The sequence below is a fragment of the Sphingomonas sp. CBMAI 2297 genome (assembly GCF_029870595.1).
Taxonomy (GTDB): domain Bacteria; phylum Pseudomonadota; class Alphaproteobacteria; order Sphingomonadales; family Sphingomonadaceae; genus Sphingomonas.
In genome coordinates this window covers 115,344-171,418 of the sequence record NZ_JAPDIR010000004.1, presented here as the reverse complement: position 1 = coordinate 171,418, position 56,075 = coordinate 115,344, and the positions used below count along the sequence as shown (strand labels likewise).

Below are 56,075 nucleotides of genomic sequence, written 5' to 3'. Positions count from 1 at the left end.
GGTTCACGCAGAGACGCGGAGGCGCGGAGATTGGGCTTGAGGGACATTGAGCAGATCAGCGGCGACGTCGTGGATGTCGCGTTGCGGTTGCATCGTGAACTCGGCCCCGGCCTGCTCGAAAGCGTCTACGAGGCTATTCTTGCCAGCAAGCTGGCTTCAATGGGATATGCCGTTGCACGTCAGCGGCCGATCGACATCGAGTTTGACGGCCTTCGGTTCGAGGGAGCGTTCCGCATAGATTTGCTGGTGGGAGAGCGCTTGCTGGTCGAGATCAAGTCGGTCGAGCGTTTGACCGCCGTGCACGGAAAGCAGCTTCTCACCTATTTGCGTCTGACCAAACAGCCCGTAGGGCTGCTGATCAACTTCGGCGGCGCAACGCTGAAGGAGGGGCTCAGGCGAATCGTGAACGATTATTCCCCCTCCGCGTCTCCGCGCCTCCGCGTGAACCAATAACTTCTTTCCTCTGGAGACCCCCAATGTTCGACCTCACAGGCATGACCGCACTCGTTACCGGCGCTTCCGGCGGCATCGGCTCCGCGATCGCCAGGGCGCTGGCCGCGCAAGGCGCCCGGCTCGCCGTGTCGGGCAGCAATGCCGAGAAGCTCGAGGCCTTTCGCGCCAGCCTGGGCGGCGATCATGTCGCGCTCCCCTGCAATCTTTCCGACAAGGCCCAGGTCGATGCCCTGGTGCCCCAGGCGGTCGAGGCGCTCGGCCAGCTCGACATCCTCGTCAACAATGCCGGCGTCACGCGCGACAATCTTGCGATGCGAATGAAGGACGAGGAGTGGGAGCAGGTCATCACCGTGAACCTTGAGGCCGCCTTCCGCCTGATCCGCGCCGCCGCCAAGCCGATGATGAAGGCGCGATTCGGCCGCGTCGTCTCGATCACCTCCGTCGTGGGCGCGACCGGGAACCCCGGCCAGGCCAATTATGCCGCGTCCAAGGCCGGCCTTGTCGGCATGTCCAAGGCGCTTGCCCAGGAACTGGCCAGCCGCAACATCACGGTGAACTGCGTTGCCCCGGGCTTCATCCGCTCGGCGATGACCGATGTGCTGCCTGAGGCGCAGAAGGAAGCGCTGCTCGGCCGCATCCCCGCGGGCAAGCTGGGCGAGGGCGAGGACATCGGCGCCGCCGTCGTCTATCTCGCCAGCAGGGAGGCAAGCTACGTCACCGGCCAGACCTTGCATGTGAATGGCGGTATGGCGATGCTGTGAGCCTGGCGGGGCTGGCAGGGGGCATAAGATGAAAGCGTTGACTACGGCGATCCTGTTGGCGACCACATTGCCTAATGTGTCGTTTGCGCGGGATGCGAGCGAGTTGCAATGTCTCGATGCCTTGGAAACCTCCGCCGTGGGAAGCGTGGCGTTTCAAGTGGCGCATGGCGGCGGTCCATCGCTGGAGGCGTTCGGCCGTATGATCCAGGCCAAGGCCAAACCGTGCCTCGATCGCTATCGGTGGAACGGAGCGGTTGGCGACGCGGCGGGCCGATATTTCGAGACAATCGTGATGCGGGATTACCTGGCCACCGAGCTCGGCAAGCACGATGGAGTGCTTGATCGCATCAACGTGTCCGTCGCGAACATGCCCGCCGACCGACGCGATCGCCTCATCTCCAAGGCGCTCACTTCCGCAGACAAGCAATGGATGCGCGATGAAATCCGTGCGGCTGGTTTGACGACGGACGCCACCGATCTCGAAATGGGAACGATGTACATGCTCTTCAGCGTGCGAGCCCCCCGGATGATCGAAATCTGGAAGACCTTGTGAGCGCTCTTGGAGATGGGCAAGTATCACGGGCCCAACATCGCTGCGCTAGCGGCTGGAGTGTGATGTCTATGCGTCTTTTCGGAATCGCGGCTCTCATGGCCGCAGCCTTCGCAATCCCGGCCAGGGCCGCGGATCTCGCGACGATCGATTGCGTGATCGGCAAGCTCAAGCCTGCCCTGACCGAGCAGATCGGCAAGGACGTCACGCGCAACATGGGGGAGGGCGCCGCAGTGCGCCCCACCTATGATCCGGCGGTCGGCAGCGGCATCTCGATCGCCGCCAAGGAATGCGCCGATGCGCACAAATGGTCCGAGGCGGCACTGGAGGCCGCGCGGGTCTACACGCTCGCCAGGCTCGGCCAGCCGATCGCCGAAAAGGCCGTTGTCGACCAGGGATTCGACCCCAACGAGCTCGAGACCCGGTTCGACGCGCTGCCCGAGGATGCGCGCAACCGTCCGCTCACCACCGAGGAAATGCAGCAGCTGGTGATCGCCTCGGTCACCGACGAAGCGAAGCAGACGCGCGCCAATGCGGCGCTGCTCAATAAATATTTCCTCTTCCTCAGCACCGTCCGCTACGCGGCCTGGCAGTTTTCGCAGGCCTGACCGCAACGGCACCCACGCGCACCCTCTTGCAACGACATCATGTGCGATCTAGGTGCGTTCCAACGATATTGAGCCCCTAGCTACAAAGGAAAACAGGGACCATGGCCACTCAGGAAGAGATCACCACCCGCGTGACTGCGCTCGTCGTCGATCACCTCGGTGTCGACGCAGGCGACGTTTCGCCGACGGCGAGCTTCATTGATGACCTGGGCGCCGACAGCCTCGACATCGTCGAGCTGGTGATGGCGTTCGAAGAGGAATTCGGCGTCGAGATTCCCGACGACGCGGCTGAGAAGATCAGCACCGTCGGCGACGCGGTCTCCTACATCTCCGAGCACCAGGCAGGCTGATCGCCCCCGGGCGATCGCGCCCTTATGGGCCGAGCTTGAGAATCCAGCGGCTCCCCGTCCCGGGCTCGAAGAGAGTTGGGCGGGGAGCCGTTTTGTTTTTGCCATGAAATCAGGTATTTCGCCTGCTTTCATGTGCGAATTTCGAGAAGTTTGACGGAGAAAGCGGATGCGCCGTGTAGTTGTCACCGGCCTTGGCCTCGTCACCCCGCTGGGCGCGGATGTCGAGACTGCCTGGAAGAACATCATCGCCGCCAAGTCCGGCGCGGGCACGATCACCCGCTTCGACGCGACCGATTTCCAGAGCAACTATGCCTGCGAAGTGAAGGGTCCGGACCATGAATATGGCTTCGATCCGGGCAAGCGCGTCGATCACAAGGTCCAGCGCCAGGTCGATCCGTTCATCGTCTACGGCATCGATGCCGCCGGCCAGGCGATCGAGGATGCCGGCCTCACCGACATGCCGGAGGAGATGCGCTTCCGCGCCGGCTGCTCGATCGGCTCGGGCATCGGCGGCCTGCCGGGCATCGAGAGCGAATCGCTCGTCCTGGCCGAGAAGGGCCCGAAGCGCGTCAGCCCGCATTTCGTCCATGGCCGCCTGATCAACCTGATCTCGGGCCAGGTCTCGATCAAATATGGCCTGATGGGCCCGAACCATGCGGTGGTGACCGCCTGCTCGACCGGCGCCCACTCGATCGGCGACGCCGCGCGCATGATCGCGATGGACGATGCCGACATCATGCTCGCCGGCGGCGCCGAGAGCACGGTCTGCCCGATCGGCATCGCCGGCTTCGGCCAGGCGCGCGCGCTGTCGACCGGTTTCCGCGACGACCCCACCAAGGCCAGCCGCCCTTGGGACCAGGATCGCGACGGCTTCGTCATGGGTGAGGGCGCGGGCATCGTCGTGCTCGAGGAATATGAGCATGCCAAGCGCCGCGGCGCGAAGATCTATGCCGAAGTCGTCGGCTATGGCCTGTCGGGCGACGCCTATCACGTCACGGCGCCGCATCCCGAGGGCTCGGGCGCCTTCCGCTCGATGCAGATGGCGATGAAGAAGTCGGGCCTCGACCTTGGCGACATCGACTATATCAACGCGCACGGCACCTCGACGCCGCTGGGCGACGAGCTGGAGCTCGGCGCGGTGCGCCGCCTGTTCGGCGACGCGATCGGCGGCCTCTCGATGAGCTCGACCAAGTCGGCGATCGGCCACCTGCTGGGCGGCGCGGGCGCAGTGGAGAGCATCTTCTGCATCCTGGCGCTGCGCGACCAGATCGTGCCGCCGACGCTGAACCTCGACAATCCGAGCGAGAATTGCGCGGGCGTCGATCTCGTTCCGCACATCGCCAAGCAGCGCAAGGTCCGCGCGGTGCTGAACAACTCGTTCGGCTTCGGTGGCACCAATGCCAGCCTGGTGATGAAGTCTGTCTGAGGAAGCGCCAGCGCCGGCGGAACAGCCTGCCAAGCCCCGCAAGCGGCTTGGCGGCTGTGCCGTTCTGGTCGCGATCCTGGTGCTGGTCGCGCTCGGCATGGGCGTGCTCCAGCTCTGGGGCGGGGCCGGTCCGGCGAAGCAGAATCTGACGGTGATGATCCCGGAAGGGGCGAGCCTGTCGCGCGCCGCCACCGAGCTGGAAAAGGCCGGTGCGATCGGCTCGGCTCGCCAGTTCCTCGTGCTCGCCAAGCTGCTGGGCAGCAAGGATGCGATCAAGGCGGGCGAATATCGCGTGCCGGCGCATCTCAGCCAGTCCGACATTCTCAAGATGATGCAGGGCGGCCGCACGCTCCAGCGCTTCGTCACGATTCCCGAAGGCACGCCTTCGATCCTCGTCTACGAGACGCTGATGAAGGCGCCGCAGCTCACCGGCGAGATCCAGGTGCCGGTGGAAGGCACGGTGCTGCCGGACAGCTATGCCTATAATCGCGGCGATACCCGCCAGTCGGTGCTCGATCGCATGCAGAAGGCGATGGCGACTTACCTCGCCAAGGCCTGGGAGGCGCGCAAGCCCGGCATCGCGGTGAACGATCCGCGCGACGCGCTCACGCTCGCCTCGATCGTCGAGAAGGAAACCGGCAAGCCCGAGGAGCGCCGCACCGTCGCCGCGGTCTATTCGAACCGCCTGCGCCAGAACATGATGCTCCAGGCCGACCCGACCTTCATCTACCCGATCACCAAGGGCAAGCCGCTCGGCCGCCGTCCGCTCCTCTCCGAGGTGCATGCGAAGAACGACTACAACACCTATGAGAAGGTGGGCCTGCCGATCGGCCCGATCACCAATCCGGGCCGGGCGAGCATCGACGCGGTGCTCGATCCCGCGACTTCGTCGGCGCTGTATTTCGTGGCGGACGGCACCAGCGGGCACGTGTTCGCGGACACGCTCGAGCAGCACAACGCCAATGTGCAGAAATGGTACGCGATCCGCCGGGCGCGGGGAGAGATGTGATCCGGGCCGTGCAAGAGTTGCGCGGCGAACTGCGGGTCATCGGCGACAATGCGACGCTTGTGCTTGAGGATGGCGAAGCGATCGCGATCGCCGTACCCGGTTTCCTTGAGAGGCTGTTGGATGGGGTGCCCTGCTATGTCGGTGGTTCCTATCTCTATCGGGACCGGGTGCTGATTTTCGGCACAGTGGATAGTCGAACCCGGCTATTGGTGGAGTTCCAATCGGGAACGCTGTTCCGCGAAGACGAAGGCGACTATCCCTTCTGATGCCTTTGCCGCCAGGCGGGCCTCGTCGCGTGGAAGAGGGAGGGCAGTGGGTGGATCTGCATTCCGCCGTGCCGCTTCCCCGGCGAGGGATATCCGCAGGACATCCCCGTCCGCTTGTCTCCCAAATCGCGGCGTGTAACATTGTTTCGTCATCGCTACGAAACCGGGGAATCGCCGCATGCATCGCCTTGTCCTGCCCAGCCTTCTGCTTGCCACCGCCGCGCCGGCCTGGGCACAGGACAAGGCCGAGCCGCCGGCCGCCAAGGGGCAGGGCTATCGCGAGCAGCTGAAGGCGGAGGCCGAGGCGGCATGGGCGCGTCCGCCCGTCGCGGAAGCCAGCGCGGTCAGCCATGGCGCCGTGACGGTGGCGGGGCAGAACATCGCCTATACCGCCACCGCCGGCACGCTCACCGTCCGCGATGACGAGGGCAAGCCCACCGCATCCTATTTCTACACCGCCTATACCCGGGATGGGGTGGGGAAGGGGCCGCGCCCGGTTACCTTCTTCTACAATGGCGGCCCTGGCTCACCGACGATCTGGCTGCACATGGGCAGCTTCGCGCCGGTGCGCGTGACCACCGCCAATCCCGAATATATCCGCCCAGCACCCTATGGCTTCGGCCCCAATTCCCATTCGCTGATCGACAAGACCGACATGGTGTTCGTCGACGCGATCGGCGCCGGCTGGTCGCGGCCGCTGGGCGACAAGACCGGCAAGGATTTCTGGGGCGTCGACCAGGACGCCGATGGCTTCGCCCGCGCGATCCTGCGCTACACCAGCAAGTTCAACCGCTGGGCCTCCCCGAAATTCCTGTTCGGCGAAAGCTATGGCACGCTGCGCAACCCGGTGGTTGCCGCCAAGCTCGAATCCGCGGGCCTCAGCCTCAACGGCATCGTCCAGTTCTCGACGATCATGAACTATGGCGTGCGCCAGCCGGGCTATGACCAGAATTATCTTACCCTGTTCCCGACGATGGCGGCGACGGCCTGGTATCACAACCGCCTGCAGAACCGCCCGGCGGACCTGGGCGCCTTTCTCGACGAAGTGCGAGCCTTCACCAGCGGCCCCTATGCCGCGGCGCTGGCCAAGGGATCGACGATCTCGCCGGAGGAAAAGGCCGCGGTCGCGGCAAAGATGGCCGAATATACCGGCATCGGCCAAGCCTATATCCTGCGCGCCGACCTGCGCCTCACTCTGCCGCGCTTCCAGACCGAGCTGCTGCGGGATCGCCGCCTGGCCGTGGGCCGGCTCGACTCCCGCTACCTGCTGAACGTTACCGATGCCAATGCCGACAGCCCCGAGGACGATCCCGCCTCGACCGCGGTCTCGGGTGCCTTTGTCGCGACGTTCCAAGACTATGCGACGCGCGTGCTCGGCTACAAGACGGACATGCCCTATCGCATGAGCGCGCGGGGCCCGGGCTTCGAATGGGACTGGAAGCATCGCGCGCCGGGCGACGGTACCCATCTGGCGCCGGACAGCGCCGTCGACCTCGCCTATACCATGCGCACCAATCCCTATCTCAAGGTGTTGTTCATCAACGGCTATTTCGACTTCGCCACGCCCTTTTACGGCGCGGAGTTCGATGTCAGCCACATGTTGCTGGATTCGCAGCTCCAGAAGAACATCCGCTTCACTTACTATCATGCCGGGCACATGGTGTATCTGAATCCGGACACGCTGCCCGAGATGCACCGCGATCTCGCGACCTGGTATGACGATGCGCTGCGCGCCGCGGCCTCGAGCAGCCCGCCGGCGCGTCCGGAGGCCAAGGCCGGCAAGAACTGACGAGAGGGTTCGGGTACGGCTTCAGGCGAAGCCTTCGCCCGGCCCCAATCCAAGCTTGCCGTGGTGGTGGACGGCGATGCCGTTCAGGAAGCTGTTCGCGATCTCCGGGCGCGCTCATGGACATGCTCGGCGGCGTCCCCGCCACCGATCTCGGCCAGGGTCGCGGCGAACAGGTCGAGCCAGCGCGCGAACATCGGCTTATCGAGCCCCGGCATGGCGAGGTGCAGCGGCATCGGCCGCCCCAGATACTCGCCGCTGCTGAACAGGACCGAGCGCCAGAAGCGCTTCATCTGGGCGAGATGCGGCTCCCAATCGGTGATCCGCGCGCCGAAGACCGGGCCCAGCACCGGATCGGCTTGCACGCGACCATAGAAGCGCTCGACCAGCTCGGAGACATAGGCATCGTCGATCCCCATCTCCGCCGCCGTCCGCCGCTTCTCGTCGCGCATCGCGATGGCATGGGCGGAGGGTGTGCCGGTCTTTTCCATGGCGGGTATGTGGTGTGGATAGCCCGCGATGGAAATGGGGCATTCCGTCCCAGATGTGCGGCCATGGCTACTATACCGTCATCCCGGCGAAAGCCGGGATCTCGGGCGATGAAGGGGCAGGGCGGCCGGCTGGACCACAAGTCGCACGGCGTGCCGTGCATCGGGGTCGCAGCCTCGCCCGCCCAACGCGTCCAGCAGCACCGCGAAGGCAAGGGCTCGAAATTCCGCGCTCGGTACAGCTTCCAGCCCGAGCCCCATGACATGATCGACGACGCGATCCGTCGCGAGAAGCTCGCTCAAGGAGTGGAGGCGAGAATGGAAGCTCGAGTGGATCGAGCGCTCCAATCCCGAATGGCGCGATTGTTCGACGACATTCGGGAATGGAGCCGCCCGAGATCCCGGGCTTTCGCCGGGATACGATATTTGTTTGAGGGCCGTCGCCCGGCGAAAGCCGGGGTCTCAGGCGATCAGCCCTTCAGCGTCGCCGCTTCGCGCGCCAGTGCCTCGACCTGCTCGTAGCTCGCGCCCTTGGGGGTGACCCAGGAGCCGCCGACGCACAGGATCGGATCGAACGCCAGCCATTCCGGCGCGGTCGCGGCCGAGATGCCGCCGGTCGGGCAGAATTTGCACTGGTAGAAGGGCGCGGCGAGCGCCTTCAGAGCCTTCAGCCCGCCCGAAGTCTCGGCCGGGAAGAACTTGAAATGCGCCAGGCCCAGGTCGAGCCCGCGCATGATGTCGCCGGCATTGGCCACGCCCGGCAGATAAGGCACGCCGCTGCGCACGATCGCGTCGCCCAGCCGGTCGGTCAGGCCCGGCGAGACGATGAACTCGGCATCGGCCTTCATCACCTGCTCGAACTGCTCGGTGTTCACCACCGTGCCCGCGCCGACGATCGCGCCCTCGACCTTCTTCATCTCGGCGATCGCCTCCAGTGCGGCCCCGGTGCGCAGCGTCACCTCGAGCACGCGCAGGCCGCCCTTCACCAGCGCCTCCGCCAGCGGCCGGGCCGTGGCGGCGTCTTCGATCACGAGCACCGGGATCACCGGCGCGGTCTTCATGATGGCTTCGATATTCAAAGGGCATGCTCCTGCGCGAACGCCGCGGCGGCGCCGTACAGGCCCGGCTGCGGGTGCGTGATGAGCTTCACCGGAATGGAAGACATCAGCCCCTGGAACCGGCCCTTGGCGACGAACCGCTGGCCGAAGCCCGACTGCAACAGATGGTCCTTGAGTCGCAACCCCAGACCGCCGGCAATCACCACGCCGCTTGGGCCGTGGCACAGCGCCAGGTCGCCGGCAACTGCGCCCAGGCTCAGGCAGAAGCGGTCGAGCGCGGCCACCGCCAGTTCGTCCTTGCCCTCCAGCGCGAGACCCCAGATCGCCTTGTCGTCGAGCCGGTGGACCGGCTTGCCCTCGAGCTCCGCCAGCGTCTCATAGAGCGAGACGATCGCCGGGCCGGCCACCACGCGCTCCTTGGAGACGCGGGTATAGGTCTTGCGCAGGCGCTTCACGAGCGCATCCTCGATCGGGTCGAGCGGCGCGAAATCGCTGTGCCCGCCTTCGGTGGCGATCACGTCATATCCGGCGCGGTGGCGGAAGACCTGGGCCACGCCCAGGCCGGTGCCGGGGCCGCACACGGTGATCGACCCCTTTTCCGGCAGCGCCTGGTCCGGCCCGCACAGATGGAGGAAATGCTCCTCGCCCATCTGCGCGACGGCATGGCCGATCGCCTCGAAATCATTGACCACCGTCCAGCTGTCGGCGCCCAGCCGCTCGGGGATCAGGGCAGGACGGATGATCCAGGGATTGTTGGTGAGCTTGATGATGTCGCCGCCCACCGGCGAGGCCACGGCCAGCGCCGCCGCCTTGGGCAAGTCCCGACCCAGCGTCTCGCCATAGGCCTGCCAGGCGAGCTGCAGGCTGGCATGTTCCGCCACCTTCTGTGTGATCGGCTCGCTGATCGAGACCACGCGGCCCTTTGCCACTTCGGCAATGGCGAAGCGGGCGTGCGTGCCCCCGATATCGACCGCGACGACTTCCATTCGGGCTCCTGATCCTCTCATCCGCCTGGGCCTGTCAACGTTGCCATGCCCGGCTGCGCCCTTCTTCCCCCGTGCGACGCAGAAGTAAAGGACAACCGTCCCGTGATATTTCCGTCGTCCCGGCGAAAGGCGGGATCTGAGGCAAAGGCGCGGGGCGAGAGCCGCACGAGATCCCGGCTTTCGCCGGGATGACGGCTTTGGCTTAAAGCCCTGCTTCGGCCAGCATCGCGGAAGCGCCCTGCTCGGCTTCGTCGCAATGGTGGCGCAGCATCGCGAACAGCTCGCGGCCGGTGCCGATCGCCGGCGGGGGCGGCGCCACATGCGCGCGCGCGTCCCATTCCGCTGCGTCGACCAGCGCGCTCAGCTCGCCCGTCTCGGCGCAGAGCCGCACCACATCGCCGTCGCGCAGCTTGCCGATCGGCCCGCCTCCCAGCGCCTCGGGGCTGAGATGGATCGCGCAAGGCACCTTGCCGCTCGCGCCCGACATCCGCCCGTCGGTCACCAGCGCGACCTTGTATCCGCGATTCTGGAGGACGCCCAGCGGCGGGGTGAGCTTGTGCAGCTCGGGCATGCCATTGGCCTTGGGGCCCTGGAAGCGCACGACCACCACCACATCGCGATCGAGCTCGCCCGCCTTGAAGGCCTGCTGCACCTCGGCCTGGTCCTGGAAGACGCGGCACGGCGCCTCGATCGTCCAGCGCTCGCGCTCCACCGCGCTCACCTTGATGCAGGCGCGGCCCAGATTGCCCTTGAGGATGCGGAAGCCGCCCTCGGGCGAAAAAGGTGCCTCGGCAGTGCGCAGGATGGTGTCGTCGCCGCTCTCGGCGCCGTGATCGACCCATATCAGTTCGTCGCCGGCCATCTCCGGCTTGCGGCCATAGTCCGCCATGCCGCCCTTGCCGACAGTCAGCGTGTCGGCATGCATCAGCCCGGCGCGGAGCAGTTCGCGGATCACGAAGGTCGGGCCGCCGACATCCTCGAAGCCGTTCACATCGGCCGAGCCGTTGGGATAGACGCGCGCCAGCAGCGGCACCACGCGCGAGAGCCGGTCGAAATCGTCCCAGTCGATCGTGATCCCGGCCGCGCGCGCGAACGCCGGCACATGGATCAGATGGTTGGTCGAGCCGCCCGTCGCCAGCAGCACGATGGCGGCGTTCACGATCGCCTTCTCATCGACGACATGGCCGATCGGGCGATAGTCGTCGCCGTTCCAGCCGATCTCGGCGAGCCGGTGGACGGCGGCGCGGGTCAGCTCCTGGCGTAGCTTGGTGCCGGGATTGGCGAAGGCCGCGCCCGGCATGTGCAGGCCCATCGCCTCCATCATCATCTGGTTGGAGTTCGCGGTGCCGTAGAAGGTGCAGGTGCCCTTGGAGTGATAGGCGGCGATCTCGGCGTCGAGCAGTTCGTCGCGGCCCACCTTGCCCTCGGCATAGAGCTCGCGGATCCGCGCCTTCTCCTTGTTGGCCAGGCCCGAGCGCATCGGGCCGCCCGGCACCAGCACCATCGGCAGATGGCCGAAGCGCAGCGCGCCCATTACCAGCCCGGGCACGATCTTGTCGCAGATGCCGAGCAGCGCCGCGCCTTCGAAGGTGCGGTGGGAGAGGGCGACCGCGGTGCTCAGCGCGATCGTGTCGCGGCTGAACAGCGAGAGCTCCATGCCCTGATAGCCCTGGGTCACGCCGTCGCACATCGCCGGCACGCCGCCCGCCACCTGCGCGGTGGCCCCGGCCTCGTGCGCCCAGACCTTCATCTGCTCGGGATAGCGGTAATAGACCGCATGCGCCGACAGCATGTCGTTATAGGCGGTGACGATGCCGATATTCATCGAGTGCCCGGCCTTCAGCTGGTCGCGCTGCTCATCGGTGCCGGCATAGGCATGGGCGAGATTGGCGCAGCCGAGCTTGGGCCGGTCGTTGCCCGACTCGCGCTCGGCCTCGACCAGCGCGAGATAGGCGCGGCGGCGCGCCTTGGAGCGTTCGATCACCCGATCGGTGACGGCGGCGATTTCGGTGTGGAGCTGGGTCATGTGCCTATTCCGCTTGTACTGGCTGCTCCCCGGCTGCGGCCGGGGCCCGATATCGGGCTGATTGTCGAGGCGCCCGAACCTCTCGAACGACATCGCGACCGGGCCCCGGCCGCCGCGAGCGCCCGCGGGGCGGACGCTCGGGGCTGGCTTTGCCGGGAACCGGGCAAGGCGTCATGCCGCCCAGTGGATATCCACCGGCAGCTCGACATCGGCGAGGACGCGGCCGACCGGATAGCTCGACGAAGCGCCCTGCTCGATCGCCGCTTCCAGCACTTCCTTCTTCGCCTCGCCGGTGATCGCGATCATCAGCGCGCGGGCGGAGACGATGGCGGCGCGCGACAAAGTCACGCGGGCGACCGGCGCTTCCGGCGGCAGGGGATCGGGCATCACGCCCAGCGCGCGCCGCTCCTTCGGTCCGTTCAGCGCCTCGTCGAAATCGGGGCCCGGGAAGATCGAGGCGCAATGCCCGTCGGTGCCGATGCCGAGCAGGCAGAGATCCAGCGGCCAGTGCACGTCCTGGAGCAGCGCGTCGGCCGAGCGGCCCGCTGCCTTGTAGTCCGGCGCCTTGTCGCTCACCAGCGGGATCACCCGCGCGCCCTTGGGAATGAAGATCTTGCCGATCGCGGTGACGTTGGAGAGCGGATCGCCCAGCGGCACGATGCGATCGTCGCCGGGAAGGATCGTCACGCGCTTCCAGTCGATCTTGGCGCCGGCCAGCTTCTCGTAGATCGGCAGCGGGGTCTTGCCCCCGCCCAGCGCGATCACCGCAGCGCCGCGCGCGTCGATCGCGCTCTCGATGATGAAGCCGATGTCGCCGGCGACGGCCTCTGCCATCTCGTCGGCGCTGTCATAGTCCCACCATTCGATTTCGGTCGTCATGTTCGTTCCTTGCGTTTCAGATGGGTATTCCCGGCTCGAAAATCATCGTCCTGCCGAACTGCCCGACGATCGTCTCGCGCCAAATATCCCATGTTCGTCATCCCCGCGAAGGCGGGGGGACGGTTAAGTTCGCGGCACTGCCTTACGGCAACTCACTCGTTCCACGTCACGCCGTCGCGCTCGGTCAGCGCGATGGCGGCGCTCGGACCCCAGCTGCCCGAGGCATAGGGCTTGGGCTTCACATTCCCGGCTTTCCAGCCTTCGCGGATCGCGTCGATCCACGCCCATTGCGCCTCCACCTCGTCGCGGCGCACGAACAGCGTGGGATCGCCTTCGATAAGGTCGAGGAACAGCCGCTCATAGGCGATGCGGCGGCGAGTGCCGGCGAACTCATGCTCCAGGCTCAGGTTCAGCGGCACTTCCTTCAGGCGGATGCCGTCGCGGTCGAGCCCGGGCTCCTTCGCCATCACCAGCAGCTGGATATATTCCTCGGGCTGGAGGCGGATCACCAGCACGTTCGGCTTCAGCGCGCCGCCGCGATCCTCGAAGATGGAGTGCGGCACCGGCTTGAACTGGATCACGATCTCGCTGCGCCGTTCCGCCAGCCGCTTGCCGGTGCGCAGATAGAAGGGCACGCCGTGCCAGCGCCAATTATCGACATGCGCCTTGATCGCGACGAAGGTCTCGGTGTCCGAGGGCTTTTCCAGATCGGTGTCGTAGGAGCGCACGATCTCGCCCTTCACCGCGCCGCCGCCATATTGGCCGGTCACGGTCAGGTTGGGCACATCGGCCCCGGCGACCGGGCGCAGCGAGCGCAGCACCTTCACCTTCTCGTCGCGGATCGAGGTGCCGTCGAAGCGGGCCGGCGGCTCCATCGCGATCAGCGCGAGCAGCTGGAGCATGTGGTTCTGCACCATGTCGCGCAGCGCGCCGACATCGTCATAATAGCCCGCGCGACCTTCGAGGCCGACCGTCTCGGAGACGGTGATCTGGACATGATCGATCCCCTGCGCGTTCCACACCGGCTCGAACAGCGAATTGCCGAAGCGCAGCGCCAGGATGTTCTGCACCGTCTCCTTGCCCAGATAATGGTCGATCCGGAAGGTGCGATCCTCCGGAAACGCCTCGGCGACGATGTCGTTGACGATGCGGCTCGACTGGAGGTCGACGCCCAGCGGTTTCTCCAGCCCGATGCGGACATTGGCGCCGGTCAGCCCGGCGGATTCGAGCCCCTTGATCGTGGGCCCGAACAGCGAAGGTGCGGTCGACAGGAAGATGGCGAGCCCGCTGGAGATGTCGCCGAGCTTCTCGGCCAGCGCGGCGAAGCCTTCCGTCTTCGAGGCATCGAGCCGCTGATAGAAGATCCGCTCGAGAAAGCTGCCGACAGCGCTGTCATCCTTCCTGTCGGCCGGCACGAAATGATCGAGCGCTTCGCGGGCGAATGCGCGGAAGCCGGCATCGTCATAGTCCGAGCGGGCGGTGCCCGTGATGGTCAGCCCTTCGGGCAGCAGGCCGTCGGCATGAAGACCATAAAGCGAGGGGAGCAGCATCCGCTGGGAAAGGTCGCCGGTGGCACCGAACAAAAGCAATTTGCCCGCGGGCTGTCGCATGGATCGCCTCTCTGTCGTCGTTTCGGGCCCGCGAGACACCAATGAGGCGCAAAGATCAAGGCCGGGTGGCCGGTCCTAGCTAAGGTAACCGGTGGCAACGGCAAGCCGGGGAGGGGGTTTGTTCGCGCAACGACGCTATGACGCGACGAAGAAGCGGAAGGCGGTTCGCGCAGAGACAAGGCGGTTGGCGCAGAGCGCGCGGAGGCGTTGTGTGCCTGGCCGGCGCTGCCCCATTCGTCATCCCGGCGAAGACCGGGATCTCAAGCCGCATCGCATTGCCGCACGAGATCCCGGCTTTGGCCGGCGTGAAAGCATCTCGGCGCGAACTAAGGAAAAGGCCGGGCATCACGCCCGGCCCAGCTAAACCCGCAGGCAAACAAGTCCTACAGCACCAGTCCCGCGGTCTGGTCGAACCCCGCCATGATGTTGAGGTTCTGCACCGCCGCGCCGGCCGCGCCCTTGCCGAGATTGTCGAGGGTCGCCACCAGCCGTGCCTGGCCGGTCTCGGGATTGCCGAAGACCCGCAGCGAAAGCCGATCGGTTCCCGCGTCCTCCTCGATGCACACTGTCGCCGCGTCGCCGGGCAGCACCCGCACGATCGGCGAATCCCTGTATGCCTCGCGCAGCGCATTCTCGATGGCGTCCAGCGACGGCCGGCGCGTGAATGCCTGAAGGGGCAGGGGGACTTCGACCAGCATGCCGCGATAGGTCCGCGCCACCGCCGGCTGGAAGATCGGCGGATGGACGATGCGCGCGTGCTTGGTCATCTCCGGCACATGCTTGTGCGCGAGGTTGAGGCCATAGTTGCGGAACGCGGTGCCGGTGTGATTCGGCGCGCCCGCATCCTCGAACTCGGCGATCATCGACTTGCCGCCGCCCGAATAGCCGGAGACCGCGTTGACGGTCAGCGGATGGTCGTGCGGCACCAGGCCCGCGCGAATCAGCGGGCGGACCAGCGCGAGGAAGCCGGTGGGATAGCAGCCCGGATTGGAGACTCGCGCCGCCTCGGCGATCTGGGCGGCCTGGCCGGGTTCCAGCTCGGGAAAGCCATAGGACCAGCCATCGGCCACGCGGTGCGCGCTCGAAGCGTCGATCACGCGAACCTTGGCGGCCTTGATCATCTCCACCGCCTCGCGCGCGGCGTCGTCGGGCAGGCAGAGGATCACGAAGTCCGCCGAATTGAGCGCATCCTCGCGCTTCGCGGCATCCTTGCGGTCCTTGTCGCTCAGGATGATCTGCTCGATCCCCTCGCGGCCGTCGAGCCGCTCGCGGATTTCCAGGCCCGTGGTGCCCACGGCGCCGTCGATGAAGACGCGAATCGTCATGCCGCCGGGCGCTCCAGCATCGCGGCGGGCACATAGCCGACCAGATTGTGCCCGGGCGCGACGCCCCAGGCGTGGTCGCCGGCGAATTCGAGCACTTCGAACGAATCCCCCGCCGAAAGCTGGGCGAGAGTCTCCGAATCGGGCTTGGGGCCGGCATGGAGCGCTATGGGCGAGGCGATGATGCGAGGCATAGGCGCCGCATAATGGGGTGCGAACACCCGATCCGCCAGACGTACGTCTGCCAGGTCACGACGAACGGCATCGACCCTGGGATCGATGGGAACCGAACGGCCCTTCAGCGAGAAACGCTTACGCGCTGGCCCTGCGGGCGACTGGCTCGATGTGCTGGCCAGTGAGGAAATGCCCGAATTCTGCAAGAAACTCTGCCCCTTCCGCGGTCTTTGCGACGAAGATGTTCCGCTTGTCGGTATCGTCGCGTTGACGGCGCAGATAGCCGAGCGTGCCCAGACGATTCAAGGCACGCGTGACGACGGGCTTCGAGACGTTCAAAGCCCGGGCCAATCCGCGCACGGTATGGGGGCCGGGATCCAGATAGACGAGCATCAGCAGCGCCATTTGCCGATTGGTCAGGTCCGGTTCGCCCGATCGCACATAGTCGACGAGCGTGTTCTTCCAGGAAGAAAGCGAGCTGTCGGTCATTGCGTTCACGGCATCTACTCTGTTGTTTTGCCCCCGATACGCCGGGGCTGAAGCTCATAACGCGCGTGAACCGATCCGGTTTCAGTCCGGATGCGAAATGTTACGGCTTTGTTGAACCGGCGGGGCCAGCTGGGCCTTCCAACGGTTGATCGGAGCGGGCGGCTCCCCTATGTGCCGCCTTTCTTCAAGAGGTCCGCGCATTTCATGTTCACCTTCCTGCTCATCGTCCAGGCCTTCATCGCCGCGGGTCTCGTCGGCGTGATTCTCCTGCAGAAGTCGGAGGGCGGCGGCCTCACCTCGAGCGGCAGCCCCTCGGGCCTGATGTCGGCGCGCAGCGCGGCGGACTTCCTGACGCGCACCACCGCGATCCTCGCCACGGCGTTCATCGCCATGTCGATCCTGCTGGCCTTCCTGGCCGCGAATCGCCACGGCGCGACGATCGACGCCTCGCTCCAGCGCGCCGCGCCGGCCGCGGCGCCGCAGGCGCTGCCGACCACGGCGCCTCCGGGTGGCGCGGTGCCGTTCGCCCCGGGCAACAGCACGGCTCCGGCCGCGCCGTCGCCGGCGCAGGGCAACAGCACGGTTCCGCTGGCCCAATAAGCTTCGCCGGCCCCGGCGCGTCCGGGGCCTGTCCACAAAAAATCTGCGCACCGGCGTGAGTCGCACGCTTGCCGGTGCGCGCCCATTCACGTTAGGCGTTTTCTCCCATGGCGCGGTATATCTTCATCACCGGCGGCGTGGTCTCCTCGCTAGGCAAGGGTCTCATGGCGGCGAGCCTCGCGGCTTTGCTCCAGGCGCGTGGCTATCGGGTCCGCATCCGCAAGTTCGATCCCTATCTCAACGTCGATCCCGGCACGATGTCGCCGCACCAGCATGGTGAGGTGTACGTGACCGACGACGGCGCCGAGACCGATCTCGACCTGGGGCATTATGAGCGCTTCACCGGCGTCGCATCGCGCCAGTCGGACAACATCACCTCGGGCCGGATCTACAAGACGATCATCGAGCGCGAGCGCCGCGGCGACTATCTGGGCGCCACCGTCCAGGTGATCCCGCACGTGACGGATGCGATCAAGGCGTTCGCCCAGGAAGATACCGAGGATCTCGATTTCGTGCTGTGCGAGATCGGCGGCACCGTCGGCGACATCGAGTCGCTGCCCTTTGTCGAGGCGATCCGCCAGCTCCGTAACGACCTGGGCCGCAACCAGTCGGTCAGCGTCCATCTGACGCTGGTGCCGTACATCGCCGCTGCCGGCGAGCTGAAGACCAAGCCGACTCAGCACAGCGTGCGCGAGCTCGCTTCGCTCGGCGTCCATGCCGATGTGATCGTCTGCCGTAGCGAGAAGCCGCTGCCGGCGAGCGACCGCGCCAAGATCGCGCTGTTCTGCAACGTGCCCGCCTCGTCGGTCATTCCGGCGCTCGACGCGCCGAGCATCTACGGCGTGCCGCTCCAATATCATGCCGAGGGCCTCGACGTCGAAGTGCTCAAGGCCTTCGGCATCGACGTCCAGGGCTCGCCCGACCTCAGCCGCTGGGAAGAGATCGTCGACCGCGTCCTCAATCCCGAGGGCGAAGTCACGATCGGCGTGGTCGGCAAATATATGGGCGTGCCCGACGCCTATAAGTCGCTCACCGAGGCGCTCACGCATGGCGGCATCGCCAACCGGGTGAAGGTCAATATCCGCTGGCTCGACGCCGAGCTGTTCGAGCACGACAAGGAGGAAGAGATCACCGCGGCGCTCGAGCCGCTGCATGGCATCCTCGTCCCCGGCGGCTTCGGCGAGCGCGGCAGCGAGGGCAAGATCGCCGGCGTGAAGTTCGCCCGCGAGCGCAGCGTGCCGTTCTTCGGCATCTGCCTCGGCATGCAGATGGCCTGTATCGAGGGCGCCCGGGCCGGTGGCGTAGCCGACGCCTCCACCACCGAGTTCGGCCCGACCGAGCAGCCGGTGGTCGGCATGATCACCGAGTGGATGACCTCGGAAGGCCTGCAGACGCGCGAGGCGGGCGGCGACCTGGGCGGCACGATGCGCCTCGGCGCCTATCCCGCGAAGCTCGGGGGCAATTCGGTGGTCGCGTCGATCTACGGAGCGGAGGAAATCAGCGAGCGCCATCGCCATCGCTACGAGGTCAACACCGCCTACAAGCCGGTGCTCGAGCAAGGCGGGCTGGTCTTCTCGGGCATGTCGCCGGACGGTTCGCTGCCCGAGATCGTCGAGCGGCCGGACCATCCCTGGTTCGTCGGCGTGCAGTTCCATCCTGAGCTCAAGTCGAAGCCCTTCGATCCCCATCCCCTGTTCGCCAGTTTCATCCAGGCGGCGGTGCGGCAGAGCCGGCTGGTCTGACCCCGGCTGCATCGAGACGCGAAAGGCCGGGCCGGGTGCCCGGCCTTTTTGCGTTCGCGCAGGCGCGCGCTCGACCAAAGTCTTGCGATAGTGCGATGCGGCCTGAGATCCCGGCTTTCGCCGGAATGACGAAAGGGGCGGCGTTCGGGCACCCGCTTGCAATGTAGGATTTGGAATGTTCTTCGTTTGTTCTCAACAAGCGAGGAGACCTCAAATGGCATATGTGGATTCCGCGGATCTGGCCGGCACCGGTGCCGGGCAGGGCGCTTCCATGGTCGGCTTTGTGCAAGCCAAGGCGGGGGCAGTCCCGGCGACGGTGGAAGGCAAATTGCGCGAAACGGTCAGCGTTCGGGACTTTGGCGCCGTCGGCGACGGCGTTGTGAACGATACGGCGGCGATCAACGCGATGCTCGCGGCGATGGGTGGCTCTGGCAGCACGGGCTTCTATCGAACCCGTTTCCCCTATGGCGGCTATTGTATCGACCAGTTGCGGTTCGACATGGCCGGGGCCAGGCACGAGTTCGACCAGGCCATCCTGATCGGAACCGCGATTTCCCCGAAGAAAAGTGCCGTCGATCTGCGTGCGGGGCAGTCCTGGCACTATGGCCTCAAGGTTAAGGGGCCCTTCTCCGCGACCGCCTACGAGTGCGGCGTGCATCACTATACGAACGATCTGGCGCTGTATAATCCCGGCTATCTCGACGTGCACGACGCCTATGTGGAGGGCTTCGAGCTTGGCTGGGCGATCGGCGCGCTGCCGAGTCAGGGCGGGGTGATCCCGAAGCAGATTCCCGATCAGAACGTCCACGCGCCGGATGACGTGGCGATCGACGCCCCCTTGTCCGAACTCACCTATACCAATCCGAAGATAGAGTTCTGCCCGAAGGGGCTTCGCATGGAACAGCCCAATGGAAAGGTCACGATCGTCGGCGGCCGCATCCATAGCGAAAGCAAGCATTGGGCGGGATATGACACCACTCAGACCTATGCCGTGGAGATCGCCAACGCCGGATCCGAGCTTTCGCTGGTCGGCGGGACTGTCGAACATGTGCAGGGGGGCGAGGACGGCGCGTGCCTGAAGGTCCTCGACGGGACGCTCCACGCGAACAATGTGACCATCGAGACCACCGTGTCGCATTATGTGGCGGGTTCCGGCGTGCTTCGCCTCACCCATATCCAGAATAACGGGCTGAACGCAGTCACGCGCGGTTATCTCGAGGTGCATTCCGGCGCCACCGGGACCTTCGAGATCTCGAACAGCCCCATCCTCTGGCCCTATGGCCGCGTGGGTACGGATGGTCCCGGATTTCGGGCGGTATCCGGCCTCGCGGGGGAAACGGCCATCAACCTCAACTTCGTCTGCAAGTTCGACAAGGTTTCGCTGGACGGCGCGCCTGTCAGCTTCAGCGGCGGGTATCGGCCGATCGTGAAGGGGCTGCGCTCGATCTTTCGCGATTGCGAGCTTCTGTCCCGCTCCTTTCCCGAAGCGAACATCCTGTACCGATACCGGCTGCACGATGGCGAGGATCGACTGATGGGCGCGGTCGATCGAAACGGTGCGTCGATGGGGGCATTCGCGATGTCGCGCACCTCGGCGACAGTCGGCGGCTGGAACCTCACGGTCGCGGGGCCGTGCGGCTATGGCTTCGTCACCGCCGGGCTGCCCAGCATCGCCGGGATTCCGGTTGCCAGCGCACTTCGGCTGGAGAGCGTGGCCGGCGGCGGCACGATATCGGCACAGACGCCGATCCTCCACTCCAAGCATGACGGGCTGGAGCTGCTCCGCGGCTTCATCCGCACCGGCGCCAGCAGCGCGAATATCCGGATTCGCGCCTATTTCTATCGGTTCGGCGTAGCTGCTCCCACGGCCACGAGCGACATTTTCCTGGGCATGGAAAACCAGTTCGGTTCCGCCTGGCAACCGCTCCTGCTCGCATTCCCGGCGCCTGCCGACTGCGAGGACATGCGGATCGAGATATATTGCGAGAACGGCGCCTGGATCGAGCTTTGTGACCTGAAGCTCACCTGATCTCCAACGCTGCCGGGGTAAGGTCCGGGCCCTATGGCCGCAGGACCCGCCCCGGCGGCCGCGGCGCGATCATTCCCCCGAAACCGGCACTCGGCGCCGAAACCCCCTCCAAATCCTCGCCCGCATCGATTAGCGAGCGGCCCATGCGTATCCTGTTCGCCGTCCTCGCCCCGTTTCTCATTGCCGCCGCCGCGCCGCAGGAGCCTGCCACGGTCCGTGTCCGCGTCGTCACCTCGGCGGGCAACATCACGCTCGCGCTCGATGCGAAGCGTGCCCCGAAGACGGTCGCCAACTTCATGGCCTATGTCGATGATGGCCGGCTCGACGGCACGCAATTCTATCGATCGGCCCGGCGCAAGGGCGCGCCGACCCAGGGCTTCGTCCAGGGCGGCATCGGCACCGATGCGCGGCGCATGCTGCCCTCGGTCCTGCTCGAACCGACCAGCCAGACCGGCATCCGCCACCTCGACGCCACCATCTCGATGGCGCACGGCCCCAATCCCGACGGCGCCAATTGCAACTTCTCGATCATGGTCGGGCCGAATCCCGGGCTGGACGCGCGTGGCGCCTATCGCGGCTTCGCGGCGTTCGGGAAGGTGATCTCCGGCATGGACGTGGTGAAGCGCATCCTCGCGCTCCCCACCGGCGGCGGTCGCGATGCGATGAAGGACCAGATGATCCTGCAGCCGGTCCGGATCCTGCGCGTCGAGCGGCTGGACGGTGTCGCCCGGCCCTCCGGCTATGCAAAGCCCTGGCTGTTCGGGCCGGCATCGCGGTAGTTTCCCGCTACGGGGAAATCCAGGATCGCCCCTGGACACAAACCGGCAAAATATATTCCCCCGATTTGGTTCGATCGGCCTGGTCCTCTCCTATGACGAGGATTGGGATTAGATCGAAACGCCCTCCGCTCGCAGGCTTCTCGCGTCTGGCCCGAAAAATAGTTTCGGATGCCGGCCCCCCGGTCCGGCAGGGAGGGAATTGATGATTATTCAGGACATGCCGATACCGCGCAAGCTTGCGGTCGCCTTCATCACGCTCGTCTGCATCTTCGCCGGCATCGGCTGGCTGCTCTTCTCGAGCCTGCAGACGGTCGGAACCGCCTCCGAGGACAAGGAGCGCGCGTTCGACGTCACTGCCAGCGCCGACCAGATCATGACGCAGGTCCTCGAGGAGCAGAGCGCTGTCCGCGCCTATGTCATCCTGCGGAACGCGGATTTCCTGGTCACCTACAAGGATGCGCGCAAGAAGATCGACGAGGCCGCCGACGCCTTTCGGCGCGACACCAAGCTGCCCGAGCAGCGGGCGCGGCTCGAGAAGCTGATGAACGCGGTCCGCGAGCTCGACGGCAAGCTCGACAACATGATCGCGCTCGCCCGGAACCCGGCGACCCAGGCCGAGGCGCAGCAGCTCGCCGGCGTCAAGCAGCTCGGCGCGATCCGCGAAGTGATGGGCGAGATCAGCCAGATCCAGGCGGAGCGCGTGGCCTCGACCAAGAAGGTGGAAGCCGATGCCCGTGCCGGAGCGGTGGCCGCGCTCACCTTTGGCGGCGCGTTCGGCATCGCCATGGCGGTGCTCCTCGGCTGGCTGCTCACCCGGATGATCGCACGCCCGATCAAGGGGATGACCACGCTGATGGGTCGCCTGGCCGGCGGCGAGAACACGATCGAGGTGCCGGGCACCGATCGCAAGGACGAAGTGGGCGGCATGGCCAAGGCAGTGCTCGTCTTCCGCGACGCCGCGGTCGCCAAGGAAAAGGCCGATGCGGCGAAGCTGGTCGCCGATGCGGAGCAGCAGCACGTCGTCGCCGAGCTCACCACGGGGCTCGACAATCTGGCGAAGGGCGATCTCACCTCGGAAATCTCGAGCAACTTCGCGTCCGAATACGGCGCGCTCAAGACCAATTTCAACTCGGCGCTCACTGCGCTGCGCACTCTGATCGGTTCGGTCGTCGAAGGGGCGGCGAGCATCCGCACGGGCTCGGGCGAGATCGCCCAGGCCTCCGAGGATCTGGCCCGCCGCACCGAGAGCAATGCCGCGTCGCTCGAGGAGACCTCGGCCGCGATCAGCCAGATGGACGACCGGCTCAAGGCGACGGCCAAGGCGGCGGGCAGCACGCTCTCGCGCGCCAATCAGGCGATCGCGACGGTCGGTGACGGCCGCTCGGTCGCGGACGATGCCGTCCAGGCGATGACTCGCGTGTCGGAAAGCGCCAAGGGCATCGATTCGGTGATCGAGGGCCTCGACAAGATCGCCTTCCAGACCCGGGTGCTCGCGATGAACGCCGCGGTGGAAGCGGGCCGCGCGGGCGAGGCGGGGCGCGGCTTCGCCGTGGTCGCCGATCTCGTCTCGGCGCTGGCGATGCGCGCCGAGGAGGAAGCCGGCCGCGCCCGCGACCAGCTGACTGCGACTCAGGCGGACATCGTCGATGCCGTGGCGATGGTGCAGAAGGTGGACGGCGCGCTGGTCGCCATTTCGGGGGATGTCGACGAAGTGCATGATCTGCTCGCCAACATCGCCGCCGACAATGAGGCGCAATCCTCGGCGGTCACCCAGATCGCCGTGGCGATCGGCACCATGGACCAGGCGACCCAGCAGAACGCCGCGATGGTCGAGGAGACCTCGGCCGCCTCGCGTAACCTGAGCTCGGAAGTCCAGCTCCTCTCGGAACAGGCTTCGGCGTTCAACATCGGCACGGCCCAGGCGCCGCTGCGCCGCCCGGCCGCATCCACCAGCGATATTCGCGAGAAGGTCGCACCTGGCTATGTATCGCCGGTCAAGCCGCTGCCCGCCGCTGCCGTCTCCGCGCTCACCCGCGCCGACGACTGGGCTTCATTCTGATAATTCATATAAGAAAATCGATTTGAAATTTGAAAAAACAGGGGCGTAGCGCTATATAATTAGTGCGAGCATTGGAGAGGGGAGGGCGAAAGCTTTCCCCTCTTTTCTTGTGGTTTGGGCCGGAGTCCGTCGTACGACGACAAAGGGCGCCCGGACCAGGGTCCGAGCGCCCCCCGCTGCGACGTCCAAAGGGAGGAAGACGTCGCGAGCCCTGGCCGGTCCGTCAGGCCGCGTCGGCCTCGCGGTGCGCGATCGGGCGCGGCTGGCCGCCGGCATTCACCGCGATCTTCTTGGGCTTCATCGCCTCGGGCACTTCGCGCACCAGCTCGATCACCAGCAGGCCGTCGGCCAGGTCGGCGCTCTCGACCCGGACGAAGTCGGCCAGCTCGAAGCGGCGCTCGAAGCTGCGGGTGGCGATGCCCAGGTGCAGATAGGCACCCTGGTTGTTCTCATTCTCCTCGCGACGCTTGCCGGCCACGAGCAACAGGTTCTGTTGCGCGGTGATGTCGACCTCATCGGCCTTGAAGCCGGCAACGGCGATCGTGATCCGGTAGCGGTCCTCGGCGACGCGCTCGAGGTTGAACGGGGGATAGTTTTCGGAAGCCTGCGCCCGGGCGCTGGCCTCGAGCAGGTCGAACAGCCGGTCGAACCCGATGGTCGATCGGCGGAAGGGAGTGAAATCGAACTGACGCATATCAAGACCTCCATGCGAAGCGAATTGATCGATGTGCCTGGCATCCGGTGAGCCGCGACGCCCGGCCGGCGGCCCCTGCTGGGCGCCGCCTGACGTTCAGATCGTGTTGGATCGGACGGCTTTCAAGGTGCGCCGGGACGAGGGCCGCGGACGCCGGCCAACCCAGGCTAGGCATCGCTAAACATCTCCTTGTTCGCTAATATCCATTAAATGAGTGGAGATTAAGCGCGACACGGCCAAAGGGGATGATGATGAGCCTTGCTTCGCTTTCGCTACTGCTTCTTGCCAGTACTGCGCCGGCACCCGCCGGGGCGCTGCGCGACGATCCGGTCGCCGCGAACGCCAGGGACGAGCAGCAGGCCCGGCCGGCACAGGAGAGCGGCAGCGGCGAGATCGTCGTCACCGCGCGCCGCCGCGAGGAGAAGGCGCAGGACGTGCCGATCGCCATGTCGGTGATCGGCGGCTCGACGATCGAGCAGACCGGTGCGACCAATCTCAACCGCCTCCAGACTGCGCTGCCGGCGGTGCAATTCTATTCGAGCAACCCGCGCAACTCGGCGATCAACATCCGCGGCTTGGGCGCACCCTTCGGCCTCACCAATGACGGCATCGAGCAGGGCGTCGGCTTCTATCTCGACCAGGTCTATATCGGCCGCATCGGCGCCTCGACGTTCGATTTCGTCGATGTCGAGCGCGTGGAAGTGCTGCGCGGGCCGCAGGGCACGCTCTATGGCAAGAACACCACCGCCGGCGCGATCAACATCACTACCCGGGCGCCCAGCTTCACGCCGGAGACCAAGGTCGAGCTGAGCCTCGGCAATTACGACCTGATCTCGGCCAAGGCCTCGGTCTCGGGTCCGCTCAGCGACAAGCTCGCGATCCGCATCTCCAGCGCGGTCACCAGCCGCGAGGGGACGATCGAGAATGTCCGCACCGGCGAGGATCTCCACAAGCAGCGCACCAGCAGTTTCCGCGGCCAGCTCCTCTGGAAAGTGAACGACGATCTCGACTTCACGCTGGCAGGCGACTGGAACCTCCAGAATCCGCTGTGCTGCGTGCAATATTATGCCCGGGTCGGCGCCACCCAGCGGCCGCTCTCCCGCCAATATGCGGCATTGGCGGCGGCGTTCGGCTATACGCCGCCGAGCACCGATCCGTTCGACCGTAAGACCGATCTCGATGCGGCGATCAAATCGCAGCAGGAGATCGGCGGCGCTTCGCTGGTCGCCAACTGGAATCTCGGCCCGGCGACGCTGACCTCGGTCAGCGCCTGGCGCTATTGGGACTGGCAGCCGAAGAACGACCGCGACTTCACCGGTCTGCCGATCACCACCGTCTCGCAGAATCCGTCGCAGCAGCGGCAGTTCAGCCAGGAATTCCGCCTGAGCTCGAACGGCGATGGCCGGCTGAACTACACGCTCGGCGCGTTCTTCTTCCATCAGACCATCAACACCCAGGGCTCGCAGGTCCAGGGCTCGGCGGCGAGCCGCTGGCTGCTCAATCCGGGCAATGTTCCGCTCGGGGCCACGGGGTGCGCGACGGCGACGGCCGCGGCCTGCAATCCGCTGGTGCTGAACGGCCTGACATCGACCAACACGATCAACTTCGACAACACCAGCTTCGCACTGTTCGGCAAGCTCAACTGGCAGCCGGTGGACGGCCTCCATATCCAGCCTGGCCTGCGTCTCAACTATGACAAGAAGTCCGGTTTCTACGAGGCGGTCGTCAGCATTCACAACGCCCGCTACAATTATGTCGCGACGGCGGACAATGTCGCGGCGCTGCTGGCGAACGGCACGGCGACCGCGGACCAGTTGAACACGCTTGCGCCGCAGCGCTACAGCCCGCGCTTCAGCGACTGGAACGTCTCGGGCGACATCACCGTCTCCTATGACTTCTCGCGCGACATCCATGCCTATGCGACCTATGCGCGCAGCTTCAAGTCGGGCGGCATCAACCTTTCCGGCCTGCCGCTCAACTCGACCAGCACCGGAGTCGACCTCTCCACCCAGACCGTGAAGCCTGAAAAGGTCGATCACTTCGAACTGGGGCTCAAGACCCAGTTCCTCGATCGCCGAGTGACCTTCAATACCGCCGCGTTCTGGACCGAGATCAAGGACTATCAGGCGACGGTGAACAACAACGCGATCAACGTGATCCGCGGCTATCTCGCCAATGCCGGCAAGGTGCGGGTGCGCGGGTTCGAATGGGACCTGGCGGCGCGCCCGAGCCAGCGGTTCAACCTCTATTTCAACGGCGCCTATACCGACGCCAAATATACCGATTTCAAGAACGCGCCGTGCCCGCCCGAGCTTTCCGGCGGCACCGCGACCGCACCCGGCGGCGTGACCGATCCGGCGGGGACGCCCGGCGGCCGCAGCCCCGCTTTCTGCGACATTTCGGGCCAGGTACTGCCGGGCATCTCGAAATGGTCGCTCAGCTGGGGCGGCGAGGTGCGCCAGCCGCTGGGCGACGGCAATGTCTATCTGGGCTATGACGGCAACTGGCGCTCGAGATTCTCGTCCAACCCGTCGCCTTCCGCCTATACCTGGATCGACGCCTATTCGCTGTCCAATGTCCGTCTCGGCTGGCGGCGTTCGGACCTCAACATCTATGGCTGGGTGCGCAACGTCTTCGACAAGCAGTATTTCGAGCTGCTTTCGGTCCAGTCGGGCAGCACCGGCCTGATCGTCGGTCAGCCGGGCGATCCGAGAACCTATGGCCTGACGATCAGCAAGAATTTCTGAAGCTTGCGAGACTGACCTCCTGCCATGGCCGGGGGAGGTTGGGGAAGGGAGGCGGCGCCCGCACCGCCTCCCTTCTTTTCCTGTCGATTTGCTCCACACAATTTGAGCCAAGCTTAACCAACATCAACTATCCTGATCTCCTATATTGGGAAGATCATGCGTGTAGCCACGGGATCCTTGCCGAGTTTCAGCAATGCGGGCCTGCTCGCCACGCTGGTCTCTGCCTGTCAGATCTGCGGTGGGCTGATCTGGGTGAACTCCGCCGCCTTCACGCCGTCGGGCTATGCCAATGTCGCGTTGATCGCGTCGCTCTGCATCTCCGTGCTCGTGCTCTCGCGGCTCACCATCCCCAATGGCGTCCGCGCATCGCTGGTGCTCGGCGTGATCACGGTGCTGCTCGGCGTGGCGGTGCGCGGCGACATTACCGGGGTGAAGCAGGTGAGCGAGATCGTCTCGGCCGCGGTGGGCGGGCGCCCGAACGGCGTCGTGATGCCCGAGGAGCAGGTCGTCGGGCAGGCGAGGCGAAGTTCCGCTTCGCCGGCGCGCATCGATCTGCGGCCGGGCGAGGGCGGGGATGCGGGCTGGGCCGAGCGGCTCAACGATGCCGCCCGCGTCCAGATCGCGGGCGGCGCGCCTGCGGAGATCCATGGCAATGTCACGCTCGAGGGCGGCAATATCGGCAGCCCGCGCATCGGCTGGGCCGTCACCTGGGCGGGGGTGACGCTTTCCTGCGGGCGCCTGAGCGCGGTGGGGAACCACACGGACGGCCTTACCAACCAGGTGGTTGGAACGTTCAAGCGCTCGATCTCGCGGACCGCGGCGCTGCAGCGGCCGTCCTGTTACTGAACCGTTTCCGCGCTCGGATCGAGCGTGACGATCACGATCGCCCCGCCCACGGCATAGCCGCTGGCGAGCGGTGCGATCGAGACGCGCGCGCCGAGTTCCTCCGCGCCGCCGCACAGCAATCGCGCATCGAATGCCTCCGCCTCGGAACGGCCGCTCAGGACCCGCTCGATCGCGTCGCGGGCGGTGGTGCGGTCGCGCACCGCGAGCAGATCGACGAAGCGAAGCCCCAGGATACGTTCCCGTGCGAGCCCGACCATCCGGGCGAATTCGGCCTCGACCATCGTCACCGTGCCACGCACCGTCAGGCGGATCACCTCGATCCTGCCATGCGCGGCGCGGGCCTTCTCGAGCGCGGTCTGCTCGGCCAGCCTGGCTTCCTCGTCGCCCTCATAGCTCAGCCGCACCAGCAGCGCGACGCCCTCCACCCAGGGAAAGGCACGGATGCGCAGCCGCGTGCCGCTCTCCTCGTCGAGCGCCAGGTCGAACTGGGCCTGCTCGCCGCTGCGTAGCACGTGGCGCAGGCTGGAAACCAGGGTGGCATGGGTGGATGCCGGCAAGGCATCGGTGGCCGGCGCGCCAATCAGCGCGGCGGGCGTGCGCCCCAGGATCAGCGCGGCGGCGCTCGACGCATCGGTGACCTTCAGCTCGGGATCGATCACCAGCAGCCCGCCGTCCATATGCTCGACGAGGAACTGATATTCGAGCTCCCGATGGGTGCTGTCCCGTTCGCCGGTCCCCTGTTCGGCGTCCCAGCTCTCGGCCGCGAGCAGCACGTAGCGGGGGCGCCCGTGATAGGTGATCGTGACGGGGCCATGCATGGCGCGATCCTGCCAATATGCAAAATTGCGCGTAAGTTCAGCTGATGAAACAGTCTGCACTGATGAGCGTTGCATAGTTGATTGCTCTCGAACGTTTTGGGGACGACGGCAGTTTTTTACGTTGCGACCGCTGTAGATTCGAGAATTGCGTAATTTGCTCAATTTCAGTTTGACATGTAGAATACAACAAAGTTAACACAAATCAAGACCGCCTAGGTCGAAAATGGTGTTAAAAATCAAGGGGATCGCCCCGATCCGGGCGGCTCCGGGTTCGCGCCTTCGTGGCCGAGGTTTACTGAAAATCCGGATATCCCGCCGGCGGCGACGCGAGCGATTTGGAAGCTCTCATGTGCGAAGAATCGCGCATGTGCATGCGTTCGCCTTCCCTGGCCAAGAAGCCGCTCCGTGCCGGCCTCCGGCTTTGGCGCGAACGGCGCGGCGCCGCCGCTATCGAGATGGCGTTCTCGCTGCCGATCCTGCTGATGCTGATCTGCGGGATCGTCACCTATGGCGGCTGGTTCCTTTGCGCCAACAGCGTGCAGCAGGCGGCGAACGAGGCGGCGCGCGCGGCGATCGGCGGGCTCGACCCCAATGAGCGCGCCACCCTGGCCCGCACCGCCCTGGACGCCAATCTGCGCAAGACCGGCACGCTCAACCCCGATCGTGTCGACACGCTCATCGACGATGACGGGCGTACGCTGACGGTTCACCTATCCTATGACGCGTCGAACGATCCGCTGCTTTCGATCAAGCTGGTGCCGTTGCCCAGTAAGGTGATCGAGCGCAGCTCGACGGTGACGCTCACTCCCCCATGAGGCGCGCCATGGCCATCCTGTCCGGGTTTCGCCGTTTCAGGCGTGATCGCGGTGGCAACGTCACCATGATCTTCGCCGGCGGCTTCGTGATGCTGGCGGGATCGGCGGCGTTCGCGGTCGATACCGGCTCGCTCTATCTCGAGAAGCGGCGGCTGCAGGGCGTGGCGGACGCAGCGGCGCTGAGCGCGGCGAACAGCCAGGCGGCGGACGCCGCGGCGCGCCAGGCAATGGCGGCGAACCAGGCGAATGACGCGAGCATCGAGAAGCTCGAGCGCGGCACGTATTCCGCCGACAGCACGGTGGCGCCGGCTGCCCGCTTCATCGCCTCTGGCGACGGCAACGCCATTCGCCTCACCATGGGCCGCGACGTGCCGCTGTTCTTCGGCAAGTTCCTCACCGGGCGCCCGACGGCGCGCGTGTCGGTGACGGCGACGGCGGCGCGGGTGGATCTCGCATCCTTCTCGATCGGCTCGCGCCTGGCGTCGGTGAGCGGCGGGCTGCCCGGCCAGCTGCTCTCGGGGTTGGCTGGAACGGATCTCAACCTCAACGTGATGGATGCGCAGGGGCTGGTGAGCGCCGATGTCGATCTCCTTGCCTTCATCGATGCGTTGCGTACCCAGGCCAATCTTCAAGGCCTGACCTTTGGCGAGACGCTCGCGACCGATGTCAGCCTGCCCAAGGCGCTCAGTGCCATGGCGGCCGCGACGGGGAATGCGAGCGCGCAATCGGCGTTGCGGGGCATCGCCGCGCGCGTGCCCCCGGTCACGGTGCAGCTCTCGAAGCTGATCGATCTCGGCCCGCTGTCCGGCGAGACCAAGACCGATCCGGCGCGCCCGATCAAGGCCGATGGCTATGCGCTTGTGCGCGAGATGCTTCAGACCGCCACGGGCAAGCGCCAGGTCGATCTCGACCTGGCGGCGGGCGTCCCGGGGCTTCTTTCCACCAAGGTTTCGCTGGCGATCGGCGAGCGGCCGGCGCAATCGCCCTGGCTCGCCGTCGCCAAGGACCGCAGCGTCAAGGTGCGCACCGCCCAGACTCGCCTCTATGTCGATACCAAGGTGGGCGGTTCGGGCCTGCTGGGCGCGGCTTCGATCCATCTGCCGCTCTTCGTCGAGCTGGCCAAGGCCGAGGCGTCGCTGCGGAGCATCTCGTGCCCGACGCCGGCGACCGCGACGGTCGGTCTCGACGTCACCACTTCGGCGGGACAGGTGGCGATCGGCGATGTCGACACTTCGGCGCTGGGCAATTTCAACGCCGCGATCACGCCCCGCCGGACGACGCTGGTAAAAGTGCTGCTGCTGGCCGAGGTGACGGGCCAGTCGAACGTCAATCTGGGCGGCGCGGGCGCGCAGCAGGTGACGTTCACGGCGCAGGAGATCGCCGCCGGCAAGACGCACACCGTGTCGACCAACGACATCGCCGCCGGCGTGGCGGCATCGCTGGTGCGCGACATGGATTTGCAGGTGAACACGCTGGGGCTCGGGATCAATCTGTCGCTCGTCACTTCCGCGGTGGGGACGGTGCTTCAGGGGGCGGCGGCGCCGCTGGATTCGCTGCTGGGCGATCTCACCGGGCTGCTGGGGGTCAGCGTCGGGCAGGCGGACGTGCGCGTGAACGGTCTGCGTTGCGGCAAGCCGATCTTGGTTGGGTAGGGGATCTGAGTTGGGGTTGGGGAATGCGTGGTGATCGAAGAGGACTGAAGATTACGCAGGGCGTGGACCGGCGTGAGGCGATGCGCTGGCCGGTATCGATTGCCGTGGCGGTGAAGGAATCGCGTTTCTGCTTCCAGGACGTGCGCCTGGTGGAGATTTCGCGCCTGGGCTGCCGGCTCGAGACGGGCTTCCTGCTCGAGCTGGGAATGGAGACGGTGCTGCGGCTGCCCGGCTTCAAGCCGCTGCCCGCCCGGGTGGTCTGGAGCAATCGCGCAGCGGCCGGCCTGCAATTCGTTACGCCGCTGCATCCGGGCGTAGTCACGCATATCATGAGCCTGCCGACGCCCGAGCAGCAGGCGAGCTACCGTCCGCTTTCGGAGCCGCGCTGAAAGACGCCGGATTTCCAGGGGCCGGAAACGGCAAACGCCCGGACCGTTTCCGATCCGGGCGCCTGCGTGACGAATGCTCGTCAGCCCCCTTTGTCAGGCCCAGCCCGCACACTCGTACTTGCCTACGAGCGGGGCTTGGGGCCTCCCCGAACCACGGCCTTTCGCCTGCGCTTCGACAGGAGTTTTGCTAAGCGTCCGCACCCGCTTTGTCACTGGCATTACAAGGGGTAGGCGCAGATTGGTCTCACCCTGTGTTGAATCGGCAACATAGCGGTTCGCAGTAGGAATTCGCCGCCATCTGCCCTAGATCGGCCGGAGACCTGTTTTCTCGGCGAGTTACAAGACCCGCATGCTGCTGATTTCACGCTATGAGCGGATGATCGCCCGCCGCTACCTGCTGCCCGGGCGGAGCGAGGCGTTCATCGCCGTCGTTGCCGGATTCAGCCTTGTCGCCGTCATGCTCGGCGTCGCCGCGCTGATCGTGGTGATGAGTGTGATGAACGGCTTTCGCGCCGAATTGTTCGACAAGATCACCGGGTTGAACGGCCATGCCGTGGTCCAGGGCTATGGCGGCCAGTTGCGCAACTGGCGCGGAGTGCTGGAAGAGGCGCGGAAGACGCCGGGCGTCACCAGCGCCACGCCGCTGATCGAGCAGCCGCTCTTCGCCACCTATAATGGCCGGGCCGAGTTCATCCAGCTGCGCGGCATGCGGATGGAGGACATCCTCAGCAACCCCACGCTGAAGGGCAAGGAAGTCGTCGGATCGCTCAAGAGCCTGAAGCCGGGCGGAGAGCAGGTCGCGATCGGCTCGCGCCTGGCGGAATCGCTGGGGGCCACGGTGGGCAGCGAGATATCGATCCTCAACCCCGCCGGGGCGGCGACGCCCTTCGGCACCATGCCGCGCATCGTGAAATACAAGGTCGCCGCGATATTCGAAGTGGGCGTGTACGATTACGACAAGGTCTTCGCGGTCATGCCGATCGAGGATGCGCAGACGCTGCTGCTGCTCGGCGACGGCGTTTCGATGATCGAGCTGGAGACCGTCGATCCGGACCGGGTGGCGCAGATCCTCCAGCCGCTGAACGACAAGGTGAGCGGCGTCGGCCAGATCACCGACTGGCGGATGATGAACTCCGAACTGTTCGAGGCGCTGGCGGTGGACCGCACCGTCTCCTTCACCATCCTGTCGATCATCCTGGTGGTCGCCGCCTTCAACATCGTCTCGTCGCTGATCATGCTGGTGCGCGCCAAGACGCGGGACATCGCGGTGTTGCGCACGATGGGCGCCACGCGGGGCGGGCTGATGCGCATCTTCGTGACCGTGGGCACCACGATCGGCGCGCTGGGCGTGGCGGCGGGCGGCGTGCTGGGCTTCCTCTTCATCACTTTCCGCGAGGCGGTGGTGAAGTTCATCGGGCTGGTGACCGGCCAGAATATCTGGGATCCGCAAATGCGCTTCCTGACCGAGCTGCCGGCCAAGACCGATCCATTCCAGACGATAGGCATCTGCGTGATGGCGCTAATCTTCTGCTTCCTTGCCACGCTGTATCCGGCGTGGAAGGCCGCGAGCACCGATCCGGTGCAGGTGCTGCGCTATGAGTGAAGCGGTCCTCCAGACGCACGGCCTCAAGCGCAGCTTCAGCCAGGGCGGCGAGACGATCGAGGTGCTGCGCGGCATCGATCTCGCGGTGCAGCCGGGCGAGATCGTCGCGCTGCTCGGCCCCTCGGGTTCGGGCAAGTCGACTCTGCTCCAGGCGGTGGGCCTGCTCGAGGGCGGGTTCGAGGGGTCGATCCGCATCGTCGGCAAGGAAGCCGCCCAGCTCGACAGCCCGAGCCGCACCGCCGTGCGCCGCGACCATCTGGGCTTCGTCTATCAGTTCCATCACCTGCTGCCCGACTTCAACGCGCTCGAGAATGTCGTGCTGCCGCAGATGATCCACGGCGCGCTGCGCGCCGATGCGGACAAGCGCGCCGAGGAACTGCTCACCGCGCTGGGCCTCGGGCATCGGCTGGCGCACCGGCCGAGCCAGCTTTCGGGCGGCGAGCAGCAGCGCGTCGCCGTTGCCCGCGCGCTCGCCAACAAGCCGGCGCTGGTGCTGGCGGACGAGCCCACCGGCAACCTCGACGAAGTGACTTCGGACAAGGTGCTCGCCGAGTTCCTCGGCCTGGTCCGCACCCAGGGTTCGGCCGCGCTGATCGCCACTCACAATGAGCGCCTCGCCGCGCGGATGGACCGCGTGGTGCGGCTGCACGAGGGGCATCTGGAGTGAAGCATCGCGAGCGCTGGATCCCGATCACCCTGGGGCTCGGAGCGCTCGTGCTGGCAACAGGCGCCTGGTTTGCCTGGCCGGTGGCGCGGCATGCCTTCGACCCCGGGCGCCAGCTTCGCTCGCTCTACATTCCCTCCCAATCGATGCAGCCTACGCTCCAGATCGGCGATCGATTCTCGCCGCGCGATATCGGCCCGCAGGGGCCGGCACGGGGCGAGGTCATCGTCTATCGACTGGGCGAGGAGATGCGCGTCGGGCGCGTCATCGGCCTTGCCGGCGACAGCGTCGCGCTGGCGGGCGGTATCGTCTCGATCAATGGCAGGCCGGTGCCGCAGAAGCAGATCGGCACGGAAATCGCCGGGGAGCCGGGCGTGCCCGCCCGGAAACTGCTGGAGCAATTTCCGGGGGAGGCGCAGCCGCATGCCATCCTGGATCAGCGTGCGACGCCCCAGGACGATTTCGCCGCCGTCGTCGTTCCCGCCGGGCACCTCTTCGTGATGGGCGACAATCGCGACAACAGCTCGGACAGCCGGTTCCCGCGCGACAGCTTCGGTGTCGGCATGCTGCCGGCGAAGGATGCGCTTGGGCGCGTCGATTTCATATCCTGGTCGATGGAGCGCCCGGGCCGCTTCGATCGTCCGATCGCCAGGATCGACAAGTGACCGCCTGGCGCGAGATCCCGACGCTCTCCGGCCGTCACGTCACGCTGCGTCCGATGGACCGCGCGGATCGTGCCGATCTGCTCCTGGCCTTTGCCGGGCTCCGCCATCTCTTCCACACGACCGTGCCGGACGAGGCCAGCATCGACGCCTGGATGGGCCGGATCGAGAATGAAGCGGCGGTTGGGCGGGGGCTGCCCTTCACCGTGCTCGACGCCGAGGGGCGGATATCGGGCGCCACGCGCTTCCTGCGGATGAGCGAGGGGCATCGCCGCGTCGAGATCGGCGGCACGCTCTATGCGCCGCGCGTCCAGCGCACCGGGCTCAACACCGAGGCCAAGTATCTGCTGCTTCGCCATGCCTTCGAGGTGCTTCAGGTGAATTGCGTGCAGATCCGCACCGATTTCCTCAATCAGGCCTCGCGCCGCGCGATCGAGCGGCTGGGCGCGCGGATGGACGGCGTGCTGCGCGGCCACCTGATCCTGAAGGGGCATATGCGGGACAGCGTGGTCTATTCGATCCTCGCGCAGGAATGGCCCGGCGTTCGCCGCAATATCGAGCTATTGATGGCCCGCTACGAAGGAGAGGCCGCATGAACGCGATCACCGACATTCCCGTCCGCAAGCCCGGCGGCGAGGAGACCACGCTCGCCGATCACGCCGGCGAAGTCCTGCTCATCGTCAACACCGCCTCCAAATGCGGCTTCACCCCGCAATATGCCGGGCTCGAGGCATTGCATCGCGCGTACAAGGACCGCGGCTTCTCGGTGCTCGCCTTTCCCTGCAACCAGTTCGGCGCGCAGGAGCCGGGCGATGCGGCGGAAATCGCCAGCTTCTGCTCGCTCACCTATGACGTGACCTTCCCGGTCTACGCCAAGATCGACGTCAACGGCCCCGATGCCGCGCCCCTGTTCGATGCGCTGAAGCGCGCCGCCCCGGGCGTGCTCGGTTCGAAGGGGATCAAGTGGAACTTCACCAAGTTCCTCGTCGATCGGACGGGCACGAAGGTCGAGCGGTTCGCGCCGACTACCAGCCCCGACGCGATTGGCCCCGAGATCGAGAAGCTGCTGTAATCCGGCTCGGTGCCGGCAGCAGAGGCATCGGTGGTAGCGCGGGCCGGGCCGGGCGGCGCAGGCGATCGAAGATGCTGGCCATCACGAAGCGGCCGGTCAGGCCCAGCAGCATCGTCATGCCGGCGCGGCGCGGGCGGGCGCGCCGCTGACCGCGAATCTCGACCGGCGCTGCGTTGCGCGGGCGATGGCGACGCGGGGCGGGGGGCAGGGCCATACGCTCGGCAACCGCCGCGGCGCTTCCGCCCCGGTCGCGCCGCCGCCAGACCACTTTCTGCCCGGCAGGAACCTCTTCCCAATCCTCGGCTCCGGTCGCGCGGAGCAGATCGTCGCCGCAGCGGATGCACAGCGAGAATTCCCGCTCGCCGCTGCGATAGTGCGTCGGCATCGCGGCATGGCCGAGCAGCCGGCAGCGCAGCGCCCCCATCAGCGGCGAGCCGGGCGCGCGCGGCGCGAGCCGGCGCGGGGCAAGTGGCGATGCGTCACTTGCCAGCTGACGAGCTCGCGGAACCGGCTGTCGACATGCGTCACCGCGAGCCGCGGATTCCAGATCTCGAACCGGTCGCCGGTGCCGACGATCAGCGCCATGCTCTCGATCCGGCCGAGATGGCGCATCACCGCTGGGAGCGTCAGTCCCCGCTCGCTGCGCGGCGCCACTTCGACGATGCCGAACAGCCGGCGCATGCGCTGGTGATGCTGCTGCGCATCGCGGCCGGCATCCTCGTCGGCGAGGCGCCAGCGTTCGGTGCGCGTGCGAATTTCCTGGAGATGCGACCTGGCATAGCCGACCAGGCACTGATCGCGCTCATGCGTGGAGAGAAACAGCGGCTCTTCGGGGGCGGGAAGACCCAGCGCCCTGGCCATGGTGTCGGCAAGCAGGACATTGCCGTCCGCATCGACTTCGCAAAGCGCGCACCCAAGATACAGGGAACTCATTTTACCCCTTCCAACGCAACGAGTTACTCGTACCGTCCACAGGCTTATCCACAGGGTTAACGCACATCAACCAAAATTTGCGGACGAGGCGTTCGAATTGTGGGTCGGGCCGTTGGATTCCCGAGACGGGACGCGCGGGCGGGAGCCTCCGTTGCCTCAGGGAGGGCGTGGCCGTTAAAATGGCGTTCATCGCAGAACCGGCATCGCCGACGGGGATCGGCTTGAACGGCGCGTGTGGGGCAACTAGAGGTGCGCCGAAAGCCCCGCCCTTTCCCCGTTTAGGAGAGTTTCGCATGAACTTCGCTTCCAAGCTCGCGCTGGCCGCCGTGCTGTCGCTGGGCACCACTGCGCTGACGGTGGCTCCAGCCGCCGCGCAGAAGAAGAAGGACGACAAGAACGCCCCGGCCGCGAACCAGCTTCAGGTCAGCGACGAGTTTCGCAAGCCCGCCGCCGCCGCCGAAGCCGCGGTGAAGGCCAAGGACTGGGCGACTGCCGAGCCGCAGATCGCAGCCGCCGAGGCAGCGGCGAAAAATGACGACGAGAAGTTCTTCGCGGCCTCGATGCGTCTCCAGCTCGAGCTGGGGCGCGGCAATGAAGCCGGGCAGATCGCGCCGCTGCAGGTGCTGGTGGCCAGCCCGCGCAGCGCGCCGGACGCGGTGGGCCCCTATAATGCCCGCCTGAACTTCCTGCTCGGCAAGGCGGCGGCGTCGCAGAAGAAGCACGCCGATGTCATCACCTACATGACCAAGGCCCGCCAGCTGGGCGAGAAGAACGTCGACATCCCGCTGATGCTGGCGAATTCCTACGCCGCCACCGGCAAGAATGCCGAGGCGGCCGCCGAAGCGCGCAATGCCATCGAGTTCGCCAAGTCGACGGGCCAGAAGGCGCCGGAGGCCTGGTATCAGTTCGCCATCCCGAAGGTGACCGCCAGCGGCAATCGCGAGGCGACCTATGACTGGCTCGCCTATTATCTGAAGGACTATCCGGCGGTGAAGAACTGGCGCTGGGCGATCGAAGTGCTTGGCCAGGGTGCCAAGGGCACGGATCGCGCCGCCAAGACCGAGCGTATCGATCTCTACCGCCTTCGTCGCATCACGAACTCGCTGGCCGATCGCGGCGACTATGCCGATTATGCCTATGCGGCGCAGTCCTCGGGCCTGCCCTGGGAAGCGATCTCGGTGATCGAGGAAGGGCGCAAGAACGGCAAGCTGCCGACGACCGATGCCGACGGCAACCGCACCTATACGGCGGCCCAGGCCGGCGTGAAGAGCAGCCCGCCGCTCGACACGCTGGCCAAGCAGGGCGGCGCCGGCAATGCCGACGCGCTGCTCGCCGCCGGCGACAATGCCCGCGCGCTCGAACTCTATGACGCCGCGCTCGCCAAGGGCGGCGCGGATGCCAATGAGATCAACCTGCACCGCGGCATCGCGCTGCAGCGTCTGGGCCGCAAGGAAGAGGCGAAAGCGGCGTTCCAGGCGGTGAAGACCGGCCCGTACGTCAACGTCGCGCTGCTCTGGCAGGTCTCGCTCGACACGCCGCCGCTCAGCTGAGCGCGGCTTCTCATGCCGAACAGGGAAGGGGCGGCAGCGATGCCGCCCCTTCTCGTATCAGGCGACCGGCACGCCGGGCAGCGCCTTGGACGTCCGGATGGTGAGCGAGGTCTTCACATGCTCGACGTTCGGCGCCGGAGTGAGCCGCGTCGTCAGGATGTGCTGGAAGCTCTGCAGGTCGGGGGCGACGATCTTCAGGATGAAATCGATCTCGCCATTGAGCATGTGGCATTCGCGGACTTCGGGAATGTCCGCCATCATCTGCTCGAAGGCGCGCAGGTCTGCTTCCGCCTGGCTCTTCAGGCTCACCATGGCGAACACGGTGAGGTTGTAGCCCAGCGCGGCCGGATCGAGCGCGGCATGATAGCCGGTGATCGCCCCCTGCTGCTCCAGGGCCCGCACCCGCCTGAGGCAGGGCGGCGCTGTCAGCCCAACGCGTTCGGCAAGCTCGACATTGGTCATGCGGCCATTGTCCTGCAACAGGCCGAGGATCCGTACGTCGATATCGTCGAATCGCATTTATGTTCCTTCTATCTTTTGATTCGTTTCCGTGTGTTGCGTTTAGACATAATATTATTACGCCGCAACGCAATTGTCCCACAATGCGACGTGCCGAAATCGACAGTTCCGAACCGGCGTTTCGCGAGTTAAGGATTCCTTACGGCGTGCGTTGTGGCGCCGGGCAAGGGTAGGCAGGCGTTGCGCTTCGACGATACATTGGAGACGGTGCTCGCCTCGGACCTGGGCTCGCCTTATGGCGTCCAGTCCGCCTGGCGCCAGCTCGTCGACCTGATCGGTCGTCGCCGTGCCGCCGCGGGCAATCGCGCGATGGGCGTGCTTCGTTCGATTCGCGAATCCGTGCCGCTGCCGGTTCGCGCCGCCAGCGCCCGCGCGCTCGAACATGCCGATCCGCCCCCGCCGCTCGTGCGCCTGTTCGCGCTCGACGAGCTCCAGGTGGCGCTGCCCGTGCTGCGCAGCGCGCGGATGAACTCGGTCGAGTGGATCCAGCTGCTGCCCGAACTCGCACCGGCGGCGCGCGCGATATTGCGCAACCGGCGCGACCTCAGCCCGGCGGTGCGCCGTGCGCTCGACAGTTTCGGCCCGATCGATTTCGTGCTGCCGGACGAGACGGTGAAAGCGCCGCCGGTCGAAGCCGTCGTTCCCGAAGCGGAAACCGAAGCGATGGCCGAGGTCATCGCGATCGACTGGTCCGAGGTCGTCGAGGCGCGCCCGGCCGAGCCGGCACCGGCGGCAGTCGAGGTCGAGGCGACCGAGCCTCTTGCCGAGCCCGCTCTCGCAGACCTGCCCGAAGCCGAGCCCGAGCCCGAAGCCGAGGCCGAACCTGAACCCGAGACCGAGGCCGGGGGCAAGCCGCTCGTCTATTGGAGCTCCACCACGCCCCAGCGCCTGCCGGCGCATGAGGCGACCCTCGCCACCTTGCTGGGCCGCCTGCCCGTGACGGTTCCGGCCGCGGGAGCGGGGGAGGAACTGGCGGCCGGGGATCTCGGCCCAGTGGGCGCCGGCCTCGAAGAGGCGCAGGCATTTGTCGAGCCCGTGCCGACGGGCGATCCGGAGCCCGAAGTTGCGGCCGCCGCGTCCGCTACGCCCGAAATCGAGGACCTTTCCTTCGTCGCGCTCGCCGGCGTCGCGCCGTCGATCACCGTTCCGGCAACGCAAGTGGCCGAGGAGCCCCAAATTCCGATCCACCCGGTCCAATCCGGGACAGGCGAGTCAGGCGTTTCCGCCGAAGCGATTGCGCTGCCGGAGGCAGGCGCGCAGGGTCCGGCCATGGAGCATAGCGATAGCCTGGCCGCAGAAGTGCGGCAGATTGCGGCAGAAGCTGCGGGCGATGACGACGGCACCTTCGAGATCGCCGATGTCGTGGCGCGGATCGACGCGTTCTGGCGCCATCGCGAGGAAACCGGCCCGAAGGATCCGCCCGCGCCACGCCTGGCCGACGATTTCCGCTTCGAGACCGATGCCAAGGGCATGATCCGCTGGGTCGACGGCGTCAGCCGCGCGCCGTTGATCGGCGTGTCGCTCGATAGCCAGGCCGCTCCCGGCGCATCGGAGGCATCGCGGGTGGATGGTGTCGCCGCGGGGGCTTTCCGTCGCCGCGCCGGCTTCTCCAATGCCCGTCTCTCGGTGGAAGGCGAATCGGATGCGGCGGGCGACTGGCTGATTTCGGCGATTCCCGTCTTCGATCCCGGCAACGGCCGTTTCACCGGCTATCGCGGCACCGCTCGCCGGCCGCGCGTCGACGAGCGGGCCGAGCCGCTGCGCACCGCGCCGGCACCGGCGATGCCGGCCGATTCGCTCCGTCAGCTCGTGCATGAACTGCGCACGCCGACCAATGCGATCGCGGGCTTCGCGGAGATGATCGAGGCGCAGATGCTCGGCCCGGTGGGCGATGCCTATCGCGACCGGGCGCAGGTGATCCGTTCGCAGGCGCGCGAATTGCTGGGTGCGATCGATGATCTCGATCTCGCCGCGCGCATCGACAGCGCCGCGCTTTCGCTGGTGCCCGGCCAGATCGCGCTGCGGCCCGTGCTCGCGACGATTGCCGACGACCTCGCTCCACTGGCCGAGCTGCGCGGCTCCGTGATCGCGCTGCCGATCGCCGATCTCTCCGTCACCGGCGATCGCCGCGCGATCGAGCGATTGCTCGCGCGTCTCCTCGCTACGCTCGTATCGGCCAGCGGGCAGGGTGAGCGGATCGGCGTGCACATGGCGCTGGAGTCTGCCGAGGCGGTGTCGATCACGATCGATCGTCCCCAGGCGCTTGCCGACTATCCCGGCGATTCGGTGCTCGATATCGATGACGAGCGCGAGGACACGACGTTGCTGGGCACCGGTTTCGCGCTTCGGCTCGCGCGGAACCTCTCCCGCGAACTGGGCGGCGGGCTCGTCATCGGCCGCGAGAGCTTGACTTTGCGGCTTCCGGCCGCCGTAAACGAGCAAGTGGGCCAGGCACATCTAAGCTGAAGTGGGGGGCGACGCTCCAAATCGCGGCGGTTATCGCGTGCCTGCGCCCGATCCGCGCGCGCACCTGCAATGGCCGGACGATTTCGGCACCCGCTTCACCATCTTCGTGGACACCGAGGAGGAGTTTGACTGGGGCGCGCCGCTCAGTTCCGATGCGGACGGGACGCGGCACATGGCCGCGCTGCCCCCGGTGCACGCACGTTTCGCCGCGGCGGGCGTGCCGCTCACCTATCTCGTCGACTATCCGATCGCGACCTCGCCGCTCGCCATCGACGTGCTGCGCGAGGTCATCAAGGATGGGCGCTCGGCGATCGGCACGCAGCTCCATCCCTGGGTAAATCCTCCGCACCGCGAGGAAGTGAACGGGTTCAACAGCTTCACGGGTAATCTTCCGATCGATCTCCAGCGTGCCAAGCTCGGGATGCTCACCGATGCGGTGGAGCGCGCCTTCGGGCGCCGTCCGCTGGTCTATCGTGCCGGCCGCTATGGAATCGGGCCGGAGACGCCGGCTCTGCTTGCCGAGCTCGGCTATCGGATCGATAGCTCGATGCGATCGGCCTATGACTATTCCGGAGAGGGCGGGCCCGATTTCCTGGCGGTGCCCAATCACGCCTTTCGCCTGGGCGAACTGATCGAGTTGCCCTTCACCACGGTCTTCACCGGCCGCATGCGCCGCGGTGGGGCGGGGCTGCACCGCGGCCTGGGCCGGTTCCCGCACGGGATCGGCATTGCGTCGCGCCTGGGCCTGCTCTCGCGCGTGTCGCTCACACCGGAAGACATGCCGCTGGGCGAGGCCAAGGAAGCGATTCGCGTCGCCGTGGGAGAGGGGCTGCGGCTGCTCAACTTCGCCTTTCATTCGCCTTCGGTGGAGCCCGGCCATACGCCCTATGTGCGTACCGCGGCGGATCTGGCGGCGTTCCTGCGCTGGTGGGACGAGGTGCTCGCCCTGCTTGACCGGCTGGGCGTGCGGGCGGCATCCGTGGATCAGATCGTCACTGCGACTTGCGGCCCGGCCTGAGGTTCCGCTAGGGCCGGTTTGCTGGGGGCCTGTAGCTCAATTGGTTAGAGCTGGCCGCTCATAACGGCTAGGTTGCGGGTTCAAGTCCTGCCGGGCCCACCAGCAGCGGTCTTGTGTCCGGTGCGTCTTGCGCCTAGGGCCGCAATCCGCGTCGGGGAGTGGCGCAGCCCGGTAGCGCGCTTGCTTTGGGAGCAAGATGTCGCAGGTTCGAATCCTGTCTCCCCGACCATTTCCCGCTTTCAGTCCGCATCGGTTGCGATGGCGGCGTGAGCGGGGGCGGCGGCGGGCTTGCCGTCGAGCGCCCGTTGCAGGGCTTCGCGGTCGAGCCGGCCCTCCCAGCGCGCCACCACGATCGTCGCCACGGCATTGCCGATGAAGTTGGTGAGGCTGCGGCATTCGCTCATGAAGCGGTCGACGCCCAGGATCAGCGCCATGCCCGCCACGGGAATCGAGGGCACCACCATCAGCGTCGCTGCCAGGGTCGCGAAGCCCGCGCCGGTGACGCCCGCCGCGCCCTTGGAAGTGAGCATGGCGGTGCCGAGCAGGACAAGCTGCTCGCCGAGCGACAGGTGCACGCCGGTCGCCTGGGCAATGAACAGCGCGGCGAGCGTCATGTAGATGTTGGTGCCGTCCAGGTTGAACGAATAGCCCGCCGGCACCACCACGCCGACCACTTCCTTGTCGCAGCCGGCCCGCTCCAGCTTGTCGATCAGCGCGGGCAGCGCGGCTTCGGAGGAAGAGGCGCCGAGGACGAGCAGCAGCTCGGCCTTCAGATAGCGCAGCAGCTTGAGGATCGAGAAGCCCGCCAGCCAGCCGACCACGCCCAGCACGCCCAGGATGAACAGGATCGACGTGAGATAGAAGGTCGCCACCAGCCCGCCCAGGCTGAATAGGGCGGTGAGGCCGTATTTGCCGATGGTGAACGCCATCGCGCCGAACGCGCCCACCGGCGCGGCGCGCATCAGCACGGCGACGATGCGGAACACCATTTCCGATGCCTGCTCGAGCAGGTCGACCAGCGGACGGACCCGCTCGCCGATGCTCGCCAGCGCAATGCCGCACAGGATGGCGACGAACAGCACCTGGAGGATCGACCCGGAGGTGAGCGCCGACGCCAGCGTGGTGGGGATGATCGCCATCACGAAGCCGGTGACGCTGGTCTCATGGGCCTGCTTCTCGAAGCCGGCGACCTTGGCCTCGCTCAGGCCGTGCGGATCGATGTGCATGCCCGCGCCGGGCTGGACGACATGGGCGACGACAAGGCCCAGGATCAGCGCCAGGGTGGAGAAGAACAGGAAATAGCCCAGCGCCTTCAGCACCACCCGGCCGAGCGAGCCCAGCTCGCGGGCCCCGGCGATGCCCGTCACCAGGGTAAGGAAGATCACCGGGGCGATGATCATCTTGACCAGGTTGACGAAGGCGAGGCCCAGCCACTCGAGCGATGCGCCGACATCCGGCCAGATCGCGCCGACCAGCGCCCCGGCCACGATGCCGATCAGCACCTGCACATAGAGCATCCGCCACCAGCGCTGCGGCTTGGCCGGCCCGCCGGCATGGCTCGTTGCGATTGCGCCCATCCATCCTTCCCCTTGATCCCACCGGCATAGCGGAGCGCGCGATGGCCCCCAACAGGAAAGGGCGCCCCCTTTCGGGAGCGCCCTTCCTATTCCTCGGTCCGGCCATGGGGCCGGCGCCGAACGGAGATCAGTGCGCGTTCGCCGCGGCGGCGTCGGCCTTGTTCTCTTCCACGTTCGCGGCGTTCTCGAGGGTCGCCTCGGCAGCGGCGTTGGTGGTGTTGTCGGCAGCGGCTTCGTACGCGGCGGCATTCGCCTCGTGCGAGTCGGCAACGTTCTCGGCGGTGGTGTTGGTGGTGCCGCCGTTGCAAGCCGCGAGCGACATCAGGCCGGCGGTCGCAGCAACAATGAGGATCTTCTTCATGTGGTGCTCCTAGAGGAACTCAAACGTTTCGCAGCCGGCCCGATTGCCGTCGCGAACCGTTGGCATAGCGGTCGTTGCGTATGCGTCAATCGCAAATTCACCCGATGGCAAAATTTAGGACATTTTTTTGCCTAAATCTTGCCCATTGGCGGCCATCAATGCGGGTGGCCGCCAGAAGGTTCCCTCACTCGCCGCCGCCCTTGGCGATCGGCCCGATATCCTCGGGCGCGTTCGCCGTCACCGCCAGCATCGCCGTCCATGCCGCCACATTCTGGCGGAGCTGCTCGGGATCGATCTTGTCCAGCGTGTCGTCGGGCGTGTGGTGATAGTCGAAATAGCGCAGGCCCGACTGGCTGAGATCGATCACGCCCACGCCGGTATTGATGATCGGCCCGACATCGGTGCCGCCATGCGCCGTGCCGCGGCCGCGCGCAATCCCCAGCGGAGAGAGGACGGTGGCCAGGCGATCGGCGATCGGCCTGGCGCCTTCGGGCAGGTTCACTTCGAACTTCCACACGCGATCGGCGCCGAAATCCGATTCCTGGGCGAGCACATGGCGCTCGTTCGCATGCGCCTTGGCATAGGCCGCGCCGCCAAAGCCGCCGACTTCCTCCGCGCCGAACCACACGACGCGGATCGTGCGCTTCGGCTGGCCCGCGTCCATGATCCGCTTGGCGGCGGCGGTGGTGATCGCCACGCCCGCGGCATCGTCGATCGCGCCGGTGCCGAGGTCCCAGCTGTCGAGATGGCCGCCCACCACGATGATCCCCGCCGAGGGATCGCTGCCGGGCACTTCGGCGATGACGTTGCCCGATTCGGCCTCGCCCTTGAATTCGGGCGTGACCAGCAGCCTGAGCCGCACCGGGCCGCGCTTGAGCAGCCGCTCGAGCTGATCGGCGTCGGGCAGCGAGAGCGCCGCGGCGGCGATCGGCTTCACGTCCTTGGCCCAGTTGGTCACGCCGGTATGCGGGTTGCGGTGATGATCGGTGCCGATCGAGCGGATCAGCACGGCAACCGCGCCCTTGCTGGCCGCCAGATTCGGGCCGAAACGGCGGGCGCCGCCATAATAGCCATATTGCGAGCCGTCCTGGGTGGGCGTCATCGCGTTGCTGATGAAGACGATCTTGCCCTTCACCGCCTCGGCCGGCGCGGCCTGCAGGTCGGCGAGCGTGGGGAAGAAGGCGATCTCGGCCTCGACGCCCTTGGCGCCGGTCGAGCCCGAATTGCCGAGCGCGGCGATGGCCAGCTTCTGCGCCGAACCACCGAGCACTTCGGCGGTCTCCGCGCCGCGCACCCATACTGGCATCCGGTAGGTCTCGATGCGCACGTTCCGGAAGCCTAGCGCGGTGAGCTTCTTCACCGCCCAGGCGCGGGCACGCGCTTCCGCCTCGGTCGCCGCGAGGCGCTGGCCGATCTCCGTGGTCAGGCCCTCGGTGATCTCCCAGGCGAAATCGTCCTTCAGCGCGGCATCGCGCAGCGCCGCCGGGTCATGCGCGGCGCCCTGGGCCAGGGCGGGGAGGGGAAGGGCGAGGGCGGCCACCGCCGCGAGCAGGATGCGCTTGGTCATGGCCGGCGACGCTAGCCGCAGCCGAAACGTTCGGCAATGCGGCGCGGGTTTCCGCCGCGTTTCCGAAACCGTGCCGTGCCGATATTCAACCGACTGGTTTTGCAATTCATTGACTCCGTTGACTGGCCACGACCATGCGGCGATCGTTCAACCAGTTGGTTGAGCATTGCCCCGCCACTGCCTGTCAGGCGCCGGAGAAGCGCAGCAGACCGGTTCCTACATTGCAAGACGGGGTGGCTGTGGCGGCAGCTGATACCTCTCCTTCCCGCGCTCGATCTTGCGGCGTTTCCCGAACGGCCCTGGATCCACGCCCGCGCGGGGATGACGAGACGATAGGTAAGGGGGGCGGGCAGGTAGCGGGGATGGGAGCGCGGCGTCGAGGCGGCCCGCGCGGCGCCGCGTTGCCATTTGACCGTCCGCTCGCTACATCGCCGCCAAACTTCCTGCATATCCAGACCTGCGAACGGAGACCGCCACGTGGCCGCCCAATACGCCTTCGTCATGAAGGACATGACCAAGACCTTCCCCGGCGCTCCCAAGCCGGTGCTGAACAACATCAACCTGCAATTCTATCAGGGCGCCAAGATCGGCATCGTCGGCCCGAACGGCGCCGGCAAGTCGACGCTGATGAAGATCATGGCGGGCATCGACAAGGATTTCTCGGGCGAGGCCTGGCCGGGCGAGTATATCACGGTCGGCTATCTGCCGCAGGAGCCGCAGCTCGATCCGACCAAGAACGTGCTCGAGAACGTCAAGGACGGCGCGCGCGAAGTGGCCGACATGGTTGATCGCTTCAACGCGATCTCGGCCGAGATGGGCGACCCGAAGGACGACACCGATTTCGACGCGCTGATGGAGGAGATGGGCGAGCTCCAGACCAAGATCGACGCGGTCGACGGCTGGACGCTGGACAACCAGCTCGAGATCGCGATGGAAGCGCTGCGCTGCCCGCCGTCGGACTGGGCGGTCGACAACCTTTCGGGCGGCGAGAAGCGTCGCATCGCGCTCACCCGGCTGCTCATCCAGAAGCCGGATATCCTGCTGCTCGACGAACCGACCAACCATCTCGACGCCGAAAGCGTCGAATGGCTGGAGAACCACCTCAAGGAATATGCCGGCGCGGTGCTGATGATCACCCACGACCGCTATTTCCTCGATAACGTCGTCGGCTGGATCCTCGAGATCGATCGCGGCAAGTATTTCCCGTACGAGGGCAATTACTCGACCTATCTGGAGAAGAAGGCCAAGCGCCTGGAGCAGGAGGATCGCGAGGAATCCGGCCGCCAGAAGGCGATCAAGGACGAGCTCGAGTGGATCCGCCAGGGCCCGAAGGGCCGCCAGACCAAGTCGAAGGCGCGTATCGCCAAGTTCGACCAGCTCGTCGCCAGCCAGGAGAACCGCAAGCCGAGCGGGGCCCAGATCGTCATCCAGGTGCCCGAGCGCCTGGGCGGCAAGGTGATCGAAGTGGAGAACATCTCCAAGGCTTATGGCGACAAGCTGCTGTTCGAGAATCTCTCGTTCACGCTCCCCGCCGGCGGCATCGTCGGCGTGATCGGCCCGAACGGCGCCGGCAAGTCGACTCTGTTCAAGCTGATCACCGGCCAGGAGACGCCGGACACCGGCACGGTCGAGATCGGCACCACGGTGCGTCTCGGCTATGTCGACCAGAGCCGCGATCACCTGGACGACAAGAAGAACGTCTGGGAGGAAATCTCGGACGGGCTCGATTACATGAAGATCAACGGGCACGATCAGTCGACCCGCGCCTATGTCGGCGCCTTCAACTTCAAGGGTGCCGACCAGCAGAAGAATGTCGGCAAGCTCTCCGGCGGTGAGCGCAACCGCGTGAACATCGCCAAGATGCTGAAGCGTGGCGGCAACGTGCTGCTGCTCGACGAGCCGACCAACGACCTCGACGTGGAAACGCTGGGCGCGCTGGAGGAGGCGATCGAGAATTTCGCGGGCTGCGCCGTGGTGATCAGCCACGATCGCTTCTTCCTCGATCGTCTCGCCACGCATATCCTGGCCTTCGAAGGCAACAGCCATGTCGAATGGTTCGAAGGCAATTTCGAAGCCTATGAGGAAGACAAGCGCCGCCGCCTGGGCGACGCGGCCGACCGCCCGACCGCGCTGGCCTATAAGAAGCTGACGCGCTGATCGGGGTGCCGATCGCATATGAACGCTGGCAGGGCGCGGTGGCCGATGCCGCCGCGCCGCTGCTGGCGCTCTGCCGATCGGTCTTCCCCGATTTTTCGGACGCCTATCTGCATGATCGGCTGCCGAAGCTGGACGCGCCCATGTTGTGGCTGGCGATCGAGGCGGGCCGCTGGCAGGGCTTCAAGCTGGCCTATCGCCGCGGCGACGCGCTGCTCTACAGCTGGCTGGGCGGCGTCACGCCCGCGCTTCGCGGCCGGGGCGTGGCCTCCGAACTGATGCGGCTGCAGCATGCGCAGGCCGTGGCGGAGGGCTATCGCTTCGTCGAGACGCGTACCCGTGCCGCGAACAACCCGATGATCCTGCTCAACCTGCGCCATGGGTTCCATGTCACCGGCTTCGAGACCGATGCGCAGGGCATCCCGGTAGTGATCCAGCGCAAGACGCTCGCCTGAGGCGCGGCTCAGAAGCGGCGCGCGATCCCCAGATAGAGCTCCAGGTCCGGGCTGGCGGCATTGAGCCCGGCGACGGCGCCCAGGTCGAGCTGGAGATCGCGCCGCGGCTGCCAGGCGAAGGACAGGCTGGCAAGCGCCTGGGTAGCGTGTCCGTCGGGATCCTCGTCACGTATCGCCTGCAGCTCGAATGCGCCGCTCAATGAGGCGGTGAGGACAGTGCTCAGGCCGATCGCGCTGCCATAAGCGAGGTGGCGTCCGCGCCGGTCGCCGTCCACCGCGGCATCGACCTCCGGCGTGAGGGACAGGCCGAGCCTGTCGGTCAGGCTGTAGCTGACCGGTACGATCAGGCCGGCGCCCCAGTCGCCGGCCCCGATGGTCGCGCCGCCGGTGGGCAGGGCGGCATAGGGCATCACCGCCACGGCGAAACCCGACCCGTCGGGATGGGAGAGGTTGCGGCGCATCGCCAGGGTGAGGTCGCCGGTGCCGCTGGCATGGGTCACCGTGCCGCTCGCCCGGTCGTGGGTCCGCACTGCGCCCAGGGCGGTCCAGCCGAGTTGCACTTCCATGTCCTGGGTCACGCCGTAGCGGATCAGCAGGTCGCCGAAGGTCCAGCTGTCGCTGCGCTGGGCGGAATCGCGATCGAGCGACCAGTCGACCGCGCCGCTCTCCATCACGAAATGGCCCCGGTCCACCGTGCAGGCGGGAGTGTCGAGCCCGGGGCGGTCGGGGCAGAGCGGGCGCATGTCCTGCGCCTGGGCGGTGCCGATCCCGGCGAGCGTCGCGGTGGCCAGAAGGAACGAGCGTTTCATGACGGATACATAGACGGTCCCCGAACCGCGCGGTAGCGTTGGCCCAAAAGGGGGAGAGGCGATGCGCGGGTGGATCGGGGAGAACAGTGTCCGCCTGACCGCGCTGGCGATCCTGGGGCCGGCGCTTGCCTCCCCGGATGCGACGTGGTGCATTGCGTTGTTGATGTGAACGGAAAAGGGGCTCCGGTGAAGCGATCGATACTCCTGGCGGCCGCGCTCCTCGCGGCATCGCCGGCCGCGGCGCAGGTGCCGGCCTTCCAGTCCCAGGTGGAGGCGTTCGACGATTTCGCGACGGCGAGCGCGAGCATGCCGGCCGCCGAGCGGGTGAAGGCGTTCCGCGCGAAGTTCGACGCGCTGCTCCCGGGCTTCTACGAGCCGCGCTTCGGCGCCACCGAGGCGCAATATGACGCGCGCGTCCAGAAGGCGCTCGAGGCCTATCCGCCGACGCGCGACAAGGTCCTTGCCGCCGCGCGCGAATTCGCCGGGGCCTATGCGACCGCCAGCGCGCATTTCCGCGGTGTCTTCCCCGATTATGCGCCGACCATGCCGATCTACCTGATCCATTCGCTGGGCGAGATGGACGGCGGCACGCGCGAGCTCCGCGGGAGGACGGTGGCGATCTTCGGGGCGGACATGATCGCGAAGATCCATGACGGCGGCACGATCGGGCCGTTCCTGGATCACGAGCTGTTCCACTTCCACCATGCGCGATATTTCCCGGACTGCCCGGCGCTATGGTGCTCGCTCTGGCAGGAGGGGCTGGCCGTCTATGTCGCCGCGCGGATGAACCCGGGCGCGGACGACCGCGCATTGCTGCTCACCATCCCGCGCCCGATCCGGCCGGAAGTGGAGCCGAAGCTTGCCCAGGCGATGTGCTTCGTGCGCGCCAGGCTCGGCTCGACCGACCAGGACGACTATGCCACCTTCTTCTTCGGCAAGGGCGGCAAGGCGCAGGGCAGCTGGCCGCCGCGCTTCGGCTATTATCTGGGCTATGTGCTGGCGAAGCGGCTGGGCGGCACCATGACGCTGGATGCGCTGGCCAGGCTGCCGCCGGAGCAGGTGAAGGCGAAGCTGGAGGCCGCGCTGGCCGCCTATCGCTGCTGACCGTGCCGGGGTGCCGGCACGGTCGGCATGATGGGCGCATCAGGCGTTTCTGGTCGCCGCGTCCGCGCTCCACGCGCCGCCGCCGGCAGCCGCGAGGTAGAGGAAGATGAAGCAGTAGAGCAGGATCGCCTCGCCGCCATTCTCGGCGGGGAAGAAGCCCTTGGGGAAGTGCGCCATGAAATAGCCGACCGCGCACATGCCCGAGGCGAGGAACGCCGCCGGCCGGGTGAACAGGCCGATCACCAGCAGGGCGCCGCCGACGAGCTCGATCGTGCCCGCCGCATAGAGCACCGGGCTGAGTGGATAGGGAAAGGGCGGGAGGCCGAAGAATTTCGACGTGCCGTGCTGCAGGAAGGCGAGGCCCGCGACGATGCGCAGGACGCTCAGCAGCTTGTCGGACCAGCTTGCGGGAATGGGCATGGTTGTATCTCCTCGCCGGACACGCCCCTGCGCGCCGTTTCGAGGCTGAAATGTTTCATCTCATGCCCATCCGGTCAACCGAAGCCCCGGAAACCGATCGTTTCCGGGCGCGCGCCGGCCCTCAGGCGGTGAAGCGCTTGGTGAAGCCCTTGGCATGCTTGTCGCCCGCGGTCTGGAAGGCCTCGACATGGTCGACCACCGCCATGGGCGGGCCTTCGCGCAAGGCTTCGGTGAGCGAGGTCAAGGCCTCGTCATCCCCTTCGGCGAGCAGTTCCACGCGCCCGTCGTTCAGGTTGCGAACCCAACCGCGCACGCCGAGCTGCTTGGCAACGCGCACCGTCCAGTCGCGATAGCCGACGCGCTGCACGCGCCCCGACACATAGATACGCTGTGCCGTCATATGTCCCCACGCTCACTTTTTTACCCGGCCGCATCCCTATTCGGCCTGGGTGCGACTCTATCAATTTGAAGATGCGAGGGAATCGGGCAGGGATGCGGCTCGTCGCGCGCTAGGGGTAGGTGATCGCAATCACTTCATATTCGCGCTCGCCGGCGGGCAGGCTGACGCGGCGCAGGTCGCCGATCCCGGCACCGCGCAGCGCGCGGGCGAGGGGAGCGTTCCAGCCGACCAGGCCCTTGGCCGCATCGGCCTCGTCGTCGCCGACCAGGGTGAGCGTGCGGTGATTGTCGTCCTCGTCGGCGATGGTGACGGTGGCGCCGAAATAGGCGCGGCTCTTGTCCGCCTGCTGCGCCGGATCGACGACCTTGGCCGCCTTCATCCGCCTCGACAGCCAGCCCAGCCGCCGGTCGATCTCGCGCAGGCGCTTGCGGCCATAGATATAGTCGCCATTCTCCGAGCGGTCGCCATTGCCGGCGGCCCAGGAGATGGTCTCGACCAGGGCGGGGCGCTCGGTGGCGAAGAGCGTGTCATACTCGGCCCGGAGCGCGGCATAGCCGGCGGGGGTGATGTAGTTGGGGCGGTCCATCGGCCTCTTCTAGCGTCCAGTTCGCCATGCTGAACTTGTTTCAGCATCCAAGGTGCCACCGGCGACGGAATCGCCTGTGGAAGATTGGACCCTGAAACAAGTTCAGGGTGACGATGATTTCGGGCGGCCGGTAAAATCAGCCCGGCTTGTTCTTCCCCAGATACCAGCTCGTGTTCGCCGGCCCCCTGGAGCGCGAGCGCTCGGGGTTGAGCAGGTCGTAGACCACGGCGTTCTCGATCACGCGCTGGACATAGTTCTTGGTCTCGAAGATCGGGATCTTCTCGATCCATTGAACGATGTCGCCGCCCGGCAGCCGCGGGTCGCCATTGGCGGCGATCCATTTGTTCACATTGCCCGGGCCGGCATTATAGGCCGCGATCGCCAGCGGGTAGCTGCCGTAGAGATTGTACATCCGCTGGAAATAGGTCGAGCCGAGCTGGATGTTGTAATCGGTGTCGGAGTTCAGCGAGCCCGGATTGTAGCTCATGCCGAGCTTGGTCGAGACTTCGCGCGCGGTGCCCGGCATCAGCTGCATCAGCCCGCGCGCGCCGGCATGGCTCACCGCATCGCGGTCGAACTGGCTTTCCTGGCGGGCGATGGCGTGGACGATCGTCCAGTAATCCTGCTGCGACGCCGGCACCGCCACCGTCGGATAGCCCGCCGCGGTATAGTCGGACAGGCCGTTCTGCAGCGCGCTCTTGCCGACCAGCACGCCCAGGTCCGGGCGGCCGATCGCGCGGCTCAGCTCGGCGGCGAGGATGTGATCGGTGTCGCTCGTCGCGTCGTTGGCGATCTGGCGGATGAACAGGCCCTGGTCCTGGCGATTGCCCATGGTGCCGAGCAGTTGCGCGGCGCGGACCGTTTCCTTCTTGAAAAAGGCATCGCGAACCGCCGGATCGGCGACCTTGGCGTTGAAATCGGGCGGGCGCTTCAGCGGCTGGCCCAGCCGCTCGGTGGCGAGCTGGCCGTAATAGACGTCCGGGAAGCCGGCCGCCTTGCCATAGAAGCGCGTCGCCGTCGCCTGATCGCCCGAAGCCTCGGCGGCGCGCCCGGCCCAGTAGAAGCCCTTGGACTGGGTGGTCGGCGTCTTGGAGCCATGGCCGTAGCGATCGAACATCCCCACCGCGTCGCGCGCGCGGCCGAGATTGTTGAGCGCCACCGATCCGGCCAGCCAGGTAAGGCTGGTATAGTCGTCGCGCTCGCCCAGGGACTGCTCGCTGACGTCGGTGCCCGGCGGGTAGGCGTCGTCCACCTGGCTGGCGATCTGATAGGCCAGGCTGAACTGGCCGTCCGACTGGGCGCCGCGCGCGCCGGTGAGCAGCGCCTCGTACCATTTCTCGGCGTCGCCGGGATAGGAGGCGAGCTGGCGCGGCTGGGCGAGATAGGATCGCATCGCCGGGCTCTGGCCGGTGTCGCGCAGCCACAGGGCGCGATCGGCGATGAAGCCGGGATTGGCGCGGCCGATGGCGAGCGCGGCGGCACCCCGGGCATCGGCGTCCGGCGCCTTGGTGCGGAAGGCGATGCGGGCATCGAACACCGGGCGCATGCCGGGCGAGACATAGGCGAGCTGGCGCTGCGCGGCGGTGAGCGCGCCGGCCCAGAGCAGCCTGTCCATCCGGGCATCATGATCGGCCGGGGTGAACGCGGAAGCGAAGCCGGCGAGCAGCGCGGTTTCGTCGCGGGGGCGCAGCACGCCGTTGCGCCAGGCGCGGCGGGCCTGTTCCTCGGCATCGGCGCGGCGGCCCGAGGCGGCGAGCGCTTCGGCATAGCGCGTACGCCCGGCGGCGGTCAGCGGCGGGAAACGCTCGAAATAACGGATGACCAGGCCGGGCGCCCAGGTGCCGCTTTCCAGCACCGTCTCGGCGGCGGCGCGGCGGCTCTTCTCGCCGGGCCAGCCGGGATGGAGCAGCAGGAAATTGGCATAGTCGGAAAAGGGATAATTGTCCGACTGCTGGAGTCGCTTCCATTCCACCAGCGCATCGGCGAGCTGATTGGCCTGGATATAGGGCGGCGGCACGCGGGGGACGCCGGCTTCCAGCGCCACCTTGTACCACTGGATCTGTTCCTGCGTGAGCTGCGAAGAGACGGCGAGCCCCGAAACGCCGGCAAACAGCAACGCACTTTTGAGTAGCGGAGCAAGCATACTGGACATGATACGCGTGTCGCCCCTATCTGCCAGCCCCGAATTGGGGAATTAAGGAAGATTCTGGGACCATGTTTTCGGGCTCCATTCCCGCGCTGGTGACGCCGTTCCGTAACGGCAGCTTCGCGGAGGAAGATTATCGCGCGCTGGTTGAATGGCAGATTGCCGAAGGCTCCGCCGCGCTGGTGCCGTGCGGCACCACCGGCGAGGCGGCGACCATGCCGAAGGACGAGCATTTCGAAGTCGTGCGCGTCTGCGCCGACCAGGCCGGGGGCCGGGTGCCCGTGCTCGCCGGCGCCGGCTCGAACGATACGCTGGTCGCGATCGAGAATGTGAAGGCCGCGCGGGACGCGGGCGCCGATGCGGTGCTGATGGTCCCGCCCTATTATAATCGCCCGAGCCAGGAGGGCATCTTCCGGCATTTCGAGGCGGTGGCGGAAAAGACCGACCTGCCGATCGTGCTCTACAACGTGCCGGGCAGGACGGTGACCGACATCCAGCCGGCGACGATGGCGCGGATCGTCAAGGCGTTTCCGGGCAAGTTCCTCGGCGTCAAGGACGCGACCGGCGCGCTCGCCCGGGTGACCGAGCAGCGTGCCGGCTGCGGGCATGGCTTCATCCAGCTCTCGGGCAATGACGAGACCGCGCTCGCCTTCAACGCGATGGGCGGCACGGGCTGCATCTCGGTGACGGCGAACGTCGCGCCGCGGCTCTGCGCTGAGTTCCAGGCGGCCTGGGCGGCGGGGGACAATGCCGGGGCGCTCGCATTGCACGACCGGCTCTATCCCCTCCATATCGCGATGTTCACCGACGCCTCGCCGGGCCCGGTGAAATACGCGATGACGCGGGTTCGCCCGGGATTCCCCGGGGAACTGCGGCTGCCGATGACTCCGGCGGGCGAGGCGAGCCGCGCGGCGGTCGATGCCGCGCTGGCGCATGCGGGGCTGATCTAGAGTCGCGACTCGCTCGGCAAGCCCCGGCGTCGCCGCCATCCCTTCCGCGTCATCCCCGCTTCCCTTCCTCGCTTCCCTTCCTCGTCATCCCCGCGAAGGCGGGGATCCAGGGCCAGGGGCAAGGTGCGTGAGGCGCGTTTTGCCGGTGCCGGCGAGCATGCCCGTGATTGCTGCGATTATCCCCTGCTACCCTGGATCCCCGCCTGCGCGGGGAGGACGGAAATGGTCCCAAGGGCTTGTTTGGGTTCTCGTCCCAGATTGGGGACTCATATTCTTGCTTCGTCATCCCGGGGCAAGGCCGGGGTGACGGCAGAAAATCAGATAGTTGCCTGGGTTCTCGCCTGAGCTTCCCCGCCCTTCCGGGAACTAGGTCCGCTGCTCGCCGCCTGCATAATAAGTGGGCACATGGCCGCGGATCCAGGCATTCTCGCGGAACCATTTGGTGACGATATACTTCGTTCCCTCGAGCACGCGCATGCCCTCGTGCAGCGTGTCGTAGTTGGGCGTGCCGTCTTCCATCATGTTGTTCCAGATCAGCATCAGCCCCTTTCGGGGCTTGAAGCGGACGCCGGCGCGCGGGAACCAGGTCGCGCCGCCTTCCTCGACCTCGTTGAGATAGATCATCGCGGTCCAGGTGCGCTGGCCGCCATATTCGACCATCTTGTCCCAATATTCCGCGCCCTCGTGGAAATAGTCGCAATGCGCGCGGAACTGCTGGCCGGGGGTATAGCGCTGGCCCTGCATCGTCTCGGCATTTGCCGGCGGCAGGCCGAGCACATCGGCGATGCGGTCGTCGATCGGCCAGATCTCCTCCGACCAGCGATCGAGGTCGGTCGAGCTGCTGGTGCGGAACTCGGGGTCCTCATGCATCGCCAGCAGCGTCGAGGGGCGCGCCGCCGCCTCGATCAGGCCGACGAGCATGTCGCACTCGGCGATGCTCAGAAAGTCGGGATAGGTGAACATCTGCGCGTTCTCCACCTTGGCGCGCCTGATGTGCGGATTGCCCTCCAGCCTCGCCACCACCTCGCGGCCGATCCGCGCGCGATTGGGGGAGGGCGTTCCCGATACTCTGCCGATATTCTTGCTCACGACGGCCAATTTGCGCCTGCGGGGCTCGCGGTCAATAGGTCGTCCGCGCGCCGATGGGCGTCCAGGGGCGTTCGCGGAACCATTTGGTGATGATGTACTTGCTGCCGGCCAGCACCGGCCGCGCCTCGTGCAGCGTCGCGTCGTTCGGGCTGCCGTCGGCGGCCATGTTGTTCCAGGCGACCAGCAGGCCGCGCGTCGGCGTGAGGCGGATGCCGGCGCGGGGGAACCAGGTCTCGCCGCCATCCTCGACATCGTTGAGGTAGATCATCGCCGTCCAGATGCGCTGGCCGCCCTGCGCCTCCATCTCCGGCCAATAGTCCACATCGTCGCGGAACCAGTCGCAATGCGCGCGGAAGTGCTGGCCCACCGCATAGCGCTGCCCCTGTACCGGCTCGCCATGATCGAGGGGGATGCCCAGCAGCTCGGCGAGGCGCGCGTCGAGCCGGCGGATCTCCGGATCCTGCCGCTCGAGGTCGCAGGTGTAGCTCGTGCGCAGGCCGGGCTCCTGATATCGCGCGAGCACCGTGGACGGCTTCGCATCGGCGTCGATCATCCGGGC

At 66.7% G+C, this 56,075-nt stretch carries 55 protein-coding genes and 2 tRNA genes (1 of these 57 only partly in view); 33 read left to right on the top strand and 24 right to left on the bottom strand.

Annotated elements, in window-relative coordinates; all coding sequences use genetic code 11:
- Positions 1–36: 36 nt before the first annotated feature.
- From OMP43_RS07720 to OMP43_RS07680, 9 genes are all read left to right on the top strand, one after another.
- A complete protein-coding gene (locus OMP43_RS07720) occupies positions 37–453 on the top strand; it encodes a GxxExxY protein (protein WP_280279136.1) in 417 nt (138 codons plus the stop codon).
- A gap of 23 nt (positions 454–476) precedes the next feature.
- Complete coding sequence (gene fabG, locus OMP43_RS07715) at positions 477–1,214, top strand: 3-oxoacyl-[acyl-carrier-protein] reductase (protein WP_280279135.1); 738 nt, start codon at positions 477–479, stop codon at positions 1,212–1,214.
- Positions 1,215–1,242: 28 nt separating this feature from the next.
- A complete protein-coding gene (locus OMP43_RS07710) occupies positions 1,243–1,767 on the top strand; it encodes a hypothetical protein (protein WP_280279134.1) in 525 nt (174 codons plus the stop codon).
- Positions 1,768–1,862: 95 nt separating this feature from the next.
- Positions 1,863–2,372, top strand: a complete 510-nt coding sequence (locus OMP43_RS07705) for a hypothetical protein (protein WP_280279133.1) — start codon at positions 1,863–1,865, stop codon at positions 2,370–2,372.
- Positions 2,373–2,473: 101 nt separating this feature from the next.
- Complete coding sequence (locus tag OMP43_RS07700; RefSeq protein WP_086129474.1) at positions 2,474–2,722, top strand: acyl carrier protein; 249 nt, start codon at positions 2,474–2,476, stop codon at positions 2,720–2,722.
- 166 nt (positions 2,723–2,888) lie between these two features.
- On the top strand, positions 2,889–4,148 hold the full coding sequence (fabF, locus tag OMP43_RS07695) for a beta-ketoacyl-ACP synthase II (protein ID WP_280279132.1): 1,260 nt from the start codon (positions 2,889–2,891) through the stop codon (positions 4,146–4,148).
- Positions 4,149–4,245: 97 nt separating this feature from the next.
- Entirely contained in the window at positions 4,246–5,157 is a 912-nt protein-coding gene (gene mltG, locus OMP43_RS07690; RefSeq protein WP_280279285.1) for an endolytic transglycosylase MltG, read from the top strand.
- On the top strand, positions 5,154–5,423 hold the full coding sequence (locus tag OMP43_RS07685) for a hypothetical protein (RefSeq protein ID WP_280279131.1): 270 nt from the start codon (positions 5,154–5,156) through the stop codon (positions 5,421–5,423). The genes mltG and OMP43_RS07685 overlap by 4 nt, the downstream gene beginning before the upstream one ends.
- 178 nt (positions 5,424–5,601) lie before the next feature.
- The gene (locus tag OMP43_RS07680; RefSeq protein ID WP_280279130.1) at positions 5,602–7,212 is read left to right on the top strand and encodes a peptidase S10; all 1,611 of its coding nucleotides are present in this window, start codon (positions 5,602–5,604) and stop codon (positions 7,210–7,212) included.
- A gap of 83 nt (positions 7,213–7,295) precedes the next feature.
- Here OMP43_RS07680 and OMP43_RS07675 read toward each other — a convergent pair whose 3' ends face one another.
- The 9 genes from OMP43_RS07675 to OMP43_RS07635 form a co-directional block, all read right to left on the bottom strand.
- Complete coding sequence (locus OMP43_RS07675; RefSeq protein ID WP_280279129.1) at positions 7,296–7,700, bottom strand: group III truncated hemoglobin; 405 nt, start codon at positions 7,698–7,700, stop codon at positions 7,296–7,298.
- Positions 7,701–8,167: 467 nt separating this feature from the next.
- Positions 8,168–8,758 (bottom strand): bifunctional 4-hydroxy-2-oxoglutarate aldolase/2-dehydro-3-deoxy-phosphogluconate aldolase, encoded by a 591-nt coding sequence (gene eda, locus OMP43_RS07670; RefSeq protein ID WP_280279284.1) that lies wholly within the window; start codon positions 8,756–8,758, stop codon positions 8,168–8,170.
- A 14-nt stretch (positions 8,759–8,772) separates the two neighbouring features.
- Positions 8,773–9,741 (bottom strand): glucokinase, encoded by a 969-nt coding sequence (gene glk / locus OMP43_RS07665; RefSeq protein WP_280279128.1) that lies wholly within the window; start codon positions 9,739–9,741, stop codon positions 8,773–8,775.
- Between the two features lie 202 nt (positions 9,742–9,943).
- Positions 9,944–11,767: a phosphogluconate dehydratase gene (gene edd, locus OMP43_RS07660; RefSeq protein ID WP_280279127.1), complete on the bottom strand. Its 1,824-nt coding sequence runs from the start codon at positions 11,765–11,767 to the stop codon at positions 9,944–9,946.
- 171 nt (positions 11,768–11,938) lie between these two features.
- The gene (pgl, locus tag OMP43_RS07655; RefSeq protein ID WP_280279126.1) at positions 11,939–12,646 is read right to left on the bottom strand and encodes a 6-phosphogluconolactonase; all 708 of its coding nucleotides are present in this window, start codon (positions 12,644–12,646) and stop codon (positions 11,939–11,941) included.
- A 152-nt stretch (positions 12,647–12,798) separates the two neighbouring features.
- Complete coding sequence (gene zwf / locus OMP43_RS07650) at positions 12,799–14,256, bottom strand: glucose-6-phosphate dehydrogenase (RefSeq protein ID WP_280279125.1); 1,458 nt, start codon at positions 14,254–14,256, stop codon at positions 12,799–12,801.
- A 383-nt stretch (positions 14,257–14,639) separates the two neighbouring features.
- Positions 14,640–15,581: an N-acetyl-gamma-glutamyl-phosphate reductase gene (argC, locus tag OMP43_RS07645; RefSeq protein ID WP_280279124.1), complete on the bottom strand. Its 942-nt coding sequence runs from the start codon at positions 15,579–15,581 to the stop codon at positions 14,640–14,642.
- Positions 15,578–15,772 carry a hypothetical protein gene (locus OMP43_RS07640; protein ID WP_280279123.1) on the bottom strand — a complete coding sequence of 65 codons (195 nt, stop codon included), beginning with the start codon at positions 15,770–15,772 and terminating at the stop codon, positions 15,578–15,580. Before OMP43_RS07640 ends, argC begins: the two co-directional genes overlap by 4 nt.
- A 118-nt stretch (positions 15,773–15,890) precedes the next feature.
- Positions 15,891–16,241, bottom strand: a complete 351-nt coding sequence (locus OMP43_RS07635) for a MarR family transcriptional regulator (protein ID WP_086129485.1) — start codon at positions 16,239–16,241, stop codon at positions 15,891–15,893.
- Between the two features lie 204 nt (positions 16,242–16,445).
- On the opposite strand from OMP43_RS07635, the gene secG reads away from it, so the two are divergent.
- The 5 genes from secG to OMP43_RS07610 all read left to right on the top strand — a co-directional run bounded on the left by secG (position 16,446) and on the right by OMP43_RS07610 (position 23,450).
- Entirely contained in the window at positions 16,446–16,841 is a 396-nt protein-coding gene (gene secG / locus OMP43_RS07630) for a preprotein translocase subunit SecG (protein ID WP_280279122.1), read from the top strand.
- A gap of 107 nt (positions 16,842–16,948) precedes the next feature.
- Positions 16,949–18,583 carry a CTP synthase gene (locus tag OMP43_RS07625; RefSeq protein ID WP_280279121.1) on the top strand — a complete coding sequence of 545 codons (1,635 nt, stop codon included), beginning with the start codon at positions 16,949–16,951 and terminating at the stop codon, positions 18,581–18,583.
- A gap of 214 nt (positions 18,584–18,797) precedes the next feature.
- Positions 18,798–20,612 (top strand): hypothetical protein, encoded by a 1,815-nt coding sequence (locus tag OMP43_RS07620; protein WP_280279120.1) that lies wholly within the window; start codon positions 18,798–18,800, stop codon positions 20,610–20,612.
- Between the two features lie 143 nt (positions 20,613–20,755).
- On the top strand, positions 20,756–21,391 hold the full coding sequence (locus tag OMP43_RS07615) for a peptidylprolyl isomerase (protein WP_280279119.1): 636 nt from the start codon (positions 20,756–20,758) through the stop codon (positions 21,389–21,391).
- A gap of 202 nt (positions 21,392–21,593) precedes the next feature.
- Complete coding sequence (locus OMP43_RS07610) at positions 21,594–23,450, top strand: methyl-accepting chemotaxis protein (RefSeq protein ID WP_280279118.1); 1,857 nt, start codon at positions 21,594–21,596, stop codon at positions 23,448–23,450.
- 223 nt (positions 23,451–23,673) lie between these two features.
- On the opposite strand, the gene OMP43_RS07605 is transcribed toward OMP43_RS07610, so the two are convergent.
- Complete coding sequence (locus OMP43_RS07605) at positions 23,674–24,144, bottom strand: Hsp20 family protein (protein ID WP_280279117.1); 471 nt, start codon at positions 24,142–24,144, stop codon at positions 23,674–23,676.
- A gap of 251 nt (positions 24,145–24,395) precedes the next feature.
- Here OMP43_RS07605 and OMP43_RS07600 point away from each other — a divergent pair, with 251 nt between their 5' ends.
- Complete coding sequence (locus OMP43_RS07600) at positions 24,396–26,891, top strand: TonB-dependent receptor (protein ID WP_280279116.1); 2,496 nt, start codon at positions 24,396–24,398, stop codon at positions 26,889–26,891.
- Positions 26,892–27,047: 156 nt separating this feature from the next.
- Positions 27,048–27,737, top strand: a complete 690-nt coding sequence (locus tag OMP43_RS07595; RefSeq protein WP_280279115.1) for a hypothetical protein — start codon at positions 27,048–27,050, stop codon at positions 27,735–27,737.
- Here OMP43_RS07595 and OMP43_RS07590 read toward each other — a convergent pair.
- Positions 27,731–28,555 (bottom strand): PAS domain-containing protein, encoded by an 825-nt coding sequence (locus OMP43_RS07590; RefSeq protein ID WP_280279114.1) that lies wholly within the window; start codon positions 28,553–28,555, stop codon positions 27,731–27,733. The two genes, OMP43_RS07595 and OMP43_RS07590, sit on opposite strands and share 7 nt — an antisense overlap.
- Positions 28,556–28,926: 371 nt before the next feature.
- Here OMP43_RS07590 and OMP43_RS07585 point away from each other — a divergent pair, with 371 nt between their 5' ends.
- The 8 genes from OMP43_RS07585 (at position 28,927) to OMP43_RS07550 (ending at position 35,412) form a co-directional block, all read left to right on the top strand.
- Positions 28,927–29,370 carry a TadE/TadG family type IV pilus assembly protein gene (locus OMP43_RS07585; RefSeq protein WP_280279113.1) on the top strand — a complete coding sequence of 148 codons (444 nt, stop codon included), beginning with the start codon at positions 28,927–28,929 and terminating at the stop codon, positions 29,368–29,370.
- A gap of 8 nt (positions 29,371–29,378) precedes the next feature.
- A complete protein-coding gene (locus OMP43_RS07580; protein WP_280279112.1) occupies positions 29,379–31,022 on the top strand; it encodes a pilus assembly protein TadG-related protein in 1,644 nt (547 codons plus the stop codon).
- A gap of 62 nt (positions 31,023–31,084) precedes the next feature.
- The gene (locus OMP43_RS07575; protein ID WP_280279111.1) at positions 31,085–31,411 is read left to right on the top strand and encodes a PilZ domain-containing protein; all 327 of its coding nucleotides are present in this window, start codon (positions 31,085–31,087) and stop codon (positions 31,409–31,411) included.
- Between the two features lie 352 nt (positions 31,412–31,763).
- A complete protein-coding gene (locus OMP43_RS07570; RefSeq protein ID WP_280279283.1) occupies positions 31,764–33,014 on the top strand; it encodes a lipoprotein-releasing ABC transporter permease subunit in 1,251 nt (416 codons plus the stop codon).
- Positions 33,007–33,681, top strand: coding sequence for an ABC transporter ATP-binding protein (locus OMP43_RS07565; RefSeq protein ID WP_280279110.1), 675 nt, complete (start codon positions 33,007–33,009; stop codon positions 33,679–33,681). Before OMP43_RS07570 ends, OMP43_RS07565 begins: the two co-directional genes overlap by 8 nt.
- Positions 33,678–34,343, top strand: coding sequence for a signal peptidase I (gene lepB, locus OMP43_RS07560; protein ID WP_280279109.1), 666 nt, complete (start codon positions 33,678–33,680; stop codon positions 34,341–34,343). Before OMP43_RS07565 ends, lepB begins: the two co-directional genes overlap by 4 nt.
- Positions 34,340–34,936 carry a GNAT family protein gene (locus tag OMP43_RS07555; protein ID WP_280279108.1) on the top strand — a complete coding sequence of 199 codons (597 nt, stop codon included), beginning with the start codon at positions 34,340–34,342 and terminating at the stop codon, positions 34,934–34,936. Before lepB ends, OMP43_RS07555 begins: the two co-directional genes overlap by 4 nt.
- On the top strand, positions 34,933–35,412 hold the full coding sequence (locus OMP43_RS07550; protein ID WP_280279107.1) for a glutathione peroxidase: 480 nt from the start codon (positions 34,933–34,935) through the stop codon (positions 35,410–35,412). The genes OMP43_RS07555 and OMP43_RS07550 overlap by 4 nt, the downstream gene beginning before the upstream one ends.
- Here OMP43_RS07550 and OMP43_RS07545 read toward each other — a convergent pair.
- Both OMP43_RS07545 and OMP43_RS07540 read right to left on the bottom strand, forming a co-directional pair.
- Positions 35,366–35,836 (bottom strand): hypothetical protein, encoded by a 471-nt coding sequence (locus OMP43_RS07545; protein WP_280279106.1) that lies wholly within the window; start codon positions 35,834–35,836, stop codon positions 35,366–35,368. The genes OMP43_RS07550 and OMP43_RS07545 overlap by 47 nt on opposite strands.
- Complete coding sequence (locus tag OMP43_RS07540) at positions 35,836–36,345, bottom strand: hypothetical protein (protein ID WP_280279105.1); 510 nt, start codon at positions 36,343–36,345, stop codon at positions 35,836–35,838. The genes OMP43_RS07545 and OMP43_RS07540 overlap by 1 nt, the downstream gene beginning before the upstream one ends.
- 293 nt (positions 36,346–36,638) lie before the next feature.
- Here OMP43_RS07540 and OMP43_RS07535 point away from each other — a divergent pair, with 293 nt between their 5' ends.
- Positions 36,639–37,895: a hypothetical protein gene (locus tag OMP43_RS07535; RefSeq protein ID WP_280279104.1), complete on the top strand. Its 1,257-nt coding sequence runs from the start codon at positions 36,639–36,641 to the stop codon at positions 37,893–37,895.
- 57 nt (positions 37,896–37,952) lie between these two features.
- On the opposite strand, the gene OMP43_RS07530 is transcribed toward OMP43_RS07535, so the two are convergent.
- Positions 37,953–38,414, bottom strand: a complete 462-nt coding sequence (locus tag OMP43_RS07530; protein WP_086129504.1) for an Lrp/AsnC family transcriptional regulator — start codon at positions 38,412–38,414, stop codon at positions 37,953–37,955.
- Between the two features lie 180 nt (positions 38,415–38,594).
- Here OMP43_RS07530 and OMP43_RS07525 point away from each other — a divergent pair, with 180 nt between their 5' ends.
- The 4 genes from OMP43_RS07525 to OMP43_RS07510 all read left to right on the top strand — a co-directional run bounded on the left by OMP43_RS07525 (position 38,595) and on the right by OMP43_RS07510 (position 42,127).
- Positions 38,595–40,880 (top strand): histidine kinase dimerization/phospho-acceptor domain-containing protein, encoded by a 2,286-nt coding sequence (locus OMP43_RS07525; RefSeq protein ID WP_280279103.1) that lies wholly within the window; start codon positions 38,595–38,597, stop codon positions 40,878–40,880.
- Between the two features lie 37 nt (positions 40,881–40,917).
- The gene (locus tag OMP43_RS07520; protein ID WP_280279102.1) at positions 40,918–41,898 is read left to right on the top strand and encodes a polysaccharide deacetylase family protein; all 981 of its coding nucleotides are present in this window, start codon (positions 40,918–40,920) and stop codon (positions 41,896–41,898) included.
- A 25-nt stretch (positions 41,899–41,923) separates the two neighbouring features.
- Positions 41,924–42,000, top strand: a tRNA-Ile gene (locus OMP43_RS07515).
- 50 nt (positions 42,001–42,050) lie between these two features.
- Positions 42,051–42,127: transfer RNA gene (locus OMP43_RS07510), tRNA-Pro, on the top strand.
- A gap of 10 nt (positions 42,128–42,137) precedes the next feature.
- Here OMP43_RS07510 and dctA read toward each other — a convergent pair.
- From dctA to OMP43_RS07495, 3 genes are all read right to left on the bottom strand, one after another.
- Positions 42,138–43,475, bottom strand: a complete 1,338-nt coding sequence (dctA, locus tag OMP43_RS07505) for a C4-dicarboxylate transporter DctA (RefSeq protein ID WP_280279101.1) — start codon at positions 43,473–43,475, stop codon at positions 42,138–42,140.
- 127 nt (positions 43,476–43,602) lie between these two features.
- Entirely contained in the window at positions 43,603–43,836 is a 234-nt protein-coding gene (locus OMP43_RS07500) for a hypothetical protein (RefSeq protein WP_137864791.1), read from the bottom strand.
- 184 nt (positions 43,837–44,020) lie between these two features.
- Complete coding sequence (locus tag OMP43_RS07495) at positions 44,021–45,403, bottom strand: M20/M25/M40 family metallo-hydrolase (protein WP_280279100.1); 1,383 nt, start codon at positions 45,401–45,403, stop codon at positions 44,021–44,023.
- Between the two features lie 477 nt (positions 45,404–45,880).
- Between OMP43_RS07495 and ettA the strand changes: the two genes are divergently transcribed.
- Positions 45,881–47,560: an energy-dependent translational throttle protein EttA gene (gene ettA / locus OMP43_RS07490; protein ID WP_280279099.1), complete on the top strand. Its 1,680-nt coding sequence runs from the start codon at positions 45,881–45,883 to the stop codon at positions 47,558–47,560.
- Between the two features lie 5 nt (positions 47,561–47,565).
- A complete protein-coding gene (locus OMP43_RS07485; protein WP_280279098.1) occupies positions 47,566–48,012 on the top strand; it encodes a GNAT family N-acetyltransferase in 447 nt (148 codons plus the stop codon).
- An 8-nt stretch (positions 48,013–48,020) separates the two neighbouring features.
- Here OMP43_RS07485 and OMP43_RS07480 read toward each other — a convergent pair whose 3' ends face one another.
- On the bottom strand, positions 48,021–48,821 hold the full coding sequence (locus tag OMP43_RS07480; RefSeq protein ID WP_280279097.1) for a transporter: 801 nt from the start codon (positions 48,819–48,821) through the stop codon (positions 48,021–48,023).
- A 186-nt stretch (positions 48,822–49,007) separates the two neighbouring features.
- On the opposite strand from OMP43_RS07480, the gene OMP43_RS07475 reads away from it, so the two are divergent.
- On the top strand, positions 49,008–49,925 hold the full coding sequence (locus OMP43_RS07475; protein ID WP_280279096.1) for a hypothetical protein: 918 nt from the start codon (positions 49,008–49,010) through the stop codon (positions 49,923–49,925).
- Between the two features lie 39 nt (positions 49,926–49,964).
- Here the strand turns inward: OMP43_RS07475 and OMP43_RS07470 are convergent, their stop codons facing one another.
- The 4 genes from OMP43_RS07470 to OMP43_RS07455 all read right to left on the bottom strand — a co-directional run bounded on the left by OMP43_RS07470 (position 49,965) and on the right by OMP43_RS07455 (position 53,474).
- Positions 49,965–50,345 carry a DoxX family protein gene (locus OMP43_RS07470; protein ID WP_280279095.1) on the bottom strand — a complete coding sequence of 127 codons (381 nt, stop codon included), beginning with the start codon at positions 50,343–50,345 and terminating at the stop codon, positions 49,965–49,967.
- A gap of 121 nt (positions 50,346–50,466) precedes the next feature.
- On the bottom strand, positions 50,467–50,745 hold the full coding sequence (locus OMP43_RS07465; RefSeq protein ID WP_280279094.1) for an acylphosphatase: 279 nt from the start codon (positions 50,743–50,745) through the stop codon (positions 50,467–50,469).
- A gap of 109 nt (positions 50,746–50,854) precedes the next feature.
- On the bottom strand, positions 50,855–51,331 hold the full coding sequence (greB, locus tag OMP43_RS07460) for a transcription elongation factor GreB (RefSeq protein WP_280279093.1): 477 nt from the start codon (positions 51,329–51,331) through the stop codon (positions 50,855–50,857).
- 136 nt (positions 51,332–51,467) lie between these two features.
- Complete coding sequence (locus OMP43_RS07455; RefSeq protein ID WP_280279282.1) at positions 51,468–53,474, bottom strand: lytic transglycosylase domain-containing protein; 2,007 nt, start codon at positions 53,472–53,474, stop codon at positions 51,468–51,470.
- Positions 53,475–53,545: 71 nt separating this feature from the next.
- Here OMP43_RS07455 and dapA point away from each other — a divergent pair, with 71 nt between their 5' ends.
- Positions 53,546–54,427, top strand: a complete 882-nt coding sequence (gene dapA / locus OMP43_RS07450) for a 4-hydroxy-tetrahydrodipicolinate synthase (RefSeq protein WP_280279092.1) — start codon at positions 53,546–53,548, stop codon at positions 54,425–54,427.
- A gap of 366 nt (positions 54,428–54,793) precedes the next feature.
- Here dapA and OMP43_RS07445 read toward each other — a convergent pair whose 3' ends face one another.
- Complete coding sequence (locus tag OMP43_RS07445; protein ID WP_280279091.1) at positions 54,794–55,516, bottom strand: 2OG-Fe(II) oxygenase; 723 nt, start codon at positions 55,514–55,516, stop codon at positions 54,794–54,796.
- Between the two features lie 31 nt (positions 55,517–55,547).
- On the bottom strand, positions 55,548–56,075 hold the 3' portion of the coding sequence (locus tag OMP43_RS07440; RefSeq protein WP_280279090.1) for a 2OG-Fe(II) oxygenase. It continues 147 nt past the right edge of the window; the window shows 528 of its 675 coding nt (coding positions 148–675); its start codon lies off the right edge, out of view; its stop codon occupies positions 55,548–55,550.

Bases quoted from the DNA above. Each gene is read 5' to 3' on its own strand.
- OMP43_RS07500 (WP_137864791.1), bottom strand. From the start codon at position 43,836: ATGAAGAAGATCCTCATTGTTGCTGCGACCGCCGGCCTGATGTCGCTC.
- OMP43_RS07595 (WP_280279115.1), top strand. From the start codon at position 27,048: ATGCGTGTAGCCACGGGATCCTTGCCGAGTTTCAGCAATGCGGGCCTG.
- OMP43_RS07635 (WP_086129485.1), bottom strand. From the start codon at position 16,241: ATGACCGACAGCTCGCTTTCTTCCTGGAAGAACACGCTCGTCGACTAT.
- OMP43_RS07565 (WP_280279110.1), top strand. From the start codon at position 33,007: ATGAGTGAAGCGGTCCTCCAGACGCACGGCCTCAAGCGCAGCTTCAGC.
- OMP43_RS07545 (WP_280279106.1), bottom strand. From the start codon at position 35,836: ATGGGGGCGCTGCGCTGCCGGCTGCTCGGCCATGCCGCGATGCCGACG.
- OMP43_RS07605 (WP_280279117.1), bottom strand. From the start codon at position 24,144: ATGCGTCAGTTCGATTTCACTCCCTTCCGCCGATCGACCATCGGGTTC.
- OMP43_RS07615 (WP_280279119.1), top strand. From the start codon at position 20,756: ATGCGTATCCTGTTCGCCGTCCTCGCCCCGTTTCTCATTGCCGCCGCC.
- OMP43_RS07700 (WP_086129474.1), top strand. From the start codon at position 2,474: ATGGCCACTCAGGAAGAGATCACCACCCGCGTGACTGCGCTCGTCGTC.
- OMP43_RS07465 (WP_280279094.1), bottom strand. From the start codon at position 50,745: ATGACGGCACAGCGTATCTATGTGTCGGGGCGCGTGCAGCGCGTCGGC.
- pgl (WP_280279126.1), bottom strand. From the start codon at position 12,646: ATGACGACCGAAATCGAATGGTGGGACTATGACAGCGCCGACGAGATG.
- dctA (WP_280279101.1), bottom strand. From the start codon at position 43,475: ATGGGCGCAATCGCAACGAGCCATGCCGGCGGGCCGGCCAAGCCGCAG.
- OMP43_RS07480 (WP_280279097.1), bottom strand. From the start codon at position 48,821: ATGAAACGCTCGTTCCTTCTGGCCACCGCGACGCTCGCCGGGATCGGC.
- OMP43_RS07540 (WP_280279105.1), bottom strand. From the start codon at position 36,345: ATGAGTTCCCTGTATCTTGGGTGCGCGCTTTGCGAAGTCGATGCGGAC.
- dapA (WP_280279092.1), top strand. From the start codon at position 53,546: ATGTTTTCGGGCTCCATTCCCGCGCTGGTGACGCCGTTCCGTAACGGC.
- greB (WP_280279093.1), bottom strand. From the start codon at position 51,331: ATGGACCGCCCCAACTACATCACCCCCGCCGGCTATGCCGCGCTCCGG.
- eda (WP_280279284.1), bottom strand. From the start codon at position 8,758: ATGAAGACCGCGCCGGTGATCCCGGTGCTCGTGATCGAAGACGCCGCC.
- fabF (WP_280279132.1), top strand. From the start codon at position 2,889: ATGCGCCGTGTAGTTGTCACCGGCCTTGGCCTCGTCACCCCGCTGGGC.
- OMP43_RS07710 (WP_280279134.1), top strand. From the start codon at position 1,243: ATGAAAGCGTTGACTACGGCGATCCTGTTGGCGACCACATTGCCTAAT.
- OMP43_RS07495 (WP_280279100.1), bottom strand. From the start codon at position 45,403: ATGACCAAGCGCATCCTGCTCGCGGCGGTGGCCGCCCTCGCCCTTCCC.
- OMP43_RS07610 (WP_280279118.1), top strand. From the start codon at position 21,594: ATGATTATTCAGGACATGCCGATACCGCGCAAGCTTGCGGTCGCCTTC.
- OMP43_RS07625 (WP_280279121.1), top strand. From the start codon at position 16,949: ATGGCGCGGTATATCTTCATCACCGGCGGCGTGGTCTCCTCGCTAGGC.
- OMP43_RS07530 (WP_086129504.1), bottom strand. From the start codon at position 38,414: ATGCGATTCGACGATATCGACGTACGGATCCTCGGCCTGTTGCAGGAC.
- OMP43_RS07620 (WP_280279120.1), top strand. From the start codon at position 18,798: ATGGCATATGTGGATTCCGCGGATCTGGCCGGCACCGGTGCCGGGCAG.
- OMP43_RS07640 (WP_280279123.1), bottom strand. From the start codon at position 15,772: ATGCCTCGCATCATCGCCTCGCCCATAGCGCTCCATGCCGGCCCCAAG.
- argC (WP_280279124.1), bottom strand. From the start codon at position 15,581: ATGACGATTCGCGTCTTCATCGACGGCGCCGTGGGCACCACGGGCCTG.
- OMP43_RS07590 (WP_280279114.1), bottom strand. From the start codon at position 28,555: ATGCATGGCCCCGTCACGATCACCTATCACGGGCGCCCCCGCTACGTG.
- fabG (WP_280279135.1), top strand. From the start codon at position 477: ATGTTCGACCTCACAGGCATGACCGCACTCGTTACCGGCGCTTCCGGC.
- edd (WP_280279127.1), bottom strand. From the start codon at position 11,767: ATGACCCAGCTCCACACCGAAATCGCCGCCGTCACCGATCGGGTGATC.
- OMP43_RS07705 (WP_280279133.1), top strand. From the start codon at position 1,863: ATGGCCGCAGCCTTCGCAATCCCGGCCAGGGCCGCGGATCTCGCGACG.
- OMP43_RS07470 (WP_280279095.1), bottom strand. From the start codon at position 50,345: ATGCCCATTCCCGCAAGCTGGTCCGACAAGCTGCTGAGCGTCCTGCGC.
- OMP43_RS07680 (WP_280279130.1), top strand. From the start codon at position 5,602: ATGCATCGCCTTGTCCTGCCCAGCCTTCTGCTTGCCACCGCCGCGCCG.
- mltG (WP_280279285.1), top strand. From the start codon at position 4,246: ATGGGCGTGCTCCAGCTCTGGGGCGGGGCCGGTCCGGCGAAGCAGAAT.
- OMP43_RS07580 (WP_280279112.1), top strand. From the start codon at position 29,379: ATGGCCATCCTGTCCGGGTTTCGCCGTTTCAGGCGTGATCGCGGTGGC.
- secG (WP_280279122.1), top strand. From the start codon at position 16,446: ATGTTCACCTTCCTGCTCATCGTCCAGGCCTTCATCGCCGCGGGTCTC.
- OMP43_RS07675 (WP_280279129.1), bottom strand. From the start codon at position 7,700: ATGGAAAAGACCGGCACACCCTCCGCCCATGCCATCGCGATGCGCGAC.
- OMP43_RS07600 (WP_280279116.1), top strand. From the start codon at position 24,396: ATGAGCCTTGCTTCGCTTTCGCTACTGCTTCTTGCCAGTACTGCGCCG.
- OMP43_RS07455 (WP_280279282.1), bottom strand. From the start codon at position 53,474: ATGCTTGCTCCGCTACTCAAAAGTGCGTTGCTGTTTGCCGGCGTTTCG.
- OMP43_RS07585 (WP_280279113.1), top strand. From the start codon at position 28,927: ATGCGTTCGCCTTCCCTGGCCAAGAAGCCGCTCCGTGCCGGCCTCCGG.
- OMP43_RS07550 (WP_280279107.1), top strand. From the start codon at position 34,933: ATGAACGCGATCACCGACATTCCCGTCCGCAAGCCCGGCGGCGAGGAG.
- glk (WP_280279128.1), bottom strand. From the start codon at position 9,741: ATGGAAGTCGTCGCGGTCGATATCGGGGGCACGCACGCCCGCTTCGCC.
- OMP43_RS07535 (WP_280279104.1), top strand. From the start codon at position 36,639: ATGAACTTCGCTTCCAAGCTCGCGCTGGCCGCCGTGCTGTCGCTGGGC.
- zwf (WP_280279125.1), bottom strand. From the start codon at position 14,256: ATGCGACAGCCCGCGGGCAAATTGCTTTTGTTCGGTGCCACCGGCGAC.